The organism is Erythrobacter sp. SN021 (genome assembly GCF_021864455.1).
In genome coordinates this window covers 454393-510778 of sequence record NZ_JAKKUW010000001.1, presented here as the reverse complement: position 1 = coordinate 510778, position 56386 = coordinate 454393, and the positions used below count along the sequence as shown (strand labels likewise).

Genomic DNA, 56386 nt, shown 5'->3' with positions numbered 1-56386 from the left:
GCCGCGCGAGTTTGATGGTAGCAGGCCGTGGCGACGGCTGCGGCTTGCTTCCACCACACCCGGGCGCAAACTTGGGTTTCATCGGGGAATTCCCCACGCTGGCCGACGAGTTCTCGTCCGCCGGCGTTTTTCGCGTTTAATCCGGTGGTTCGCCATTGGAGAGGAGTAAGCAGGCATGTTCGATACTCTGTCCGACCGGCTCGGCAATGTCTTCGACCGCCTGAAAGGGCGCGGCGCACTGTCGGAGAACGACGTGCGCGAGGCGATGCGCGAGATTCGTATCGCGCTGCTCGAGGCCGATGTCGCGCTGCCCGTCGTGCGCCGCTTCATCGATGCGGTGACCGAGAAGGCAATCGGTTCGGAAGTCCTGAAATCGGTCACGCCGGGGCAGCAGGTCGTCAAGATCGTCGATGACGAGCTTACTGCCATGCTCGGCGGGGGTGAGGATGCCGATCCTGCCGACCGCGAGCTGAACTTTGCCGCCAAGCCCCCGGTTGTCATCATGATGGTCGGCCTGCAGGGCTCGGGTAAGACGACCACCACCGCCAAGCTCGGCAAGCTGATTCGCGTAAAGCATGGCAAAAAGGCGCTGATGGCGTCGCTGGACGTCAATCGTCCCGCCGCGCAGGAACAGCTTAAGGTTCTCGGCGAGCAGGTCGAAGTGGCGACCCTGCCGATCATCGAAGGGCAGCAGCCGGTCGATATCGCCCGCCGCGCGATGGAAAGCGCCAAGCTCCAGTCCGCCGACGTGCTGCTGCTCGATACGGCGGGCCGCCTGCATGTCGACGAAGCGCTGATGGCCGAGATGAAGGCGATCGCCAGCGTCTCCGCGCCGACCGAAGTGCTGCTGGTGGTCGACAGCCTGACCGGCCAGGACGCGGTCAATGTCGCGCAGAGCTTCACCGGCGAAGTGCCGCTGACCGGCGTGGTGCTGACCCGCATGGATGGCGATGCGCGCGGCGGTGCGGCGCTCTCGATGCGCTATGTCACCGGCAAGCCGATCAAATTCGCGGGTACGGGTGAAAAACTCGACGCGATCGAGGCGTTCGATCCCAAACGCGTGGCCGGCCGAATCCTGGGCATGGGCGATGTCGTCTCGCTGGTCGAGAAGGCCGCCGAAACCATCAAGCAGGACGAGGCCGAGGCGCTCGCCAAGAAGATGGCGAAGGGCCAGTTCGACCTCGAGGATCTGCGCATGCAACTGAAGCAGATGCAAAACATGGGCGGCCTCGGCATGCTTGCAGGGATGCTGCCGGGCATGAAAAAGGCCAAGGCAGCAATGGCGGCGTCGAACATGGACGACAAGGTGCTCGTTCACATGGATGCAATCATCGGCTCGATGACACCGAAGGAGCGCAAGAACCCAGCGCTGCTCAATGCCAAGCGCAAGAAACGCGTGGCCGCAGGTTCGGGGACGCAGGTGCAGGAGGTCAACAAGGTGCTGAAGATGCACCAGGAAATGTCCCGCGCCATGAAGCAGATCAAGAAGATGGGCGGCCTCAAGGGGCTCGGCGCGCTGTTCGGCGGCGGCGGGATGCCCGGAATGGGCAGCGGTGGCGGCATGGGCGGCATGCCCGGCCTCGGAGCGCCCGGGGCGAAGGGGCCGGGCGTCGATCCCAGCACGCTCCCGCCCGACCTGCAAGAAATGCTCAAGAAGAAATAAGTTTCAAAAGTTTACGTTCGAAAGGTAATATCAAATGGCAGTTGCAATCCGTCTTTCGCGTGGTGGTGCCAAGAAGCGCCCCTACTACCGTATCGTCGTCGCCGATTCGCGTTCGGCGCGTGACGGCAAGTATCTCGAGCAGATCGGCACCTACAACCCGATGCTGCCGAAGGATTCGGGCGAGCGTGTGAAGCTCAACGAAGACCGCGCGCGTCACTGGCTGTCGGTCGGCGCGAAACCTTCGGACCGCGTCCACCGTTTCTTTGATGCCGCAGGAATCCTCGAGCGCGCGCCGCGGAACAACCCGAAGAAGGGTGAGCCGGGCGAAGCCGCCAAGGAACGCGCCGAAGAAAAGGCCGCCAAGATCGCTGAAGCCGAGGAAGCCAAGAAGGCTGCCGAGGAAGAAGCCAAGGCTGCTGCCGAAGCTCCGGCGGAAGAGGCTGCTCCTGAGGAAGCCACCGAAGCCGCTTCGGAAGGTGCTGCTGAAGACAAGGGCGAGTAATCGCGGCCATGTCGGACAAGCCCGTTACGCTGGCTGCCGTCACCGGTGCGCATGGCGTCGCGGGCGAAGTTCGCCTGAAGCTTTTCGGCGAGGGTGTCGATGCGCTCAAACCGCTCAGGAGCTTCAATGGAGGGACGCTGACCCTCCTCAAAATCCGCGGCGACAACAAGGGCGGTGCCATCGCACGTTTTGCCGAGGTCACGGATCGTACCTCGGCCGAGCAGCTGCGCGGCACCGCTCTTTCCGTTTCCCGCGAGGTCTTGCCGGACCTTGCCGAAGACGAATTCTATTTCTCCGACCTGATCGGCCTTTCCGTTGTCACCGGCAGGGGCGATACGGTGGGCCGCGTCTGCGCGGTCGAGAATTTCGGCGCCACCGATATTGTCGAGATCGAGAGACCCGACGGCACAACATTCATGGTTCCCTTGACGAAGCAGGCCGTGCCCACCTGGGATAGCGAAACGCTGACCGTGAACGCCGACTTTGTCGATTAACGGCGCAGGGGCGCCTTCTCCGATAAATGGTTGCGGATGGTTGTAGCGGCGACACCTGCCTGCCCCATCGCGTGACTGATCTGGTCCAGCCCGAGGACCACATCGCCCGCAGCGAAAAGCCCCGGCACGCTGGTTTCCAGGTGGTCGTCGACGAGAATGCAGTCACCATCGCTCACTTTCGCGCCGCATTTCACGGCCAGTCCCGAACGCACGACCGATCCGAGTGCGGGATAGATGCTGTCGAACGCCATCCGGCCATCCGCGGTATCGCAGGCGAGCCTGCCGTTCTCGATCGCGAAACCGCCGCACGGTCCCGCGACGCGTGCGATCCCCGCCGCGTCCAACATCGCTGAACACCGCTCCGACACGTCATGATCGCCGCCGGGCGAGATCAATGTGAGATCCTTCGTATAGGTTCGGAGGAACTGAGCCTCTGCGGTGCCATGGTCGCCGGTGCCGATCACCGCGACACGTCTGTCGGTGACTTCGTAGCCATCGCAAACCGGACAATAGCGGATCAGGCCGCGCGCCATCGCTTCGTCATGGAGTTGCTCGTCGATCCCCTCGGGCCGGTTGTTGACCACGCCCGTGGCCAGCAGAACGGTACGCGCGCGATACTCCTCTTCGTCGCAGTGGACGGTGAAATATTCGCCATCGCGCTCGAGGTCGGTCACCCGCTTCGGCTCGCGAAGGGCTCCGTATTTCGCGGCCTGCTCGCGCATCCGTTCGAGCAGTTCGTTGCCGTTGATGCCGTCGGGAAAACCGGCGTGGTTGTGGCTCGTCGGGATCCAGCTTGCCCGGCTTGTGCCGCAATCGAACAGGCGGATATCGAGGTGATACCGTGCAAGATAGATCGCCGCTGTTAGCCCCGCCGGGCCTGCGCCCACGATGATGCAGTCGTCGATCTCCATGGCAGGGATACGCGCGGGATCGGAAAGGGTGCCAGGTAAGACAGCCAGTGGCTTGGTGCGGGTGGGCGAGGAAAAAACGCTGTTCGCAGAGCTCGATCTGACAGAGATAGAACGGGCTTTGCGTTGCTCGCGGGAGACAGCCAAGTCTCGTGGTCTGAGATATGCAAGCTGCGCATCGGCATGCGCGCCAAGCCTAGGGGATCGAAATGATCGATAGTGCGGTTTTCCTGATCGGCGCATATGGCGCGATGGCGGCAGGGCTCAGCGCCACCGTAGCCAAGGTCTCCCCGACGATCGGTTCGCGCCTTCGCCACCTGTTTTCGGGTGCGGCCCCGCTGGCGGCAGTGCTCGCCGCGCGCCTTGAAGGGGCCAGCAGCGTCACGTTGGACGGCATGGACCTGTTTTCAGCGGGCGGACTGGTAATCATCGGTGTGGTCACGTCGAGTGTCGTCGGTAGATTCGTGCCGACGATTGATGCCACCGATCGCCGCCTGACCACTCGTTGATCGCCTTCTTCGTTGGGCCGGGATGGAATTGACCGCAGTCTGACGCTAGGTGGCGGCGCATGACTTTCGCCGCCACCATTCTCACGCTCTATCCCGAGATGTTCCCTGGCCCGCTGGGTATAAGCCTTGCCGGGCGCGCGCTGGAGCGGGGGGATTGGTCGTGCGAGACGGTGCAAATCCGGGATTTCGCGAAGGACAAGCATCGCACGGTCGACGATACGCCCGCAGGGGGCGGGGCGGGCATGGTGCTGAAGCCCGATGTGATTGGTGCGGCGCTCGCCAGCGTAGGCACGGGCAGGCCAATTCTCGCCATGACGCCGCGCGGGAAGCCGATCACGCAGGCACGCATTCGCGAAATCGCACAAGGTCCGGGCGTTGCCATCCTGTGCGGTCGGTTCGAAGGCTTCGACGAACGGATTTTCGAGGCCTATCCGCAGATCGAACAGGTCAGCCTGGCCGATATCGTCCTGTCGGGCGGAGAGACCGCCGCCTTGGCCATTCTCGATGCTTGCATTCGCCTGCTTCCCGGAGTAATGGGCGCGCCCGATAGCGGAGTCGAAGAGAGCTACGAAAACGGCCTCATCGAATATCCGCAATATACCCGACCTCAGGAATGGGAAGGGCGCACGATCCCTGAAGTGCTGCGATCGGGGGATCATGCGAAGATCGCTGCCTGGCGCAAGGCCAGGAGCGAGGAAGACACACGGTTACGCAGGCCGGACCTTTGGGAACGTTATAGTGACGTTCGGGACCGATCTGCCTCTGGCGCGCGGCGAAAAGATTAAGGATATGGTTCGATGAACCTCATTCAGCAGCTCGAAGCGGAAGCTATCGAGAACCTCGGGAAGGAAATCCCCGAATTCCGCGCCGGCGATACCGTGCGCGTCGGCGTCAAGGTTATCGAAGGTAGCCGTGAACGCGTCCAGAATTTCGAAGGCGTTGTCATTGCCCGCTCGAACCGTGGCATGGGCAGCAACTTCACCGTCCGCAAAATGAGCTTCGGCGAAGGCGTGGAACGTGTGTTCCCCCTCTACTCGCCGATCATCGACAGCATCACCGTGGTTCGCCGCGGCATCGTGCGTCGCGCCAAGCTCTACTATCTGCGCGGCCGCACCGGCAAGCGTGCGCGTATCGCCGAACGTCGCGACAACGCGCCGAAGGCGTAAGCGGCAAAGGCGGTTTATCAACCGAACAAGGGAAGGGGCGTGGCGGGATGACCGCCGCGCCCCTTTTCTTATGGTCCGCGATTGGGCATGCGGGTGGCAATGATGAAAGGGACCACACCCCCATGCGCCTTCTGCTTGCCGCCGCTCTTCTGCCTCTCGCCGCGCCCGCCCTTGCTGGCGACGATACGATGAGCGAGGGACCGGATCTCACCTTTGAGCGGGTCTTCGCCTCACCCGGCCTCGACGGGCCGAGCCCGCGCAAGCCCAAGCTCTCTCCCGATGGCCGCTATCTCACCGTGCTGCGCAATCGCGAGGACGATCGCGAGCGCTACGATCTGTGGGCCTATGACCGCAGCAGCGGCACATGGGCGATGCTGGTCGATAGCGAGAAAATCGGTTCGGGCCGCGAACTGTCCGAAGACGAGAAAATGCAGCGCGAACGCGCCCGCGTCGGCAATTTGCGCGGGATCATCGATTACGAATGGACCAGCAACGGCGAGGCGCTGCTCGTGCCGCTGGATGGCGATCTTTATCTCGCTGCGCTAACGGGTGATGTGGTGCGCGTCACCGATACCGAGGAAAGCGAACTCAACCCCGCGCTCAGCCCGCATGGAAACTACATCTCCTTCGTGCGCGACCGCCAGCTATGGGTCGGCCCGGTGACCGGCGAACATGCCCCGATCACGGCCAGGGAAGGCGAGACGATCCGCTGGGGCGAAGCTGAATTCGTCGCGCAGGAGGAGATGAGTCGGCACGACGGTTACTGGTGGAGCCCGGACGAGAACCGCATCGTCGTCCAGCGGACCGATGAAAGCATGGTCGGCGTGGTCACGCGCGCGGCCATTGGCGCGACCGGCACGAAGGTGTTCGACCAGCGATACCCGGTGGCGGGCAGCGCAAATGCCAAGGTCCAGCTCTATGTGATGGACCCCAACGGCCAGAACCGTGTCGAGGTCGATCTGCGCAGCAACCAGTCTGCGACCTATTACGACCCGAAAAACCCTGACGATTTCTATCTCGCCCGCGTCGATTGGGCGCCCGATGGCAGCGTGTTCTATGTCCAGCGGCAGAACCGCGAACAGACCTGGATGGACCTACTCAAGGTCGATCCGGCCACGGGCGCGAGCGAGATCGTGGTTCAGGAAGAGGCGTCGCAGCAGCATGGCGGCGATGGCTACTGGATCAACCTGTCGGACAATTACCGCTTTCTGGACGATGGCGATCTTATCTGGTGGTCGGAGCGTGACGGCTTTGCCCATCTCTACCGCTATATGGGTGAAGAGGATTGGCGCGCATACAAGCAGATGACCAAGGGCCAGTATGTCGTCACCAAGCTCATCGGGGTGGACCAGCAGACCAGCCGCCTGTTCTTCCTCGCCACAAGCGAGCAGGACCCGCTGGAACAGCATGTCTATGCCTATGATTTCGCGACGCAGGCCCCGACGATGCCGCATCGCCTGACCGAGACGGGCTTTACCCATTCGGCGACCATGGACAAGAAGGGCCAGACGCTCCTCGTCACCCGCTCGAACGACGACACGCCGCCGCAGATGTATCTCGCGGATCAGGAGGGCAAGCGGCTCGCCTGGGTGGAGGAGAACGCGCTCGACGCCGACCACCCCTATGCGCCCTATCTGGCCAGCCATCGGCCCACGCAATACGGCACGATCGCGGCGGAGGACGGCACGCCGCTGCATTGGGAAATGGTCACGCCGGAGATGGAGCCGGGCAAGCGCTATCCGGTCTATTTCTACCATTATGGCGGGCCGGGGCCGCAAATCGTCAATCGCGGCTGGAATGGTGCGCTGCGTCAGGCAATCGTCGACAAGGGCTATATCTGGTTCGCGCTCGACAATCGCGGCAGCGCCAATCGCGGTGTGGCGTTCGAACAGCCGATCTACCGCGCAATGGGCGGGGTCGAGGTGCGCGACCAAAAGGCGGGAGCGGAATATCTCAAGACGCTGCCCTTCGTCGATCCGGCCAAGATCGCTATCGATGGCTGGTCCTATGGCGGATACATGACGCTGAAGCAGCTTCAGGCCGATCCGGGGCTCTATGCAGCGGGTATCTCGGGCGCGCCGGTAACGAAGTGGGAACTCTACGACACGCACTACACCGAACGCTATATGGGCACTCCGCAAGCGGATGGCGGTGCCTATGAAGCCGCCAGCGCGATCCCCTATGCGGGGAAGATCACCGACCCGCTGCTGATTATCCACGGCATGGCGGACGACAATGTCGTGTTCGAGAACGCGACCGAGGTGATTTCCGCGATGCAGGAAGCCAATGTGCCGTTCGAAATGATGCTCTATCCGGGATATACGCACCGCGTGTCGGGCGAGAAGATCAGCCCGCATCGCTACAACACGGTGTTCCGCTTCCTCGAAGCGCACGGGGTGACGCCGCCCGAATAGGGCTTTACCCCACGCAATCGAATGTGCGCTTGCGGGCGCGTGGGTTATCGTTATCTCGGCGGCGCACTCATACTGGAGATGGTGAATTGGGTTATCGTGTTGCCGTAGTCGGCGCGACGGGGAACGTCGGGCGCGAAATGATGATGGTGCTTGCCGAGCGCGAGTTTCCGATCGACGAGATCGCGGCGGTCGCGTCGAGCCGCTCGCATGGGTCGGAGGTTGAATTCGGCGATACCGGCAAGATGCTCAAATGCCAGAATATCGAGCATTTCGACTGGTCGGGCTGGGATATTGCGCTGTTTTCTGCGGGTAGCGGCCCAGCGAAAGAATATGCCCCCAAGGCGGCGGCTGCGGGTTGTGTCGTCATCGACAACAGCTCGCTCTATCGCATGGACCCGGACGTTCCGCTGATCGTGCCCGAGGTGAACCCGGATGCGATTCACGGCTATGCCAAGCGCAACATCATCGCCAATCCCAACTGCTCGACCGCGCAGCTGGTGGTGGCGCTGAAGCCGTTGCACGATGTTGCGACGATCAAGCGCGTCGTCGTGTCGACCTACCAGTCGGTTTCCGGCGCGGGCAAGGCGGGCATGGATGAGCTGTTCGAGCAGAGCCGCAACATCTTTGTCGGCGATCCGGTCGACCCGGTGAAGTTCACCAAGCAGATCGCCTTCAACGTCATCCCGCATATCGACGTCTTCCTTGATGATGGCTCGACCAAGGAAGAATGGAAGATGGTGGTCGAAACCAAGAAGATCGTCGATCCCAAGATCAAGCTTACCGCGACTTGCGTGCGCGTGCCGGTTTTCGTCGGCCATTCCGAGGCGGTCAGCATCGAGTTCGAGAACGAGATCTCGGCCGAACAGGCGCAGGATATCCTGCGCGAGGCGCCCGGCTGCATGCTCGTCGACAAGCGCGAGGACGGCGGATACATTACGCCGGTCGAAGCGGCCGGTGATAGCGCCACCTATATCAGCCGCGTGCGCGAAGACCCGACGGTCGAGAACGGCATCAACCTGTGGTGCGTGTCCGACAATCTGCGCAAGGGCGCGGCATTGAACGCGGTCCAGATCGCGGAACTCCTCGGGCGCGAGTGCCTTAAGAAGGGATGATGCGAAAAAGTCTCTTACTCGTCCTCCCGCTGGTACTTGCCGCTTGTGGTGAGGCCCAACCCGCGCCCGAACCGGTCGAAACCCCGACCGATGCGGTGGAGACTGCAAAGGTGTTCGTCGACGCCAATGGTCTCGGGCCGGCAGATGCCGAGCCGTTCCGCTTCGGCGCGGCGCGCACGGATGTCGACGCGGCCATCGGCGAGGCACTTGGTATTGCCCCGGGCAAGTCGCGCAACGAAGAGTGCGGGGCCGGGCCTATGGATTTCAGCCAGTTCGGTCCACTGCAGATCGCTTATATGGATGGCGAACTGCGTGGCTGGTTCCTGCGCGAAGGCGAGGGGGTAGCAACCTCCGACGGCATACAGCCCGGCACGACCAAGTTCGAAGGGCTCAAACTTGAAAAACAGGTGCGCAAGCTCGATACAACGCTCGAGGGCGAGTTTGAATACACCACTGCGGACTTTGGCACCATCACCGGCTTTGCCGAGGATGGCGAGACCGTTACCGCGCTCCAGGCCGGTATAAGCTGCTTCTTCCGCTAGGCCGTCCTGTGCGTATAAGGGCGGCATGACCCTGTCCGCAGACCTCTATTTCAGCTTCCGCTCACCTTACAGCTTCCTTTCGGTCGGGCGCTACCGCGCGCTGGCCGAAGAGTACGATGTCGATATCGCGCTCAGGCCCGTCTATCCGCTCGCGATCCGCCAGCCCGATTTTTTCGAGCGCAACCATCCCAATTGGATGGCCTATACGATCCGCGACATGATGCGGGTGGCACAATACCACTCGATCGCCTTCGGCCCGCCGCGCCCCGACCCGATCGTTCAGGACCCGAACACCCGTGCGATCAGCGCCGAACAGCCCTATATCCGCCGGGTCACTCGGATGGGTCAGGCTGCTGCACGGCACGGCAAGGGTCTCGTCTTCGCGCATGAGGCGGGCAAGCTCATCTGGGGCGGTCAGGAGAACTGGCACGAGGGCGACCATCTTGCGGACGCCCTGTCCGCTGCCGGGCTCGATGCGGCGGAAGTCGTTGCCGAGGTCGAGGCGCAGGGGGAGGAACTCGACGCCGAGATCGCGGCCAATCAGGATGCGCTTGAAGCCGCCGGCCATTGGGGCGTTCCGACACTGGTATTCGAGGGCGAACCCTTCTTCGGTCAGGACCGCATCGAGATGGCGCAATGGCGGATGGAGCAGAAGGGGCTTGCCCCAAGGGATGGTGCGCGATGAAGGGCGAGCTGACCGGCGGCTGCCTGTGCGGCGCAGTCTATACCTTGCGCGAGGGCTTTCGGCTCAAGCCCTATGCCTGCCACTGCACCGACTGCCAGAGTCGGACGGGCAGCGCCTTTAGCGAGCATATGCTCTTCGCGCTCGCCGACCTCGACATATCGGGCGATCTCGATACGGGCGAATACGATCAGCCCAGCGGAGCCCGTTCGCGCATCCTCGGCTGCGCGACATGCAAGGCGCGAATCTATGCGGTGAACGACACTCGCGAGGGCTTCGCCAGCCTGCGCTGCGGCACGCTCGACGACAGCGCGTCGCTGGTTCCCGCTGCGCATCTGTGGGTGAAGAGCAAACAGCCGTGGATCGGCCTGCCCGCGGATGCGAGGGTCATGGACGCACAGCCGCAAACCACCGAGGAGTGGATCGAATTCGTGGGGATGGCATGAGCGGACCGGTGACCGAACAATTCGAAAGTTTCGACGGCACGCGTCTGGCCGTCCATCGGCACGGCAAAGGGCGACCGCTCGTCTTGCTCCATGGTCTGTTCTCCAGCGCGGCGATGAACTGGATCAAGTGGGGGCATCACGAAGCGATCGCGGCGCAGGGCTTCGAGGTGCTGATGCTCGACTTTCGTGTGCATGGCGAGAGCGAGGCTCCGCACGAGCCTGAGAGATATCCCACCAATGTCCTGGTACGCGATGTGGCAGCGCTGGTGGATCACTACGGACTCGACGAATACGACCTGGGCGGCTTTTCGCTCGGCGCGCGCACTTCGCTGCACGCGACCGCGCATGGCGTGCTCGAACCGAAGAACCTCGTCATTGGCGGGATGGGGACTGCAGGGCTGGGCGAATGGCATCGCCGTGCGGCCAAGTTCCGGCGCGTGATCGACGAGTTCGATACGATCCCGCGCGGCGATCCGGACTTCTTCTCGATGCAGTTCCTCAAGTCGCAGGGAGTCGACCGCGTGGCTGCTCGGCTGCTGCTCGATACCATGCCCGATCTCGACCTCGTATTGCTCGATGCGATCACCATGCCCACTCTGGTGGTCTGCGGCGATGAGGATCGCGACAATGGCTCGGCCGAGGAGCTCGCCGACCTGCTGCCGAATGCCGATTACGTCGAGGTCCCCGGTACGCATATGAGCAGCGTGACCAAGCCCGATCTGGGGCAGGCGATCGCACGTTGGCTTGGGGGGCAGACATGAGTGAACCGAAACCGAATTTGCGCTGGTGGCTGTGGGGTCTGGTGGCCTTCGCGATCGTCATCGTGCTGAGCATGGCGGTCATGCATCCGGAAAGCGTGACGTTGGGTATTGCCGAACACCAGGCGGCGGGCAGCGCGGCGCGGGTGGACGAGATACAGGGGCAATGGCGCGAAGGTGGTGTTCGCACTCTCGCCATTATTGCGATGCTTGGCGATCTGGTTTTCATCGGCATCTATGGCTGGGGAAGCTGGCTGGCCGGGCGCAGCTTCATGGCGATGCGGGGTGCGGCAAGGATGCTAGGCATGCTGATCGCCATTTCGGCAATCACCTTTCTCGTCACCGACTATACCGAAACCATTCTTCAGGTGGTCCAGCTTCTCAGCGAACAGGGTTCGGACTGGATGGCTGCGGTCGCCGCCACGGTCAGGCCGGTGAAGATCGTCGCCTGGATCGCGACCTTCGGCGGTGTGCTGACGGCACTCGCCATTCGTCGATTTGGTGCGTCGCCTGCTTGATTAACCGCCCTGGCAGGTGCAATCCGGTAGCAGGTGAAACCACACGCTAGAACATCATCGAGAGGTCCTGCATGAAATTCGCATCCGTCGCCCTGTCCGCGCTCGCCATTTCGCTCGCCAGCCCCGCGCTCGCGAACCAACACGAGGCCCAGTCCGAGATGGCCAGTGCGTATCCCATGACTCCGCAGGGCGCGGCCGATTGGGTGGCTATGGTCGAAAAGGACATGTTCGATTTCTCGGTCGAATATGGCCGGGTTTTGTGGATCAATTCGACCTATATCATCCACGATAGCGACCAGCTTGCCGCCAAATACGGCGCGCAGGCGACCGAGAAGTCGGTCAAATATGCGAATGAGGCGGCAAAATATGCCCAGATTGCGGGCCTGGATCCCGAAGTCGCGCGCAAGCTCGACATCCTGCGCAATGGCATCGTCATGCCCGCGCCGGTCCGCGATGGCGCTGCGACCGAGCTCAATGAAATCGCCATCAAGCTTGGCTCGGCCTATGGCAAGGGCAAGGGCACGCTCAATGGCGAGGAAATCAACGGCAGCGATATAGAGGCCGAGATGGGCAATCTCGACCGCACCCCGGCCGAACTGGCCGAGATGTGGACGAGCTGGCACGACAATGTCGGCGCGCCGATGCGCGATGATTACCAGCGCATGATCGCCATTGCCGGCGAAGGTGCAGCCGAGCTCGGGTATGATGACCTCGGCGCGATGTGGCGATCGAATTACGATATGTCGCCCGACCAGTTCGCTGCCGAGACCGAACGCATGTGGCAGGAAGTAAAGCCGCTTTACATGGCGCTGCACACCTATGTCCGCAGCAAGCTCAACGCAAAATACGGCGACGAGGTGCAACCTGCCACCGGTCCGATCCGGGCCGACCTGCTCGGCAATATGTGGGCGCAGGAATGGGGCAATATCTACCCGCTTGTCGCTCCGGCGGGCGCAGGCGATATCGGCTACGACCTCACCGAACTGATCGAGCAGAAGGATCTCGACGAGGTCGAGATGGTCCGCGTGGGCGAGCAGTTCTTCTCCTCATTGGGCTTCGAGCCGTTGCCCGAGACTTTCTGGCAGCGCAGCCAGTTCACCAAGCCACAGGACCGCGAAGTGGTCTGCCATGCCAGCGCCTGGGACGTCGACAATGTCGACGATCTGCGCATCAAGATGTGTATCAAGCGCAATGCGGACGACTTCAAGGTCATCCACCACGAGCTTGGCCACAACTACTACCAGCGCGCCTACAATCAGCAGGACTATTTGCATCTGAACGGTGCGAATGACGGTTTTCACGAGGCTATCGGCGACATGATCGCGCTTTCGATCACGCCCGAATATCTCGTGCAGATCGACATGCTCGACCGCGCCGACGTGCCGAGCGCCGACAAGGACATCGGCCTGCTGCTGCGCGAGGCGATGGACAAGATCGCCTTCCTGCCATTCGGCCTTCTGGTCGACCGTTATCGCTGGGAGCTGTTCAACGGCTCGATCCCGACTAATGAGCTCAACAAGGGCTGGAACGACCTGCGCCTGCAATACCAGGGGATCGTTCCGCCGGTGGAGCGCGACGAGACCAAGTTCGATGCGGGCGCGAAGTATCACATCCCGGGCAATGTGCCTTACACGCGCTACTTTCTCGCGCGAATCCTGCAGTTCCAGTTCTTCAAGGCCGCTTGCGACCAGGCAGGTTGGGAAGGGCCGCTGCATCGCTGCTCGTTCTACGGCAACGAAGAAGTCGGCAAGAACCTCAATTCCATGCTCGAAATGGGCGCCAGCAAGCCGTGGCCCGACGCGCTCGAAGCCCTCACCGGCGAACGCCAGATGAGCGGCAAGGCGATGGCGGAGTACTTTGCCCCGCTGAAGGCATGGCTCGACGAGCAGAACGCCGGAAAGACCGAAGGGTGGTAAGCCGCTTCACCCTCGCCTTCGCTTTCCCGCTGGCGGTCGCCTGTGCGCCCGTCGGCGGGGAGGGGGAGGCAGCCGCGCCGCGCGTGGCCAGCGATGTCGAAGGCGCGCTGTTCGTGGCCGGCAAGTTCGGCAATACGCTGTCGAAGGTCGACCTCGCTTCCGGTGAGCAAGTCGTCAGCGTCGATAGCTGTGCCAATCCGCACGAATTGGCCACTTCGCCCGACGATCTGCATGTCGCGCTCGCCTGCTATGGCGGGCAGACGGTGGACATCTTCCGGACCGCAGATCTGGCCAAGGTTGCCAGTATCGACCTTGGTGCGAATGCGCGTCCGCACGGGATTGTCTGGCATGCCAATGGCGATCTTTACGCTACGGCCGAGGGCCGCCAGTCGGTTTTCTGGATCCGCGATCCGCTGGAACAGGCAGAGATCTCCGAAAGCGGCACGGGCAAGGAAGGCAGCCATATGCTTGCCGTAGCGCCCAGCGGAAACCACGCCTGGACGACCGATCTCGGCAGCAAGACTGTGACGCGGGTCGATCTCAAGACCCGCCGCGCACCCGCATCGGTCGAAGTTGGCGAGGAGCCGGAAGGCATCTGGCTTTCCGATGACGGCGAAACGCTATGGGTTTCGGCGCGCGGATCGAATGCCGCCTTCAAGCTCGACCCCCAGACGCTGGAGGTGCGGCAGCGGATCGAGACCGGGAATTTCCCGCTACGGATCACGCTGCGCCCGCAGGGTGACTATGCGGTCACCTCGGATCTTGCCGATGGTGGGCTGACGGTAATCGACACGCAAAGTGGCGATGTGGTGCGCAGCATCGCGGTTTCCTCTCCCGCGCAGGCCGAGGCACGGACGCAGGTGACGATCCTGTTCTCACCAGATGGCGAGCGTATCTATGTCGCCGAAACCCGCAACGACACGATTGCCGAGGTCGATTTCGCTACAGGAAAGGTGCTGCGCCGCCTGCCTGGCACGGGTGGCGGCGACGGGATCGCGATCATCGAATGAATAAGAAATACAAGGAACTGCCGGTCGTCGGCTGGCGCGAACTGGTGCATCTACCCGAGCTCGGCCTCCACGCGGTCCCGGCCAAGATCGATACCGGTGCGAGGACCTCTTCGCTCCATGGCGAAGTGATCGAGGAATTCGAACGCGATGGCGAGAAATACGTGCGCTTCGCGGTTGATTTCGACCAGCAGCATGTGCGCCAGGTGTGCGAGGCGGTGCATGTCGACGTGCGCGGAATCACCAGTTCGAATGGCAAGACCCAATATCGCTACGTTATCAAAACCCCGCTCACGATCGGCGGGGTCGAATTCCGTGCCGAAATCAGCCTGGCCGATCGCAGCGACATGAAATTCCCCATGCTGATCGGCCGTTCGTCGCTGCGCCGCCGATTTGTCGTGGACAGCGGCTATTCGTGGTTGCAGACGCCCGAACTGGACCCCGTCAAAGGGCACAAGCCCTGAGGAGCGCATAATGAAAATCGCCATGTTGGCGCGCAATCCGAACCTCTATTCGCACCAGCGACTGAAAGAGGCGGCGGAAAAGCGTGGCCACGAGCTCGATATCCTCAATACCACGCGTTGCACCGTCCACATCGCTAGCCATCGTCCCGAGGTCTACTATAATGGTGAGGCATGCGTCGGCTACGATGCGGTGATCCCGCGCATCGGGGCGAGTATCACGAATTACGGCCTCGCGATTCTGCGTCAGTTCGAGATGCGCGGTTGTTGGCCGCTCAATGAAAGCGTCGCAATCGGGCGCAGCCGCGACAAGCTGCGCAGCATGCAAATTCTCGCCAAGCACGGTCTCGGCCTGCCGCTGACGGCCTATGCCAACGACCCAAAGCAAGCCGAAGAGATCATACGGGCGGTCAAGGGGCCACCCGTGGTGATAAAATTGCTCGAAGGCACGCAGGGTATCGGCGTTGTGCTTGCCGAGACCCTGAGCAGCGCGAAGTCTGTGATCGAAGCTTTCCGTGGGGCCAACGTTAACATCCTCGTGCAGGAATTCATCAAGGAAGCCGGCGGTACCGACATCCGCGCATTGGTGATCGGCGGCAAGGTCGTCGCGGCGATGAAACGCACCGGTGCGGCCGACGATTTCCGCAGCAACCTGCATCGCGGGGGCAGTGCTCAGCTTATCAAGATTACACCCGAGGAACGCTCAACCGCCGTCCGCGCGGCCAAGCACATGGGCCTGAACGTCTGCGGCGTCGACATGCTACGAAGCAATCACGGACCGGTGATCATGGAGGTGAACTCTTCGCCCGGTCTCGAAGGGATCGAGAAAGCGACCGGCAAGGATATCGCCGGGATGATTATCGAGTTTATCGAGAAAAGCGCCAAGGATGGCAGGACGAAGACAAGGGGGAGGGGCTAGCTCTCCAGATCGCGTACCATGATGCGATAGGATAGCTGAAGTTCGCCGATCGCGAACGTGTCTTGGCCGATATCACGCCACCCAATGCGCTCATAAAAACCACGGGCTTGCGCGTTACCGTCGTGCACACTTAGCCAAAGCCTGTCGCATAATTGTCGACGCGCCTCGTCCTCGATAATTTTGACCAATGCTCTGCCCACGCCGCCACCGATCTCCGCGCTGTCGACGTAGATTTTCTGTAGCTGTCCTATACGCCGACCCCTGCACAGTGGATGGCTCGAACCCAGTTTGAGCTTGGCATACCCGATTGGCTTCTCGTCGATCAAAGCAAGCCAATATTTGTTGTTCGGTTTCTGCAGGCTCTTTGCGATTTTGTTTAGAGTGAAGGTCTGTTCGAGATATGTTTCCAGCGTTTCGCCATGGTCTTGGAAAAGGTGAGCGAATGCTTGTTTGAACGTCGCTCGACCAAGGCTGGCAAGCGCGGAAGCGTGATCTATCATTGCGAGTCGAATAATGAGTGCATTGGTCATTATTCGGTTCTGGGAGGATGCCAGATCGACCGCATCCCGCTGCTTGCGCTCAAACTATCGAGACTACCTGAATGGCGGCTCGTTGAAGGCGCGCAGTTTCCGACTGTGCAAGCGCGGCCCCTCGTCGCGGAGCAAGCGGCAGGCGGTCACGCCGATCTGAAGGTGGGCGGCAATTGCTTCCTCGTAAAAGGCGTTGGCCTGGCCAGGTAGCTTGATTTCGCCGTGCAGCGGCTTGTCCGATACGCACAAGAGCGTGCCGTAGGGCACGCGGAAGCGATAGCCCTGCCCCGCGATCGTGGCGCTTTCCATGTCGACCCCAACTGCCCGGCTAAGGCTCATGCGATGGGCCGAGTTTGTGTAGCGCAGTTCCCAGTTGCGGTCGTCCGTGGTGACAACGGTGCCGGTACGCATGCGCTTCTTGAGGTCCGCGCCATGTTCGCCCGAGACTTCTTCCGCCGCGCCGGCGAGGGCCTGCTGGACCTCGGCGATAGCGGGCAGGGGAATTTCGGGTGGCAGGACGGGATCGAGCACATGGTCGTCGCGCAGGTAGGCATGGGCGAGCACATAGTCGCCGATCTTCTGGCTGGGACGCAGACCGCCGCAGTGACCGATCATCAGCCAGGCTTCTGGTCGCAGCACGGCAAGGTGGTCGCAGATGGTCTTCGCATTGGACGGACCGACGCCGATATTGACCAGCGTGATGCCTTCCCTGTTCGGACCGACGAGATGGTAGGCCGGCATCTGGTGCCGCCGCCATGCGGTATCGGAGAGTTGCGCGCGGGCATTGTCGGTCTTCTCGCTCAGCATCAATCCACCCGCACCCGCCAGTGCGGTGTAGCCATTCGAGCCTAGCTGGGACCCGGCCCAGTCCACGAATTCATCGACATAGCGGTGGTAGTTGGTGAACAGAATGAAGCGCTGGAAATGCTCTGTGCTCGTGCCGGTATAATGCGCCAGCCGCGCCAAGCTGAAATCCGTGCGCAGCCCGTCGAACAAAGAGAGCGGGATCGGGTCCTCCGCATTTTCGAGCACGATGCCGTCGGCCAGCTCGTCTCCGATATCCGCCAGTTCGGTCGAGGGAAAGTGCCGCGCGATCAGGTTGGGATCGACTCCCACCAATTCGGCACCGGCTTCGCCGTCGAGCACATAGGGAAAGGGAATTTCCTGCTGAGACGAGCCCACTTCGACTTCGATTTCGTAATTCTCGGAAATCAGCTCGAGCTGTTCGCGCAGATAGTCGCGAAACAGAGCCGGGCGCGTTACGGTGGTCGTATAGAGGCCTGGAGCATTCAAGCGGCCAAAGGCGCGATTGCGATCCTCGGGCTGATCGCCGCCACGGAAACGCAGGCGCAGCTCGGGATAGGCGTAGCTTCCATCCTTGCGGCGCTCTGGTGCAGGAAGCGCGCGTTCGCGCCCGAAGGCGATAACGTCATCGCGCAACCTTTCGACTGCCGCGTCATAAATTGTCTCGATCCGGTCGAGTGTCTGTTCGATGGTTTCCATGGGCGGTTTTCTTGCCTCTTGTTGTTTTCCGATTGGTGTCACGCCTACAGATAGTCATTGCGGGCGCTTCTTACAAAAAGGGCGCGGAAGCCGAAGCCGCCGCGCCCTTTCGTATTGCTGGATGCGAAGATCGGCCTCAGGCGTTCTCTTCGTTCTCGTCCGTAGCGGTGTCGGCACCCTCTTCGAGCATGTCCTCGGGGATTTCTCCGGGCTCGAGGGTCGGGTCGATACGGGCTGCATCGGCCTGCTCTTCGATCTCGCGCTGCTCGTCTTCGAACATCTGCGCCATTACGTCGATGCCCTGGCTCTGCAATTCGGCTTCGTCGTCCGAGCGGGCGACATTGGCCTTGATCGTCACCGAGACCTCGGGATGGAGGTCGATGCGGACTTCATGCATGCCGATCGTCTTGATCGGATCACCCATGATGACCTGCTTCTTGTCGATGTCGTGGCCTTTGTCGCCGAGCGAGGCAGCGATGTCGCGCACGTTGACCGAGCCGTAGAGCTGGCCGGTGTTCGATGCGGCACGGATCAGGACGATTTCTTCGCCATTGACCTTTTCGCCAGCCTTTTCGGCTTCGGTGCGACGTTCCGCGTTTTCCTTTTCCAGGCGGTCGCGGTTCGCTTCGAAGACCTTCTTGTTGGCTTCGTTGGCGCGGAGAGCCTTCTTCTGCGGAAGCAGGAAGTTGCGGGCATAGCCGTCCTTCACAGTGACGACGTCACCGATCGAGCCGAGCTTTTCGATCCTTTGAAGGAGAATGATATCCATGGATTTTCCCCTTACTTCACGATGTACGGCAGCAGGCCGATGTGACGCGCGCGCTTGATGGCCTTGGCCAGTTCACGCTGCTTCTTCGCGCTAACGGCGGTGATGCGGCTGGGAACGATCTTACCCCGTTCGGACATGAAGCCCTGAAGGAGACGGACGTCCTTATAGTCGATCTTGGGAGCGTTCTTGGCCGAAAACGGGCAAGATTTGCGGCGGCGGAAAAACGGACGGGCCATCAGTTACGCTCCTCGCGGTCGCGGCGCTTCTTCGCATCGCGCTCGTTCTTGCGCATCATCACGCTGGGACCTTCCTCGTGCTCTTCGACACGGATGGTCATGTAGCGGATGACGTCTTCGTTGATACGGGTCTGGCGTTCTAGCTCTTCCACGACGGCGCCCGGGCCTTCGATGTTGAGCATGACGAAATGCGCCTTGCGGTTGCGGTCGATCTTGTAGGAGAGGTTCTTGAGGCCCCAGGTCTCCGTCTTGGTGACCTTGCCTTCATTCTTCTCGACAATCTCGGTGGCGGTGGCGGCGAGTTGGTCGACCTGAGCTTGGCTCAGATCCTGTCGCGCCAAGAAAACATGCTCGTAGAGAGCCATGCCCTTGTCCTTTCACTTCATGGCCGATCGCTGGCTTGTCCGCGGGATTGCGGGGCCCCTCCGGCTTTCTTCGAATCCCTCGGATGTCCAAGGGATGCGCGCACATAGCGGTATTGGCGGAGATTGCAAGGCAAGTTGGGGGCTTGGCAGCGCGGAACGGGGCGGGCAGGGGCGCATTGGGTGTGAAACGAAGGAGTGCTTCTATTGCCTGGTGGACTTGTAGCCCTGCTCGACGACGTCTCGATCATCGCCCGCGCGGCGGCGGCATCGGTAGACGACATTTCCGTTGCCGCCAGCAAGGCCGGTTCCAAAACGGCCGGTGTGGTGATCGACGATGCGGCGGTCACGCCCAGCTATGTCACGGGCCTGTCCCCGGCGCGCGAATTGCCGATCATCTGGAACATCACCAAGGGCAGCTTGAAAAACAAGCTTATCATCCTGCTGCCCGGCGCGCTGTTGCTGAGCTGGCTGCTACCGAGCGCGATCATTTTTATCCTTATGCTGGGCGGAGCCTACCTTTCTTACGAGGGCGCCGAGAAGGTGATGGAAAAGCTGGGCGGCCAGAAGCACGGCAAAACGGTCGACGACACGATCGACGATCCCGTAGCCTTCGAGAAACAGCGCATATCAGGCGCGATCCGTACCGATCTTATCCTGTCCGCCGAAATCATGGCGATCACGCTGAACGAAGTCGCCTCGGAAGACTTCATCGTTCGAGCCGGCGTGCTTGCGGTCGTCGGTATTGGTGTGACCTTCGCGGTCTACGGGGCGGTCGCCCTGATTGTGAAACTCGACGATATCGGCTTGCATCTGCGCGAGAAGGCTTCTGCTACCGCGCAGGCATTCGGAAATTTCCTCGTTAATTCGGTGCCATATCTGCTGATCTTCCTTTCGTTTATTGGAACGATTGCGATGCTGTGGGTCGGTGGCGGGATTATTCTGCACGGGACGCACGAGCTGGGCTTCGATGTCCTCTACGATATCGCCCATGGCGCTGAATATGCGGTGAAGTCTGCCACAGGCGCCATGTCGGGCTTGCTGGGCTGGCTGACATATGCTGCCTTCTCGGCGCTAGTCGGCCTTGGCCTCGGCTTCGTGATCGCGATCCTGCTGCACAAGGTTCTCAAGGTCGGCAACACGCATGGCGCACACTGACCGACCAATCCTATACACTTGCGCCGGTTCGCGCGGATTACGTGCGACCTGGGCGGCGGAGGAGGCTGGCACGGACATAGACCTCAGGCTGCTGCCGTTTCCGCCGCGCCATCAGGCGCCGGATTACCTAGAGCTAAATCCGCTCGGCACGGTCCCGATGCTCGTCCTGGGCGAGGTCTCGATGACCGAAAGCTGCGCGATCGCCCATTATCTCGCGACACTGGGGCGCAACCTCTCGCTGGTGGTCGATCCGGCAGAGGCGGACTTTCCGGCCTACCTCGATTTCACCTATCATGCCGATGCAACGATCACCTTCCCGCAGACGGTATTCATGCGTTTTGCGGTGTTCGAGAAGGACAAGGGCTGGAGCGAGGCGGGCGAGGCCTATGCCAAATGGTTCTGGAAACGTCTGGTCAAGCTCGAACGGCGGCTCGAACACCGCGAGTACCTGTGTGGAGGCCGCTTCACCGTTGCAGACATCTGTTGCGGCTACGCGCTGATCTTGGCGGGCAAGGTCGGGCTCGACGAGGGCGTGCCGCAGTCGCTCAAGGATTATCGCGATCGCCTGGTTTCGCGCGAGGGTTACAGGCGAGCGGTCGACCGCGAGGCTGCAGGTCCCGCCGCGATTTAGGCGAGCCTGCCGAATAGGTCCCGAGCGAAGGTACTTAGCGTGTCGTCGCGTGCGCCCATGATGACGATGCGATCGCCGGGGCGAGCTATGGTGGCTAGGCGGTCGCCCACCGACTTGCGGCTCGGGATGTATTCCGCATGCCCGCCAGCATCCTCGATCAGCCGGACGATCCGCTCGCTGCCTTCGCTGCGATCTACTGTGCCACCGTAATAGACTGGATCGCACAGGAAGACGCGGTCGCCGTCGGAAAGCTCCTCGGCAAAGGTCTGGGCGAGCTCGTCGCCCATCTGGCGCAGCGGCCCGTAGCCATGCGGCTGGAAGAAGGCGAGCACGCGGCCGGGGTGGGCCTTCAGCGTGCGCAGGGTCGCCGCGCACTTTTCCGGATTATGCCCGAAATCGTCGATCACCGTGATGGCTGAGACACTGGTGCCGACCACCTCGAAACGCCGCGCCAGACCTTCGAACCCGGCCAGCGCCTCGACTGCCTTTTCTACCGGGATACCGGCCGCAGCCGCACCCGCAATGGCGGCTAGCGCGTTCGACAAATTGTGTCGTCCTGGCAGCTTGAGCGTGAGAGCGTGTTCGCTGCCGTCGTGCCGATCGATCACGAGCGCCGCCTGCCGCATCGGTCCTTCCGCGATCGATCCCGGCACGATGCCGATCTGCGCCTTTTCCTGCTCGATTCCGAAAGTGATGACCTCTTTTGCACGGGGCAAAAGTGCGAGCGCTTCGGCATCGTCGGCATTGATTACGCCGATGCGGCTGCGCGCCAGATAGTCGCCGAAGAGTTGGCGCAGTTCCTCCATGCTTTTGTGATCGAGGCTGACATTGAGCAGCACGCCCACGGCAGGGCGATAAAGCGCGATCGAGCCGTCGCTTTCGTCGACTTCGCTGACATACAGGCTCCGACCGCCGACCACGGCGCTGGCATAGGGCCGCTCGGGCGAGACGAAGTTCTTCATCACCGCTCCGTTCATGATCGTCGGCTCGCGTCCGCAAGCGTGCAAAATCCAGCCTAGCATGCCGGTAACGGTGGACTTGCCACTGGTGCCCGCGACGGCAAGCCCCGCGCCGCTGGTGTTGAACAGGATCGAGTTCAGTTCGGCGCGGCTGAGCCGTAAGCAATCGAGCTCCCTCGCGCGCTGAACTTCGGGCACGGTGTCCTCGACCGCGGCGCTGGCGACGAGGATCTGCTCGCCCGAAACGATGCCGCTGCCATCTTGCGGGTGGAGCGTGAAGCCCTGCTGTTCCAGCGCGCCGAATTTCTCAGGTGTGCGGCCCTGATCGCGGCTGCGGTCCGACCCTTCGACCGTGCAGCCGCGGCCTTTCAATATCTGTGCCAGCGGCAGCATTCCCGATCCGCCGATGCCGCAAAAGAAAAACGGGCGGGCGAACAATTCGTCTGGAGTGGGCATATCGCTCATGTCGGTGCAGCTATTGAGTTGTGCCGGGCGATACAAGCGCGCTAGCAGGCGCAGATGGTCAAAATTGCGATCTGTGCCCCCGGAAAACCGCTGAAGCGCGAACGGTCCGATGCGTTGAAAGCTCTTGTGGCGCGACGCAGGGATGTCTCGCTCCACTTCCATGAGCAGTGTTTCTTGGAAGAAGGGCACTTTGCCGGTAGCGACCAGGTACGCCTGGCGGCGCTGCTGGAGTGTGCCAACGATCCCGGTTTCGACGCGGTATGGTTTGCCATGGGCGGCTATGGTTCGAACCGCATCGCCGCGCAGGCGGTGGCGCAGATGAACCGGGCCGCGCGGACCAAATCCTATCTCGGCTATTCGGACACAGGATTCCTGCTCGGCGCGCTCTATCGGCACGGGATCGGGCGTGTGGCGCATGGGCCGCTGGCGGGCGATATCCGGCGAGAGGGTGGAGCGGAAGCCATCGCGCGCTCGCTCGACTGGTTGACCGGCAAGGATAATGGTCTCGAACTCAGTCTCGACGGGCGTCCCGCCGCGGCTTTCAACCTGACCACGCTCGCCATGCTGGTCGGCACCGACCTGGCGCCGGACCTTTCCGGCCATGTGGTCATGGTCGAAGAAGTGGCCGAGCATCTTTATGCTATCGACCGCCTGTTCTTCCACGTCACTCAACACCTCCGGAATATCGCCGGACTGAGGCTCGGGCGGATCAGCGAAGTGCCGGAAAACGACCGGCCCTTCGGCAGAGACGAAGTCGCCATCGTGCGGGATTGGTGCGCGCGCAGCGGCATTCCCTACCTCGGCCGGGCCGATATCGGGCACGACGCTGCCAACAGGATTGTCCCCTTCGGGCTTGAGGCGCGCGCGGCACACGCCTAGGCGCGGCTCCGCAAGGAGAGAATAATGACTGCATTCATCTTCCCCGGACAAGGCAGCCAGAAGGTTGGCATGGGCGCTGAACTCGCCGAAGCCAGCGCATATGCTCGCGAAGTTTTCGAAGAGGTCGACGAGGCGCTCAAACAGAAACTGTCGGCCCTGATGAAGGGCGGGCCGGAGAGCGAACTGACCATGACGGCCAACGCGCAACCCGCGATCATGGCCAATTCGGTCGCCACGGCACGTGTGTTGGAAAAGGAATTCGGCCTCAGCCTGACCGACAAGGCGGACTGCGTCGCGGGCCATTCGCTCGGCGAGTACAGTGCATTATGTGCTGCCGACGCATTCTCGCTGACCGACACGGCAAAGCTGCTGCGTCTGCGCGGCATTGCAATGCAGGATGCCGTTCCGATCGGCGTCGGCGCCATGGCCGCGCTGCTGGGTGCCGATATCGACAAGGCGACCGCTCTCGCCGAAGCGGCCGCGCAAGGTCAGGTGTGTGAAGTCGCCAATGATAACGACCCGACGCAAGTCGTCATCTCGGGCCATGCCGAGGCGATCGACCGCGCGATAGAAATGGCGAAGGAGCATGGCATTAAGCGCGGCATAAAGTTGCCCGTCTCGGCCCCGTTCCACTGCTCGTTGATGGGACCGGCCGCGCTGAGGATGAAGAACGCGCTGGCCGAAACGCCGCCGCAAGCCTTCACCGTTCCGATCTTCGCCAACGTCAGCGCCGCGCGGGTGACCGATCCGGCGGAAGAACAGGGCCTGCTGGTCGAGCAGATCACCGGGCGCGTGCGGTGGCGTGAAAGCGTGCTTGCCATGGGCGAGGCAGGGGTTGAACGTTTCGTCGAGCTGGGCGGGAAAGTGCTCGGCCCGATGGTCGGTCGCATCGATAAAGAGGCGACCACCGTCAGCCTCGTCACCATGGAAGATCTCGAGAATTTCGCGAAGGAGAACGCGTGATGTTCAGTCTCGAAGGCAAAACCGCCCTCGTTACCGGTGCCAGTGGCGGGATCGGTTCGTCGATCGCCTATGCGTTGGCCAGGCAGGGCGCCCGGCTCGCATTGTCGGGTTCGAACGGCGACAAACTGCGCGCCTTCCGCGAGCAGCTCAATGACGAGTTCGGTCACGACCATGTCGAGATCACTTGCGACCTGTCGAACCCCGAGCAGGTCGAGGAACTGATCCCGGCCACGGTCGATACGCTCGGCAGCATGAATATCCTCGTCAACAATGCAGGGATCACGCGCGACAATCTCGCCATGCGGATGAAAGACGAGGAATGGGACGATGTGATCCGCATCAACCTCGAAGCCAGCTTTCGCCTGATGCGTGCCAGCGCGCGGCCGATGATGAAGGCCAGGGGCGGGCGGATCATCTCCATCACCAGCATTGTCGGCCATACAGGAAACCCCGGCCAGATGAACTACACTGCCGCCAAGGGCGGCCTCACCGCGATGTCGAAAAGCCTCGCGCAGGAGCTTGCCAGCCGCAACATCACCGTCAACTGCGTCGCCCCCGGTTTCATCCGCACCGCGATGACCGATGCGCTGACCGACGACCAGAAGGCCGCAATCAATGGACGCATTCCGATGGGCCGTATGGGCGAGGGCGAGGAAATCGGTGCTGCCGTGACCTACCTCGCCAGCGACGAAGCGGCCTATGTCACGGGCCAGACGCTACATGTGAATGGCGGCATGGCGATGATAGGGTAGGGGAAAAGCGCTCTTTGTCTCGTGCGTGGAGCGCCTCCGCGCTTCCCTCGGCAGTTCCGTCCCGCTCCCCCTCCCGATTCCCCATGGGAATATCCTCAATGCATGGTCGAGAGGGAGAGCGGGGCGGAAGTGCAAGGTCAGGACGGCTGTTCTCATCCCACTCGACAAAAACCTCCATACTTTTCCCCAAGGAATCCGCCCAGCGCGGCGCGCGGTCTTGCTCCCGATGCAACCCCCGCTAGGGTGACTGTCCGTATTCCGGCGCTGGTGGGGCGATTCCGGCCCTCTCGGTGCCCAAAAGGGATGAAAGTAGGACCATGAAGGCCACCATCGAACGCGCGACGCTGCTGCGTTGTCTCAGCCACGTGCAGTCGGTCGTAGAACGCCGCAACACGATTCCCATCCTTTCCAACGTGCTGATCGAGGCCGAGGGCGACAATTCGCTCAAGGTCATGGCGACCGATCTCGATTTGCAGGTTGTCGAACATATGGATGCCAGTGTCGACAGCGCGGGTTCGATCACAGTCTCGGCACACTTGCTGTTCGACATCGCGCGCAAGCTGCCCGAAGGGTCGCAGGTGAGCCTGGAGGCGGCCGAAAACCGTATGGCGGTAAAGGCAGGGCGAAGCCGTTTCTCGCTGCCCACGCTGCCGCGGGACGATTTTCCGGTGATCGTGGAAGGCGATCTGCCAACCAGTTTCGAGCTTCCCGCCAGGACGCTGGCCGAACTAATCGATCGCACGCGGTTCGCGATTTCCACGGAGGAGACGCGATACTATCTCAATGGTATCTTCTTCCACGTCTCGGACGAGGCCGAGCCGGTGTTGAAGGCTGCCGCGACGGATGGCCACCGCCTCGCACGCTTCACCCTGCCGCGTCCGGAGGGCGCCGAAGGCATGCCCGACGTGATCGTTCCGCGCAAAGCCGTGGCCGAATTGCGCAAGCTGCTCGAAGAAGCGATGGACGGCAACGTGCAGATCGACCTTTCGGCCAGCAAGGTCCGCTTCACTCTCGGCGGCGAAGGTGGTGTGGTGCTCACCAGCAAGCTTATCGACGGCACGTTCCCCGACTATTCGCGAGTGATCCCAACGGGTAACGACAAGCTCCTCAAGCTCGATCCAAAGAGCTTCCATGAGGGTGTCGACCGTGTGGCGACCATTGCCACCGAAAAGACCCGTGCGGTCAAGATGGGGCTCGACAAGGACAAGGTAACACTCACCGTCACTTCGCCCGATAATGGCACCGCGACCGAAGAAGTCCCCGCCGAATATGCGGCGGACGGGTTCGAGATCGGCTTCAACGCGGCCTATCTGAAGGACATCCTCGGGCAGATCGATAGCGACAATGTCGAAATACACCTGGCCGATGCTGGCGCGCCTACGCTGATCCGCAAGGATGAGAATTCGCCCGCGCTCTATGTCCTGATGCCGATGCGGGTGTAAGCGCTCGCATTGATCGATCGCTGACGCTAGCGTCTTCTTTCGAAGAGGAGATGCGAATGCAGCAGGTACATGTCCGCAAGGAGAGCATCGGGGAAGCCGAACTCGTCGAGTGCGAGCCGGGCGCGCTGGCGGAAAATGCCGTCCGGTTCGAGATCGAGAGTTTTTCGGTCACCGCCAACAATGTCACCTACGCGGTGGTCGGAGACGGATTCGGCTATTGGAATTTTTTCCCCGCACCCGACGGCATGGGCATCGTGCCCATGTGGGGGCATGCGCGCGCGATCGAGAGCAACCATCCCGATATTGCCGTGGGCGAGCGGATCTATGGCTATCTGCCTATGGCCAGCCATCTCGATGTGGTGCCGGGCAAGGTGACGGCCAGCGGGTTCGCCGATATGGCCGAACATCGCCAGCCGATGAGCCCGATCTACAATCAGTATTCGCGCCTGGCGGCCGATCCCGAGCACGATCCCGCACGCGAAGGCGAGCGGATGATCTTCGGCCCGCTGTTCAAGACCGGTTTCCTGATCGAGTATTTCCTGCGTTCCGAGCATTGGTTCGGTGCGACGCAGCTTATCCTCACCAGCGCTTCGTCCAAGACCGCCATGGGGCTAGCGAGCGTCGCCAGGCATCGTTCGCCGGATGTAAAACGTATCGGGCTGACTTCGGCAGGCAATGTCCGCTTCGTCGAGGAAAGCGGGCTTTACGATCAGGTGCTCTCCTACGAAGCGGTGGACGGCATTGTCGCCGAGCCCAGCGTATCGGTCGATTTCGCCGGCAATGCTTCGCTCCTTCGCGCCATTCACCAGCATCTCGGCTCGGTTCTGAAATATTCGTGCCTCGTCGGCGTCACGCATATCGAAGAGCGAGGCGAGGGGCTCGATGGGATTCCCGGCCCGACCCCGACACTGTTCTTCGCGCCCGACCATGCAGTGGCGCTGTTCAAGAATGTCGGCCCCGAAGAAGCGGGGCAGCAGATCGCGCAAAGCTGGCGCGCTTTCCTCGCCGATGTGGGGAACAGCGTGACGATCTCGCGCGATGCGGGTCTCGCGGCGGCGCGGGACGCCTTCGTCCAAATGGTCGGGGGCAAGGTCGATCCCGCCAGGGGCATCGTGATCGAGCCTTAGACTATTCCGATTTCAAGGGAGTTTCGGCGGCCACGTTCGTTGGTCGATGAAGCACCGCGTGTGGCAGGTGCGGCAGAGGGCGCGTCGAATGGCGGTTCTTGTGCCAGTCAGCCTTTCGGAAAGCGGCTCATCCACCGAGCGCGGTCATGCGGAATCCTATCCGATCGGTAGCGGCGACCGATCCGCTATATTCCTGTTTTACAACAACAATTCCCACATCCGCTCCTTTAGGGTACCGACACTCTTGGAGACACGCCCGAAGAGCAGGCAAACCTCTCGAGCTCCGTGACCGCAAATTCCAGCCTGGCGATGCGCGAACGGGTCAAAATCCATCTCCTCTCTCCCTTGCAGCCGGAATTCGGGTTGGTTCCAAACAAAACCGAGGGGTGACCATCGCCCCTGCGTAGAGCGTGATGTCGGTAGGGCGCTCGGCTCTGGGCGAAAGACCACCGGCCAACGATCGCGCCGCAATCGGTGGCGCTATACGTACAGGGAGTGATAAATGAGATTTAAGGCGAACCCCTATCGCAGCGGTCTGCTGGCAGGTTCTACCGGCCTTGCAATACTGGTTGCAACTCCAGCTATGGGGCAGGAGAACACGCCGGCGGAAGGCATTAACGTGATTGTCGTGACCGCTGAGAAAAGGGAGAAGGATCTCCAAGACGTTCCAATAGCAATCACTGCGATGAGTGGTGAAACGCTGACCGCGAACGGGATTTCGAACGTCGAAGATCTGCAATTTTTCGTGCCGGGGCTGACCGTTACAAACGACTCCATGGCCATTATAAACATTCGCGGTATCGGCACATCGGCGTTCGGAGTTGCTACCGACCCAAGTACAACGGTCCACTATGATGGCGTATACATTTCGCGTCCGACAACAAGTTATCAGGATATGTTCGATGTCGAGCGTGTCGAGGTTTTGCGCGGACCTCAGGGTGTGTTGTTCGGCCGCAACTCCGCCGGGGGGACGTTAAATATCATCTCCAAAATGCCCACTGATGAGCTTACCGGGACTATCGGTGTGACCCTTGGAAATTTGGGGAAGCGAAACTTCAGCGGAACTATTTCGGGGGCTGTCGCGGACGGTGCCAGAGCCCGCCTGACCTTAGTGAAGAACGATAGGAACGGGGTCTATCGCGACGTAAATTTCGATCGTCGCTATCAAGACGAAAACAATCTCGCGGGACGATTTACCCTGGCGGTCGACGCAACCGATCGGCTCGAAATCGTGCTTCGCGCGGACGCAAGCCGCGATCGTGAGACGGGCTATCCTGCCATTCGGGAAACCTATCCAGCCTCTCTTGTTGCTGCAGGTGCAACCGTTCCATCCCGGCCCAATGAAATAGCTCTGGATGCGGTCCCTCGCTACGATATCGACGCATGGGGGGTGTCTTCCACTATCCGATATGATGCAGGGCCTGTCGAATTGAAGTCCATTACTGCATTTCGATCCAGCGATGTCGACCAGACACTCGACGTGGATGCGACAGATATCTTTCTGCGAAATATCGAGTTTTCTGAATCATCGAAATCTTTCACTCAGGAATTTCAGATCTTAAGCACAACGCCTTCCCGTCTGACCTGGATATTGGGCGCCTTCTACCTCAGGGAAGATGGCGAGGACGAGATACAGATATTGGAGCCCAATCGCGCGCTGGCGATACCGGAATCGAACACGACCAATGCTTTCGCACTGTTTGGTCAAGCGAGCTATGAATTTACGGACAGCCTGCGTTTTACGACCGGTTTGCGATATAGCTATGAGAAGAAGGACTTTGGATATCGCATCTTCTCAAACAAGGAAGAGGTAGATAGCGGCTCGCCTACAGCGTCTTGGTCTGCGTGGACGCCAAAATTCGGTGTGGAACTGGATTTGAGCGAGGACATCCTAGCCTATGCCTCCGCAACCCGCGGATTCAAGTCGGGAGGTTTTCAATTAGGCGATGCGAAACCATTTCTTCCGGAATATCTTTGGAGCTACGAAGTAGGTTTGAAAACGACGCTGTTCGATCGGAGGCTTCAAGCCAATTTCTCGTCGTTCTACTATGATTATTCAAATCTGCAGGTTGTTCAGTACATTAATGGCGTCGCGAGTACGACCAATGCAGGCAGAGCAACGATCAAGGGTGTAGAGGCGGAATTTCAAGCGAAGCCCACCAGAAACCTCTCGCTCACCTCTACCATTTCCTGGCTCGATGCCCGCTATGATGTATACTTCGACGATCAAGTGAGTCTGGAAGGCAACCGTTTGCCGAATGCTCCGAAATGGAATGCGACATTTGGTGCTGAATATCGAGCGCCACTCGGTTCTGCCGGGTTTCTCACACTACGTGGCGACGTAGCGCGGAGAGGTACGGCCTATTTCAAGCCCAGCAATGATCCACGCTATGCAAGTTCACCGACGACGCTGGTGAATGGGCGGATATCTTGGGAGCCGTCGGGCGGGCAGTGGGAGGTTGCGCTCTACGGACGGAATCTGACCGACGAACGCTACGCCACTTACAAGACATTCGGCACCGATGCTTCGGGAGTCTCCAATCCCGACCTGCCGTTGACGGTTTATGGAGAACCACGCCAGTATGGTGTTCAGCTCAGGCGCTTTTTCTGATTTTTGAAGAGTAGGCTGGGGGATCTCGATCAAGGAGCTCCATCCTGAGCGGGACAAGGCGCATAACCGCCTTGTCGACGTGTTTCGAAGGGCGAGTGGGTATAGGGTATGCCCGCTCGCCTTTCCAATGGCTTGCGTGATCCATCAGAGCGCGTCGAGAACGCGCTGACCGGCAAGTCGGCCGCGATGATGTCGCGCACGAAATGGGGCGCGAAGACGTAGATGACGATCAGGATATGATCGGGCTTGCGTAGCCATTCCAAGGCCGCCCAGGGACGGAACCCGTCTCGCCCGGTGCGTCGCCTTCGCCAATGGTCTGGCGCGTCGGTTGAATGGCCAGCGCATTGGCTGCAAGTGCGGGATCGGCAACCATCTTTCCAGTCTTACAAATCCCTTGGCCTCGTCCGCTCAGGCGGCCCGGGCAAGCTCCGCTTCGGTGGCCGGGGCATCGAGGAAGGTGCGTAATCTGGCGACGCTTTCATCCGCATGGGTCAGCAGGAACAAATGCCCGCCACCCTCGATCACTTCGAGCCGAGCGTTGCGGATGGCCGAGGCGAGAATTCGTCCGTTGATGAGGGGAACGATCTGATCGTCGTCACCCATCATGACGAGGACCTCCTTGCTCATGAAGGGAAGGGCGGGAAGGCTGGTCCAGCCGATCATGGCGAGCAACTGATAGAAATATCCGCGTGGGGACGGCGGTTTGAGGCGCCCGATATGGCTATCTTTCTGATGCGCCTGCCCGTCGGGATCGATTCCGCCGTAAAGTGTCTGGAAATGTTCGTTCATGAACTTGGGATCGATATAGCGGCGCGGGTTCGCCATCTTGGTAAGGGCGGCCGGGTTCCCCGGCACCATCAGCATGCCTGCCGTCGTTGCCACCAACACCAGTCGGCGGGTTCGCTTTGGATACTGCAGGGCAAAATGCTGCGCCATCGCACCGCCCCAGGACACGCCCATCACATCGACTTCGCCGAGTCCCAACTGGTCGAGGATCAGATTTGCGGTCCAGCTCATGGTGAAGGGGTTGTAGGGCAGGGTTGGATCGGGGCTTTCGCCCGTGCCCGGCATGTCGAACATCACGAAGGGGCGTTCGGCGAGCATTTCGGCAAGCGGAGCAACCGCCTCGATATTCGCACCGATACCGTTGAAGAACAGGATCGGTGGGTGCTCGGACGCTTCACCCAGCCGCCAATGCGCGACCCTTAGCGTCCGCCCGCCCGCCTCCATCATTTCGATGGTTGCGGTCATGGGTTCGTCTTTCGATGCCGTCACGCGGGCTCCTTCGCAAAAGGGTTAACAGGGTTCCATAACGTAGAGACCGGGGGCCGGGTCCAGCGGGGTATAGTTTTTGTTCCCCAGCTTTGCGGGGGCTTTCTTCTTCTTGCCGGCTCGCGCCTGGAGCCATCCCATCCAGTAGGGCCACCAGCTCCCGGCAACTTCCTCAGCACCCTTCAGCCATTCGTCGGCCGTTTTCGGCAGCGTGTTATTGCCGTCCTTGTGGACATAATACTTTGCTTTCGGATTGCCCGGCGGGTTGAGGATCGCTTGCATATGGCCCGAATGCGAGAGGACATAGGTTACATCTTTCGATCCGAACAACCGGGTCGAACGGTAGGTGGCCTTCCACGGCGTGATATGGTCGGTCACCCCGCCGAGGATGAAAAGATCGCTGGTCACTTTGGACAGATCGATCTTGTGATCGACCATCTCGACCTCGCCCTTCTTGGTGAAGGCAAGCGTTTCGAAGATTGTCAGAAAATCGCCCATCAGACTGGCTGAAAGGTTGGTCGCATCCGCGTTCCAGAACAGCACGTCGAAAGCCGGCGGGTCCTGGCCGAGCAGGTAATTGTTGATGACGTAGTTCCAGATGAGATCGTTCGGCCGCAGCCAGGCGAAACCGCGCGCGAGGTCGTCGCCCTTGATGACGCCCTTTTTCGCCGCGCGGCGCTTGGCCAGCGCCAGACCGTTCTCGCTGACCAGCGAGCCCGCCTCGATATCGTTCTGCTTGGGATGAAGCACGCAGACCATCAGCGTCAGCGCGCCGAGCAGATCGTCCTTGTCCGAAGCCATCTTGCTCGCCAGCATCGAGGCGGTCTGGCCGCCCGAACAACCGGCCGAGACATTGACCTTCTTGCTGCCGGTGATTTTGCTCACCGCCTCCATCGCCTCGCGGCAGGAACGGACATAATCGGCCATGTCCCACACGCCCTGTTCCTTGCTCGGATTCTTCCAGCTGATGACGAAGGTCTGGATACCGTTATCGAGCTGGTACTTTACAACCGACTTCTCGGGCGAGAGGTCGTTGATGTACATCTTGTTGATCTGCGGCGGGATGGTCAGTTGCGGGATCTCGTAGACTTCGTCGGTGGTCGGGGCGTATTGGATCAGTTCCATCATCTCGGTGCGCAGGACCACCGAGCCTTTCGAAGTCGCGATATTCTCGCCCAGTTTGAAGGGCTTCTTGTCAACCTGGCTGACCATGCCCTTGTTGTTGACCATATCGTCATAGGCGTTCTTGAGGCCCTTGATCAGGCTCAAACCGCCACTGGTGATCGCCATCTTCTGCGCGCTGGGATTGCCGATCAACGTGTTTGTGGGGGCCAGCCCGTCAATGACGATGTTCGAGATGAAGCGCGCCCGGTCCTTCTCGAGCTCGTCCAGCTCGAGGTCTTCCAGCCAGTGTGCCGCTCCTTTCTGGACGGCCAGATAGTACTGCATGCCCGCACGCATGAAGGGGTTGTATTGCCAGGCCGGGTCCTGGAAACGCTTATCCTTGGGGTGAGGCGCCAGATCGCTCTGGCCGGTCATGATCTTGATCATGTCCTCGCCCATCGCTTGGCCGTGTTTCATGAGGCGTTGCGGGTCGGAAGCCGTTTCGCGCAACATGACTGCGACGGCGCCGAAGATATCCTCTCGCGTCAACCCCACCAGGGGGCCGAGGGCGCTGGTGTGTTGTGCAGCTTCGTCTTCGAGTCTGGCCATGTTGAAGGATCTCCCCGGTATTCACTTTGCTTCTTTTCTAGTGCGAGCCTTAGAACGGTTCGCGCGGCGCGGCCGTTCCAGATGTTGGCGCGGCCTATGCGCCACGAGCGGCAATCATGCTGTCGATATCGACGAACTTTTCTCTCGGTGCCCCTTTGCGTGCGGCAGCGATCTCGGCCTCTTCGATCTTCTGCCAGTCCCGGAAGGTGACGATTTCCAGACCTCGCGTTTGGGCCAGTTCGTCGAAGCCTTCGCGGCCGCGCTTGCGCGATCCCCCACCGATGTCCTGGTCGACGATATCGATGACCGAATAGCCATCGGGGCGATTGGTACCGATCGTGCCGCTCGGGCCGCGTTTGGCCCAGCCCACGCAATAGAGACCGGGCAGAATGCGCCCTTCGTCATTGGCGAAGCAACCCGCGCGCTCGTCGAAAGGGACTCCCTTGAGCGGAGAAGTCCGGTAGCCGATGCAAGTAACGACCAGATCGGCCGGAACGCTATAGGTTTCCCCTGTTCCGACCGCGCGTCCGGCTTCGACCTTGGTCCGTTCGACCTCGACGCCGGCTACCTTTCCGCCTTCGCTCACGATCGCTTTCGGATTGGCGAAGAAATCGAATTCGATGGCGATGGGTTTCTCCCCATGGATGTTCTCGGGGATCGCGGCGAAATCGCGCAGGAGCGTGACCGACTTGCGCACACCGGGTTCCAGAAACGCATCATCTTCCAGCGGGGGTAGATCGGCATTATCGACATGCGGGCTTGCTCGGTCGAGATGCAGGAGCTCGCCCAGTTCCTTCGGCGTCATCATGATCTGGTGCGGTCCGCGGCGGCCGAGGATGGAAATCGTCTCGATATTGCTCTCGCGCAGGGCTTCGAGCGCGTGCGCAACGATGTCGGAACCGGCGAATTCGTGCTGCGATTTGGACAGGATGCGCGCGACATCGAGTGCGACATTCCCCATGCCCACCACCACTGCATGTTTGCCCGAAAGGTCCGGATCCAGCTGGGCGAATTCCGGATGACCATTGTACCATCCGACGAAGGCTGCGCTGCCGATGACGTTGCGGCTTCCCGCTCCATCGATGTCGAGCTGTCGATCTCTGGGGGCGCCGGTGGCAAGCACGACCGCATCGTAGAGCGAGGTTAGCTCTTCCACAGTGATGTCTTCGCCCACCGTGACGTTACCCGCAAAGCGGACCGTATCGCCAATCGCGGTCTTCTCGTAGCGTCGTGAAACCGCCTTGATCGATTGGTGATCGGGAGCAACGCCCGTGCGAATCAGGCCGAAAGGCACCGGTAGCTTGTCGTAGACATCGATAAGAGCATCCTCGCCCCATTTCTTAACCGCCGCTTCCGCCGTGTAATAGCCCGCCGGACCAGAGCCCACGATCGCGATGTGCCGCATGTCTCTCTCCCACAAGACAGACGATCCATGCACATCTCCCGCACCGCTGGCAAGCGACCGTGCCGCGCGGAAGATACTTTGCGGTCATGGTTATCCCTTTGGCAAGGATTTGTCCCTACCTCGGTCAACCGTTGAAGGGCGTAGGGCATGAGAGTCAGGTAAGCCCATTGGGAGCTCGATAGGAATGGCTGGGTTCTTCTCGCGGTCCCCGCGGACAAATGCGGAAGATGACGGGACCTCGGGGGATGAACCGCTGCGTCCCATCGATGCTTCCGACGCAGCCCGCCGGGTCGAATTACTGGATAGTTTCGAGGCCGCCGGGCTGGGCTGGTTCTGGGCCACCGACGCAAAGGGTAGGCTGATCTATCTTTCCGAAAACGCGGCCCACACACTGGGCTGGACGCATGGGGAAGCGATCGGCAAGCCGCTTGGCGAACTGTTTATTCCTGAACCGCTAGATGCTTCCGAAACGGCAGGGCGTCCGCTCGCCTTCTTGCTCAGCGCCCGCCATTCCATCAGTCAGCTCAACGTGCGCCTCGCGGTCGAAGACCAGGAGGTCTGGTGGGAAATCGCGGGCAAGCCGCAGTTCGACGACAAGCAGCGCTTTACTGGATATCGTGGCAGCGCAAAGGATGTCACGGCGATCCGCGAAAGCCAGCAGGATGCCGAGCGGTTGGCGCAGTACGATTCGCTGACAGGTCTGGCCAACCGCCACCGCATGACCGAGCGATTGACTTCGATTCTCAAGGCCTATCGCAATTCCAAGCGCGCCTGCGCGCTGATGATGCTCGACCTGGACCGATTCAAGCAGGTCAACGATACGCTGGGGCATTCGGCCGGGGACGAACTGCTCAAGCAGGTAGCCGGACGTCTTAGCCGCATCGTCGGCGATAAAGGCGAAATCGGGCGTCTGGGGGATGATGAATTCCAGATCGTGCTCCCCGATATCGATGATCGCGGTGTTCTGGGTGAGCTTGGCCAACGCCTGATCCAGATGATTTCTCAGCCCTATTCGATCAATGGCGCCCGCGCGATCATCGGCACGTCGATTGGTGTCGCCGTCGCGCCGTATGACGGTCTGGATACGGAGGAGCTGGTCAAGGCGGCGGATCTTGCGCTTCATGCGGCAAAGGGTGGGGGCAGTGGGCAGTACCGCTTTTATTCGAGCGATCTCCAAGACGGGGCCAAGTATCGCCGGCAGATCGAAGACGATCTGCGCGATGCGGTCGAAAGTGGCCGGATTTCGATGCATTACCAGCCAGTCGTCTGCACTCGAACGCACAGGGTCAAATGCTGTGAAGCATTAATGCGCTGGGATCATCCGGATCGTGGGCCGATCTCTCCCAACGTCTTCATCCCGGTGGCCGAGGAAACCGGCATCATCAGGAAAATGGGCGAATGGGCGCTGAACGAGGTTTGCCATCAAGCCAAAGCGTGGCCGCTGGATCTGCCGGTCGCGATCAATATTTCGGCTGTGCAATTCGCACATGACGACTTTCCGCAGGTGGTGCAGGCCGCGCTGTCCCAGAGCGGACTCGACCCTGAACGCCTCGAGCTCGAAATCACAGAAAGCGTGTTTCTCGGCGACGCGGGGCGCGCACAGCGCCTTTTCGGGGAACTGAAAGAAATCGGGGTGAAGCTGGCGTTGGACGATTTCGGAACGGGCTACAGCTCTCTCAGCTATTTGCGGACGGCCCCCTTTGACAAGATCAAGATCGACCAGAGCTTCGTTCGCGGGGCAACCGAAGCTGAGAATAACAACGCCGCGATCCTGAGTGCCATCGTGGGTCTTGCCGATGCTCTAGATATGGAAACGGTGGCCGAAGGAGTCGAAGCAAGGGACGAACTGGATCTCGTTACCGAACGCGGTGCGACGCTGGTCCAGGGATATATTTTCTCCCGGCCAATGCCTAACGACGAGTTCATCGAGGACCTCCAGCGGAGCGAGCCGACATACGAGCCGCGCGGGCCAGCGAAATACCGCGCCGACCGCAAGTCGGTGTTCCGTCGTATCGGTCTGATCCACGAGGACAGCCGCTATAAGGTGGTGATGCGCAACCTGTCGAAGACCGGTGCGATGATCGAGGGGCTGCTCGAAGTGCCCCTGGGTACCGAAGTTGTGCTGGACCTTGGCGGCGGCCAGCTTGTCGTTGCCACGGTGCGTCGTTCGAAGGGGTCGGTTCAGGGCGTGGAATTCGAAACATCGCTGATCAGCGACGGTGCCGAGGGCCTGTGCACGCGTCACCGGGTCTCCCCCTATCAGATCGAGGCCGCGGGACGTCCACTCGCGGCTCTTCCGCACGATCCCTATGCGCTGATAATGTCCGAGCGCCTGAATTCCGGGGCTCGAAAGAAATTCGTAGAGGTCGAGGTGGGCAATCCCAAGCCTGGCACGGGCTACTGATCGCTATTCCGGCGCGCCAGATTTAGGCTGACCATCCCGGCAAGGGTGGGAGGGGCCCGATCGACTCTGATGATGCGGCTGCGCGATCGGTTTCTGGACGTACAGTGCGCGAAAGGCCCGGCGCGCTTTGCTAGCTGACAGGCGGTTTGAGTGCGGCTAAAGGGCGCTCGCAATGACTGACCTTTCCAAGATCCGCAATTTTTCCATCATCGCGCATATCGACCATGGCAAGTCCACGCTGGCCGACCGGCTGATCCAGCATTGCGGCGGCCTGACCGAGCGCGAGATGTCCGAGCAAGTCCTTGATAACATGGACATCGAGAAGGAGCGCGGCATCACCATCAAGGCGCAGACCGTGCGCCTCGACTATACCGCGCGCGATGGCGAGACCTATGAGCTCAACCTCATGGACACGCCCGGCCATGTGGACTTCGCCTACGAGGTCTCCCGCTCCCTCGCCGCTTGCGAAGGCGCGCTGCTCGTCGTCGACGCAGCCCAGGGCGTCGAGGCGCAGACGCTCGCCAATGTCTACCAGTCGATCGAGCACGACCACGAGATCGTCCCCGTCATAAACAAGATCGACCTTCCCGCCGCCGAACCCGAGCGCGTGGCGGAGGAAATCGAGGAAATCGTCGGCATCGAGGCCACCGGGGCGTGGGAGGAAGGCGGCGCCGTCCTCACATCGGCCAAGTCCGGCATCGGCATCGAGGAAACGCTCGAGGCGCTGGTCAAGCGCATCCCGCCCCCCACGGGCGACCGCGACGCCCCGCTGAAAGCCATGCTCGTCGACTCATGGTACGACCCCTATCTCGGCGTCGTCATCCTGGTGCGCGTGATGGACGGGGTCATCACCAAGGGGCTGAACGTCAAGTTCATGCAGGGCGGCACCCAGCATTTGATCGACCGCGTCGGCTGCTTCACCCCCAAGCGCACCGATTTGCCCGAACTCGGCCCCGGCGAAATCGGCTTCATCACCGCGCAGATCAAGGAGGTCGAACAGGCCCGCGTCGGCGACACCATCACCACGGTGAAGGGCGGGGCGGAAAAGGCGCTCGCCGGGTACAAGGAAGTCCAGCCCGTGGTCTTCTGCGGCCTCTTCCCGGTCGACGCCGCCGATTTCGAGAAGCTGCGCGAAAGCATCGGCAAGCTGCGCCTCAACGACGCCAGCTTCAGCTACGAAATGGAAAGCAGCGCCGCGCTGGGCTTCGGCTTCCGCGCAGGCTTCCTCGGCCTGCTGCACCTGGAAATCATCCAGGAACGCCTCAGCCGCGAATACGACCTCGACCTCATCACCACGGCCCCTTCCGTGGTCTACCGCGTCCACCTCGCCCACACCAAGACCGAGGACGCCAAGGTCGTCGACATCCACAACCCCGCCGACTGGCCCGACGTCAACCGGATCGAGACGGTGGAGGAACCGTGGATCAAGGCGGTGATCTACACGCCCGACGAATACCTCGGCGCCATCCTCAAGCTGTGCCAGGACCGCCGCGGCATCCAGACCGACCTCACCTATGTCGGCGGCCGCGCGCAGGTGAGCTACGAGCTGCCGCTGAACGAGGTGGTGTTCGACTTCTACGATCGCCTCAAATCGATCAGCCGCGGCTATGCCAGCTTCGATTACGAGCAGATCGGCCTGCGCGAAGGCGACCTCGTGAAGATGAACATCCTCGTCAATAACGAGCCGGTCGACGCGCTCTCGCTGATCGTCCACCGCTCCGTGGCGGAAGAGCGCGGCCGCGGCATGTGCGAGCGGCTGAAAGATCTCATCCCGCGCCATCTGTTCAAGATCCCGATCCAGGCCGCGATCGGCGGCAAGATCATCGCCCGCGAAACCATCGCCGCCCTGCGCAAGGACGTGACGGCAAAGTGCTATGGCGGCGACATCACGCGTAAGAAAAAGCTGCTGGAGAAGCAGAAGAAGGGCAAGGCGCGGATGCGCGAGTATGGCAATGTGAGCATCCCGCAGGAGGCGTTTATTGCTGCGTTGCGGATGGGGGAGGAGTGATCACCCTCCCCCGCTCAAAAAATGTGGTTTAATCGCAATCGTAATTTACATAGGTGCTATGGATATCAACGGTTCCCCACATGGTGCTTGAACCGTCGCAGAACACAGTGAATTCGCCTACGACGTTCGTGAAGCCGGCGTCGCTGTAGAATACAGTCTGCTCTCTAACGCCGCTTCCGCCTGCGGCTCCCGCCGGTATCGAAGACGTAGCCAGTAGAGCCAAGGCCATTGCTGTAATTGCTCTCTTCATATCATCCTCCGACCAGTTATCGGTGCCGAATGATTTCACGCACCGAGAATGTAATTATACCTTTTTAGACCCAAACCCCAGAGCCTTTTCTTGATCAATGTGCGACATGCGGCATCGTGCGTATAGTGAGCTTGCTGGAGTCGCAGAATTGCGAGAAATTACGGGTGCGGGCGTGTGATGAGGGGCCTTCTCCGCAGGAGGCGTTTATTGCTGCGCTGCGGATGGGGGAGGAGTAGGGATCACACCCCGGTCAGCAGGAAATCCAGTGCGTTGATAATCGCCCGCTCTTCGCTCTCGAGAGAACCTGCTTTCTTCCCCAATTCACGCATTTTGACCGCCGATAGAAGCTGCGTCATCAACACAAACCGGCCACCCTCAAAATCAAATACGGGGTTCAGGTTGCGCGCGGGCTTGGGTGCTTTGGATTGCGGGAGCAGAGGGATGACGACCCTTGTGTTGAGATCATCTAGGATGTCCGCCTGACAGGCGACCACCAGAGTTCCGCCATCCTTCATGCGGAAGACATCGAACCGGGACACTAAAACAGGCGCTTCCCTGCAAGCGGAAGCTCGTTTGCTGCGACCCAATCATTTGCCGTTTCAATGGCTTCCCTGTTCTCCTCGATCCACTTGGCAGTTTCAGCCTTATGAATGGCGTCGCCAACGCCTTGTTCGGCCGCTGCCGACGTATTGATTCCCAGCTCCTTCGCCCTTTGCAGGTAATCCGGACGGATCGTCATGCTGGTGCGCTTGCGCGGAACCCGGCGCTCATCGATAAACTGATTGATCATACGACACATCTATATGCGTAAACAATATATATCAAGTATGCGTAAAAGGTGATCGAACGCAGGCCGCGATCGGCGGCAAGATCATCGCCCGCGAGACCATCGCGGAGCTGCGCAAGGACGTCACCGCCAAATGCTAGGGCGGCGACATCACGCGCAAGAAAAAGCTGTTGGAAAAGCAGAAGAAGGGCAAGGCAAGGATGCGCGAGTATGGCAATGTGAGCATTCCGCAGGAAGTGTTTATCGCTGCGTTGCGGATGGGGGAGGAGTAGTCAGTCTCGGTAGTCGCGAATGGCTTTATCATCCAATTCCGTAGCGGGAACGAGCCTATAGTGGCGTTCTTGCGCGACCCGTACGGAGTCTTCTTGGATCACCAGTTCAAACAAAGCAACGACACCATCGGTCATGAACTGTGCCGAAATTGCTCGACAGCGGATGCCTGGAAACTTCTCTTCGACAAAAGCGATGTCTTGGCTGGTTTGCACCACTCCTATCTGATCGCTGCCACCCTTAGCTTGCACTGGAATGATGTGGTGACATCCATGAGTGTCTAGCCCAATGTAGAGCTCATCAATCTCGATTTGGCCTACGCCGGAAACGGTCGTTCTCAGGTGATTCTGTAAGCTATAGGTCGTGAGTCCTAGAAAGGTATCGATCAGACGGTTGTACCTGACAATCGCCAAAAGTGCTTGCTCGTCGTCTAGCGCATAGGCGCGGATGGCTTCGGGTGTAGCGTCGGGAATGGAAATTTTGACCAAGTCTTCCCGCGGGACAATTCGGGTCTCTCGCACGAGTCGAAATCGATAGAGCGCGCGACCAGCCCCTTCGATTATCCATTCGCGATCTTCCGGTTGGGTATCTAAGACCGACTGAGGCAATGGCGTTCGGTATCGAACGCTATAGATTACGTCTCCGAGGTTCCTTGGTAATTTTATTTCGAGTTCTCGCGCTTTGGCGATCAATTCGTCGCGACTAAATTCGAAACTTGTTACTCCCTCCGCATAATGATCGAAGAAGATGCCGTCGATTAGCGTCTGGTAGCGATTGGTGATCTTAGCCACTAGCGGTCCTCTTAAGAATCGAAAGCTCAGCTTCGATATCCTCTTGCTTTCTTTTCTTCGCGCCACTTTTCTGTGTTCGCTTGGAGGGCGGCGGATCGATGCCAAATTTCTTCGCAGCTTCTCCAACTGTCATGCGAAGAAGATTGTCGTCTCCTAATTGGATAACATCTTTTTGAGTCTCCAGCGAATAGCCCCCTGCCATAATAACTTGGCTTGCAACCGCACGCGCTAAAGGGGGAGGGACCGAATTGCCGATCTGCCTAGCTCCGTGCCATTTGGTTTCGTTGAAGCGGAACCAATCCGGGTAGCCGTGTAGCCGAGCCATTTCTCTAACGGTGACGCATCGATTGTATTCGGGATGAATCGGGCGAGGACTCGTGAAGGCACCTCGCGCTCCGTCCGTGCCTGCTCGCAAAGTATTGCTTAGGCCATCGGGGTGTAGCTTATAGAGCCGAGATATTGGCTCGGTTTCGCCCCCAGCGGTCTCCGAAAAGCGACGACGAGAGATTTCGGTGTGCTCTGTGCGGGCGCTCGAAGTCAGTGAATCTCGATCCCATTCGCGGATAACACCGTGATGCCAGGCGGAGTTGGTTCTGCATCGCATTTCCATCGCGTAGGCCGAGCCATCGCTCCAGTCGCGATATTTTACTTCGTCAGTTTCTCGAAGCTCTTCAAAATCCTCTGCGTTTGGAATGTCACTAAGCGCATCTGAAACAGAAGGCCCCTTTTCGAGGCCCTGGTAGACTTTGCGTTTACCGTCAGCGGGATTTGTCCAAGGCGCTGGATACTCGGGTAGCGCTTCGCCCTTCTTGGCGCCGAAAAGGATTAGGCGTTCACGATGTTGTGGAACAGAAAAATTTGCAGCGTCGAGAACCTGCCATGGCTTCCGCACATGATAGCCAAGTTCGTCGGCATACTCGATGAATTCGTCGAGAAACTTGCGATGCTTCCCGACGGTCAAACCTTTGACGTTCTCGAACACAAAATAGGTAGCATCTAGTTCAGACACGATACGCAGAAAGTCGCGAACCAAGCGATTGCGTGGGTCGTCTAAAACCCTTTGCCCAATCATCGAAAAACCTTGGCAGGGTGCTCCACCGAAAACCACGTCCACCATCCGGTTGCCCAATCCTGCCGCGACGCGGATTTCGCTGCCTTTCAAGCCTTCGACAGAACGCGGAATCACCGCGCATTCTGGAAAGTTGAATTTGTGGGTCGCGCAGTGAACAGGATCGATCTCGACCGCAGCCTTAATGTCGAAGCCCGCCTGCTCGAAACCTAGGCTCATCCCGCCCGCACCGGCAAAAAGATCGACTCCTATGGGACGCATAATCAACTCCTCTGCTTGACTAACGCTGGAACGTTAGCAGAACATTCAGCGGATGTCGATCGCTTTCTTGGGTCCAAGGAAGGTTTGCAAACGCTCCGCAAGCACTTGGAAATCCTTGATTTCACATTGCCAAACTTCTTCGACTTGCCAGCCAAGCTGCTCCAATTCGGACTTTTTCTGAGCGTCACGCTCGCGGTTCCGCTCGATTTTTGGCAGCCAAAATTCCAGATTCGATTTTGGTGGCTTACCAATCTTACAACCGTGACCATGCCAGTAACACCCGTGCACAAAGATCGCTTTCTTGCGACCGATGAAAACGATGTCCGGTTTGCCCGGAAGCTCCTTTCGATGAAGCCTAAAGCGGTATCCCATGCTGTGAAGCAGAGAGCGGACAGCGAGCTCGGGCTTGGTATGCTTTGAGCCGATCCGCGACATCAACCTGCTGCGGCTCTCTTTCGTGCGGTTATCCACCATCATACGAAGATAGTGCGGTCACAACAAAATTCACGTCCTGGAGCGGAAGGCTTTGTCCCCCGCATCCGCGGGGGCGGGCTGAGCCAGAGGCAACTCGGCCCTTGGTGGTATCGTCTTCGGCATAGGCAATGGCATCCGCCAGCACGATTGCCCAAGCTTGACCCGCGCGCTAATGCCGGTCGTGCAGCGGGCCAATTCCCGCTGTGAGGCGTCGTAACCTCCCAACACGTACACCGGTCGAACGAATTTCGGCCGGGTGGCCGTCACGTATGTCCAAGGTCCGCCTAAAGGTGGCGGCGCTCCGACGTACGTGCGGGGTTACGAACACCCGGCTTTTCGGCCCGGCCCAGCCTCTCGAAACAAGGAGGCGGAGCCAATGGACCAACCCAGCGAGAAAGAAGAGCGGAGGGGGTCGACCCTCTGGGTGAACCTGGAGGCGTGCCTGATCGGCGCTGCCGCATTTGCGCCAGGGTTGGTCTGGCTATGGGCGTGGCTGTGCTAGGCTTGTTTGGCATTTGGCTTGCGGCGTTTTCATCTAGGGTGCCGCGCACCGGCTTCTAGCTTGTCGCTTGCTTCGCAAGCTCTGACGCTAGGCGCCGGCGCTCAATCCCACCCATCATCCTTGAGCGACCGCCAGCGCGGGTTCTCCGGCTTCTCTCCCTCCGCCTCTTCCTCGGGCGGCGGTAGCATTGCTCCGTTGAAGACCATCCCGGCGGCGTCGGCTTCCTCCTGCGTGTCGTAGAGGGGGAAGGGGGCGCCTGCGGCGGCGCCGGTTTGCGTATCGTCGGGCACCGGGATGCGCGCGCCGCGGCTGGTGAGGGCGGGGTTGTAGAGTTCGTGGCGGGGATCGTGCCAGGGGCTGTAATCCTCCTCGCGGTCGCGGGCCACCGCCGCGTCATAGGCCTCGCGCGCGGCGCGCACTTCGGGGCTTGCGAGCTTGTCAGATTTTTCGCGCATCGCGTCGATCTTGGCGTTGATCGAGGCGATGGTGATGCATTCCTGCTCGAGCTGGCGGGCGCCCCATTCCTTCTCCCACTCCTTGCGCCACTGGGCTTTCAGGCGGGCGAGCTCCATCTTGTCGACTGCGTTCATGGCCCTGGGCTTGCCTTCCGCAAAGCGTTTGGGCGCGCGGTTCCTCAGCATGAACATCAGCAGGCGGTCGTTGTAGGCGCGCCGCGTGCCGACCAGTTCGCCGCGGTGATAGACCGGCTCCTCCACGCCGTTCAGCGCGCGGTCCATGGCGACGTCCTCGATCCGCGCGATGCCCAGATCGAGCGCGGCCTCCCATGCCTTGCGGAAGCTGGCGGCCTCCGGGTGGTTGCGCAGCTTGTAGATATGGTGCTCGCCCACGCCCAAGCGGCGACAGGCGGCGCGCACCGATCCGGTTTCGGCGAGCAGTTCGATGAATTGGCGCTGGCGCTCGGCGCTCCACCCGCCGCGCCGCATGCGCTGTCGCGGGACGGGGGTGAAGCTGGGGAGGGCGGAAGGGGGTGAGGTGCGCGAGTCCGTGTCTTGCGCACCCGCCTCCGCAGGCGCGATATCCTCGCTCTCACGCCCTCCGGGCGGGTGGCCTTCGGCCATCTTCGCTGTCGCTTCGATTCCGCTGCGGGCGCGCGGTCGCGCTTGCCTCCCTGCGGTCGGATGCTTTCTCGTTTCTTCCATCCCCGAGCGTGGAGCAAAAAAGGCGCGAGTAGGAAAGTTTAGCGGTTAGCTTAGTCCTACGGCCCGTAGGGTCGCAAGGGCGACCGCCCGCCCCGCAGCGGGTGCAGCTTGCTGCACGTCTAGCGAGGACGCATCCACGGAGGTGGGTGCGAAACGCAAACTAATCCCGCGTCTGCCCATCGCCGTGGACGAGGTATTTGAAGCTGCACAGCTGTTCTAGGCCGACCGGGCCGCGCGCGTGCATCTTGCCCGTCGCGATGCCGATTTCCGCGCCCATGCCGAATTCGCCGCCATCGGCGAACTGGGTGCTGGCATTGTGCATCACGATGGCGCTGTCGATGCTCGTCATGAATGCGCGCGCGGCATCGTCGTCCTCGGTGAGGATGGCATCGGTGTGGTGGCTCGAATGCTCCTCCACCCAGGCAATGCCTTCCGCGAGCCCATCCACCACCTTCACGCTGGCAATGGGGTCGAGATATTCGGTGTGCCAGTCCTCTTCGCTCGCGGGCTTGAGCCGGTCGTCGATCGCGACCGCATCGGTATCGCCGCGCAATTCGCAATCGCCCGCCATGGCGTCGGCGAATTTGGGGATGAAGGCCTGGGCCACGGCGCGGTCGACCACCACGCTTTCGGTCGCCCCGCACACGCCGGTGCGGCGCAGCTTGGCATTGCGGATGACCTTCACCGCCTTGTCGATGTCGGCCGCTTCATGGACATAGCTGTGGCAATTGCCGTCGAGGTGGAGGAGCGTGGGCACGCTTGCCTGGTCGCGCACCAGTTCGACGAGGCCGCGCCCGCCGCGCGGGATCACGAGGTCGACGAATTCATCGGCCTTGAGCAAGGCGGCGACGGCATCGCGGTCGGTGGTCTGGACGGTCTGCACCGCATCTTCGGGCAGGCCGGCGGCCTTCAGCCCGGCGCGCATGCATTCGACAATCACGCGGGTCGAATGGCGGCTTTCGCTGCCGCCGCGCAGGATCACCGCATTGCCGCTTTTCAGGCACAGCGCGCTGGCATCGGCGCCGACATTGGGGCGCGATTCGTAGATCATGCCGATCACGCCGATGGGCACGGCAACGCGTTCGATGGTCAGGCCGTTGGGCCGTTCGAAACTCGCGAGCTGGCGGCCCACGGGGTCGGGCAGCTCGGCGATTTCCTCCAGCGCGCCTGCCATGCCCTCGATGCGGTCCTCGGTCAGGCGGAGGCGGTCGATAAAGCTCTCGGGCTTCTTTCCCTCGACACTCTTCACGTCCTGTCCATTGGCCTCGAGCAGTTCGCCGATGCGGCTGCGCAGCGCCCTGGCAGCTTCGCGCAGGGCGGTGTTTTTCGCCTGAGTCCCGGCGGACAGCAGCCCGCGCGCGGCCTTGCGGGCACGCTGGCCGAGATCGTGAATGTGAATTTGCGGGTCGAGTGTCTGGTCGGTCATGGTCTCTCTCATTCTGTTCGTTCGGGGCGGGAGCCGCTGGGCGTTAGCGCAGCTCGACCGCCCGGTCATAGGCTGCCTTCAACGTATCATGCAGGCGGGTGGACAGGCCACCATCGCCGTTGAGCGCATTCAGCCCGGCAGCGGTGGTGCCGCCCTTGCTGGTCACCGAATTGCGCAAATCCTCAAGGCTGGGCGCGCCCGGTTCGCTGGCCATGGCTATTGCGCCGCCGATCGTGCCGAGCACCATCGCGCGGGCCTCCTCCTCGTCGAATCCCTGCGCCATGGCGGCTTCGGTATAGGCACGGGCGATTTCGAAGACATATCCCGGACCCGATCCGGCCACTGCGGTCACCCGGTCGAGCTTGTCTTCGCTGTCGACGGTTACGGTGGTTCCGGCGCGCCCCATGAAGTCCTGGGCATGGGCGATATGTTTGTCCCCGGCATGGGGGCCGGCGCAGATGCCGCTGACGCCCCGGCCGATGGCGGCGGGCAGGTTGGGCATGGTGCGGATGACCGGCGCATCGCCCATCAGGCGCGACAGGCGGGCAGCCGAATAGCCCGCCGCGATCGACAGGACATAACCCCCCGGCGCGAGCATGTCGGCATAATCGGCAAGGATATCGTCGATCAGTTGCGGTTTCACCGCCGCGACGATCAGATCGAATTTGCGATCGGCGATTTCGGCGCGGTCGGCAACCAGCGCCACACCCTCGGGGACAACGCTCCCGGCAGGATCGACGACCGTGATCGCCTCGGCGCCTTGCATCCATTGCGACAATAATGCAGAGCCCATCTTTCCGCAGCCGACAATACAAATAGTTTTGATTATGACTAAAATCCGTTTCCGGGCGGTGAGGCCCCTGTTGTTTGTTGTGGTTTCTTAAATATAGAAGGCAATTAAATATATTTTTTGCGCTTCACTGTATCAATTACATACCAGTTCTCTCGTCCTGGATATTTTTCAAATTGCGGTTGTGCACTGCACAAGGGCTATCTACATTGCGTTCGGTAAATTTCAACCCAAGGTAACATTCGAATACCATGACAGATCGGCGAACTATCGTTGTCAAAATCGGTTCGGCGCTGCTCGCCAACCAGGAACTGCTCACACCGCGCTACGGTTTCCTCCAACGTCTGCTGGAAGACATCGCTCAATTACGCGCAGAGGGCACAAGCGTAATCCTTTGTTCTTCGGGCTCGGTCGCGCTCGGTTTGCGCATCATCGGGGAAACGCCCGAGAGCGCCGGGGTTTCCGACAAGCAAGCTGCCGCTGCCTGCGGCATGCCGCTTCTCCTCAATGCCTATAAGCAGGTGGGGCACGAGTTTGGCTTCGAGATCGCTCAGGTGTTGCTGACACTGGGCGATTTCGAGGACCATCGCCGCTTCCTCAATACGCGCAATACGGTCCACCGCCTGCTCGAATCTAATGTCGTCCCGATCGTCAACGAAAACGATACGATCACCACCGAGGAGATTCGCGTCGGCGACAACGACCGGCTTGCGGCGAAAGTCGCACAGATGGTCGGCGCGGACGATTTCGTCATCCTCACCGGCGTCGACGGTCTTTATGATCGCAATCCCGACGATCCCGAGGCCCGGTTCGTCCCCGAGGTCGAGGATGTCGGCATGTATATGGATGCCACCAAGGGCAAGAGTACGCTTGGGACTGGCGGGATGGAAACCAAGCTGCTGGCCGCCAATATGGCGCAGGAAGCCGGTGTTACCACCTGGATCGCGCAGGGCGAGGCCGATCGCCCGGTATCGAATGTGCTCAACGGCATGCGCCGCTCGACCAAGATCCTGCCGCACCCCAATCCGCTGTCGGGCTGGGATAGCTGGATCGCCAACCGCCTGCAGATGGCCGGCAGCATCGTGATTGCCGATGCCACCGCGTCCGCGCTTGGCGGTGACCGGCCCATCCGCCGGAGCGATGTCATCTCGATGACGGGCGATTTCACCCGCGGCGACGTGCTCCATATCTACGACAGCAAGGGTATCGAGCGTGCCCGCGGGTTGAGCGACTTCACGTCCGAAGAACTCCGCGTGCTGATCGGCAATCCCGACACGCAGGCCGAACAATTGCTCGGATACCGCACCAAGGGCGAGGTCATCCGCAGCGCGAACCTCGTAATGCTCGATAACCGCCATTTGCTGTGGGATGCGCCGGACGAGATCGCCAGCACCGAAGAGCCGCGTTCGGCGGCGGGGTGAGGGCGCGCCTGCGGGGCCGGGGACAGCGGCGCGAACTTCACTTGGCGTTCATCGGGACGCTGGCTATAGGCTGCTTCCCATGAAGACCCAGACCCGCTCATCCACCAAGCTCATCCTCGGCGCCGCGCTCGCGGGTGCGACGCTCCTCACCGCCGGATGCGCGGGCCGCGACAATGGTCCCCGCGATACCGCCTATGTCGCGCGCGACGTGGAATCGCTTTACGGAGAGGCCAAACGTAGGCTCGACATGGGCCAGGCCCAGCTCGCCGCCGCCCTGTTCGACGAGGTCGAACGCCAGCACCCTTATTCCCCTTGGGCTCGCCGTGCCCAGTTGATGGGGGCTTTCAGCTATTATGTGGCGCAGGATTACAACAAGGCGATCCAGGCATCGCAGCGCTTCCTGCAAATCCACCCGGGTAACAAGGACGCGCCCTACGCTTTCTATCTGATCGCGCTCAGCTATTACGAGCAGATCAGCGACGTACAGCGCGACCAGAAGATCACCGATCAGGCGCTGATCGCGCTGAACGAGATCAATCGCCGTTTTCCCAGCAGCGATTACGCGACCGACGCCCGGCTCAAGATCGACCTCGTCCGCGACCATTTGGCGGGCAAGGAAATGGAAATCGGCCGCCATTACGAACGCTCGGGCAAGTGGATCGCGGCGCAAATCCGCTTTCAGAACGTGATCGACAATTACGAGACCACGAGCCACGCGCCCGAAGCGCTCTATCGCCTGACCGAGACGAGCCTTGCCCTCGGTGTTCCCGAAGAGGCGGTGAAATACGCTGCCGTGTTGGGGGCGAACTACCCCGGCAATGAATGGTACGAGAAGGCATACGAGCTGGTGCAGGACCACGCCGCGGGCGTCGTTCCCGACTGAGCGCGAGTTTCAGGCGGTGCGTGCCCGCGGTTCGGGGGTTGTATCGTACTCCGTCAGATCGCCATCTTGCGAGGACATTGCCCGGTTGCGGCCTTCGTTTTTGGCCCGATAAAGGGCGCGATCCGCCTGTCCGTAGAGCACGGTCCAGTCCGCCAGTTCCGAGGCCGACCCTTCGGCCACCCCGATACTGGCGGTGACGGCCTCTCCATGCGGCATGTAGGCGCCGCGAATCTCGACCAGCAATTGCAGCGCAATGGCCGTATCCAGGGCCTCGACAGGGGCTAAAAGCGCAAATTCCTCACCGCCCAGCCGCGCTGCGCAAATCTCGCCGCGTGCATGGATGCGCAGCAATTGCGCGAAGGCGCGCAGTACGTCGTCGCCGACATCGTGACCGTGCCGATCGTTGATCTCCTTGAATCGGTCGATATCGATGACCATCAGGCGCAAGGTCCGCCGACCTTTGGCAAGCTCGAGGAAGCGTTCGATCAAGGCCCGGCGGTTGGCCAACCCGGTCAGGAAATCCATGCGCGCCTGTTTCGCCGACTGATGGCGTTCCTCGACCAGGCTCAAAAGCAGGCCCTGGTGGCGCTTCATCATCGTGATCTGGAACGCACCGGCGATAATCATCGAAATCGCGAGAACGAGATCCATTGTATCGCCAGTCGTGGTGAGTGCGATCGCGGCGGGCACCAGCGTAATGAGCAATACGGTAGGACCAAGACCGCGCGCGGCCATCAGGCAGTACCCGACGGTCAATGCGCCAAGCGACATGATCGCGGGATAATACACGCGTGTTTCCGCCGAGGCTGTCGCCCAGCTTCCCAGACACCAGATGCCGCCAAGCACCGAGGCCGTGAGGCTGAGCTTCCACACAAGGCTGATGACCCGCTGTGCTTCTTCACCACCCTTTTCGCGGTCGGGCGGGGTGCGCAGCGCCACCAGGCCCGTGACGCAAAGCACGAAGATCAGCGCGGGCAGACCATAGGCGATAAACGGGCCTGCCCCAGCGCTTGCTCCGTAAACGCACATCGGCAGGCTGACAATAAATCCGGCGAGCAGGAGACGCGCCTGGCCGTGCATATGTTCCGCGGTGAGCAGGGTGAAATCCTCACGCAGATGCGTGGGAATTCTAGGCCCGAGGAGGCCAGTGCAAGTGCGAAGCAGGTCCACCGGGGGCACTATCCGGGCAATATGCTAATTCGGCGTTTACGCACCTGCACAAATCGACGCGCAAATCGGTCCGTAGCCAAGCTTGTCGATTGCCGATGATGACATGCTGACTCGGCATTGCGCTTTGGCTAGGAAGCGGAAACATGCTGACCCGGCTATCCATTCGCAACATCGTGCTGATCGAGGCGCTCGACCTGGCTTTCGGGCGTGGGCTGGGCGTCCTGACCGGCGAAACCGGGGCGGGCAAGTCGATCCTGCTCGATGCGCTCGGTCTGGTGCTGGGCAACCGCGCCGATAGCGGGTTGGTGCGTGGCGGCGAGGACAAGGCCAGCGTAACCGCGACATTCGAATTCGCCCAATTGCCCGGCGGTCTGGCCGATCTGCTCGACGATGCCGATATCGAGATCGAGGACGGCGAACCGCTGATCGTGCGGCGGCAATTGAAGGCCGATGGCAAGAGCAAGGCTTTCGTCAACGACCAGTCGGTCAGCGTCGGCCTGCTGCGCGAAATGGCGGGCTATCTCGTCGAGCTGCATGGCCAGCACGACGATCGTGGGCTCGTCAATCCGCGCGGCCACCGTGCGCTGCTCGATCGGTTTGCGGGGGCCGATACCGCGCGGGTCGCAGCGGCCTGGACGACCTGGCGCAGGGCCGAGGATGCGCTGGCCGAAGCGCGCGAGGCGGTGGAGACCGCCAAGGCCGATCAGGACCTGCTGCTCGCGCATCTTTCCGAACTGACCGCGCTCGAACCCATGGCAGGCGAGGAAGCGCGCCTCGCCGAAACGCGGGCGGACATGCAGAAGGGCGAAAAGCTTTCGGGCGATCTCGAGGAGTTGCGGCATCTGTGGGAAGGTTCGGAATCGCCGCTCGCGGCTTTGCGGGTTGCGGCGCGGCGACTCGACCGGATTGCGCTCGAGCATCCTCTGCTCGCCGAGGCGCTAGCCAGCCTCGACCGGGCGGTGATCGAGGCGGGCGAAGCGGAAGACCGGCTTGCTTCGGCGGCCGAGGCGCTGGTCCATGATCCGGCCGCGCTGGAAGCGGCCGAAACGCGGCTGTTCGAACTGCGCGCGCTGGCTCGCAAGCACCGCTGCGAAGTCGACGAATTGCCGCGCAAGATGCGCGAAATGCGCACCGCGCTCGAAAGTATCGAGGGCGGGGAAGCGCAGCTCGACGCGCTCGAGGCGGCGGCGAAGGATGCGGGCGCGCGCTACCGCGCCGAGGCAGAGGCACTGCATGGCACGCGCGTGGCGGCGGCGCTGCGGCTCGACGAGGCGGTCGCGCGCGAACTTGCCCCGCTCAAGCTCGATGCCGCGCGATTCCGCACGGCGGTCACCGAATTGCCCGAGGATAAATGGGGCGCGCAGGGGATGGACGCTGTCGAATTCCTCATCGCGACCAATCCGGGTGCCGCTTTCGCGCCGCTTGCCAAGATTGCCTCGGGCGGCGAATTGTCGCGCTTCATCCTCGCGCTCAAGGTCGCACTGGCCGAACAGGGCGGGGCGGCGACTGTCATCTTCGACGAGATCGATCGCGGCGTCGGCGGCGCGGTGGCCAGCGCGATCGGCGAACGGCTCGCGCGGCTTTCCGCCGACGGGCAATTGCTCGCCGTCACCCACAGCCCCCAGGTCGCCGCACGCGGGCGCACGCATTACATGATCGCCAAGTCGAGCGACGGCACCGTCACCAAGACCAGCGTCGCGCTGCTCGACGAGGCCGGCCGCCAGGAGGAGATCGCGCGGATGCTGAGCGGCGCCGAGGTCACGCCCGAAGCGCGCGCGCAGGCCGACCGGCTGCTGGAGGGGGTGTGATGGGCGCTCCCAAAGCCCCCTCTTCTTCAGAGGAGGGGGTTAGGGGTGGTGGCGTCTCGCCAGAGACGCTGCGGCGAAGGGCCGCCCGGATGCGCCGAGACATGCCAGAGCCTGAGCGGCACCTGTGGAAGGAGTTGCGCGGTAGCCGCCTGTCCGGTTTCAAATTTAGGAGGCAAGTGGTTATCGGACGCCGGATCGTAGATTTCTTCTGCCCGGCAAAAGGGCTGGTGATCGAAGTGGACGGCGATACCCATGATCCCGTGACCGATGCTGACCGTGATGCGGCGATGCTTCGGGACCACGGGTTTGCAACCGTGCGATTCACCAATCATCAGGTGATGCGAAATTTCGATGGGGTGCTGGAGAGGTTGAAAAGCGTGCTCGACGAAACTGCGGATCGTTGGCCGAGCGGACCCAATCACCACCCCCAAACCCCCTCCTCTGAAGAAGAGGGGGCTTTTTGATGGCGCTCGACCTCACCGAGGCAGAAGCCGCCAACGAGCTGATGCGGCTCGCGAAGCAAATCGCGAAGCACGACCGGCTTTACCATGCCGAGGACGCGCCCGAGATTTCGGATCCGGAATACGATGCGCTGGTCCGCCGCAATGCGGAGCTGGAGGCGGCGTTTCCGCATCTGGTGCGCGAGGATTCGCCCAGCCGGAAGGTCGGACATACCGCGTCGGCCTCGCCGCTTTCCAAGGTCCGCCACGAGGTTCGCATGATGAGCCTCGACAATGCCTTCAACGCCGAGGAGGTCGAGGAATGGATCGCGCGCGTGCGGCGGTTCCTTTCGCTTGCCGAGGACGCGCCGGTTGCCTTCACCGCCGAGGACAAGATCGACGGCCTGTCCTGCAGCTTGCGCTACGAACAGGGCGCGCTGGTCCGTGCCGCCACGCGCGGCGACGGGCAGGTCGGCGAGGATGTGACGGCCAATGTCGCGCATATCGCCGACATTCCGCAGCAGCTTGCCGGGGACGCGCCCGAAGTGTTCGAGATCCGCGGCGAGGTCTATATGGCGCGCGCCGATTTCGAGGCGCTCAATGCCCGGTTGATGGACGAGGCGCGTGCAGCGGCGGAGGAGAAGGGCGAGGAATTCGATCCCGCCAAGGTCCGCCAGTTCGCCAATCCGCGCAATGCCGCTGCCGGGTCGCTGCGGCAGAAGGATGCCAGCGTCACCGCCCAGCGTCCGCTTAAGTTCTGGGCACATGGCTGGGGCGCGGCGTCCAACGTGCCAGGCGCGACACAAGCGGAGGTTGTGCGCCGGATCGAGCGCTGGGGCGTTCCCGTCTCGCCGCTGTTTGCCCTTTTCGACAGCGCATCCGACATCCTCGCGCATTACGAGACGATCGCTGCGCAGCGCGCGACGCTGCCCTATGAAATCGACGGGGTAGTCTACAAGGTCGACCGGCTCGATTACCAGCAGCGGCTGGGCTTCGTCGCCAAGGCACCGCGCTGGGCGCTGGCGCATAAATTCCCTGCCGAGCGCGCCGAAACGACGCTGGAGAGCATCGATATCCAGGTCGGGCGCACGGGCAAGCTGACCCCGGTGGGGCGTCTCGCGCCGGTGCTGGTGGGCGGGGTGACGGTGACCAATGTCACGCTGCACAATCGCGACGAGATCGCGCGATTGGGCGTGCGGCCGGGCGACCGCGTGGTCGTCCAGCGCGCGGGCGACGTTATTCCACAACTTGTGGATAACCTCACGCGCGACGAAACCCGAGAACCCTTCGTCTTCCCCGACCACTGCCCCGAATGCGGCAGCGAGGCCGTGGCGGAGGAAGGCGAGGTCGATGTCCGGTGCACAGGCGGTCTGATATGTCCCGCACAACGCACGGAAAGACTGAAACATTTTGTCTCTCGCGGCGCGCTCGATATCGATGGGTTGGGGGAGAAGACGATCGATCAGTTCTTCGCCCTCGGCTGGCTCGAAAGCCCCGCAGACATCTTCCGCCTCAAACAGCGCCGGGAGGAGATTCTCGCGCTCGACGGGTGGAAGGAACGGTCTGTGGACAACCTGTTGGCTTCTGTGGAAGCCCGGCGACAGCCCGATGCGGCGCGGCTGCTGTTCGGCCTTGGTATCCGCCATGTCGGCGCGGTGACGGCGCGCGATCTGATGAAGGCCGCTGCCGTGCTCGAAGAGGTCCGCCGCCGCGCTGAGGCGTTCGACGAGTACCGGCGGAAGAACCCGCGCGAGGAAGGCGAGAAACCTTCACCGTTCAAGATGCGGATGGACCAGCATGCGAAGGATATCTTCGGCGTGGCGGACCAGTTCGGCGCAACCGCGGCGGAATCGCTGGCCGACTTCTTCCACGAAGACCACAACCGGGCGGTGTGGGACGATATCCTGTCCGAAGTTTCACCCCCGCTCTACGAGGTCGAGACGAAGGAGAGCCCCGTCAGCGGCAAGACAGTGGTCTTCACCGGCAAGCTCGAGACGATGAGCCGCGACGAGGCCAAGGCGCAGGCGGAACGCCTCGGCGCCAAGGCCAGCGGATCGGTCAGCGCGAAGACCGACCTGCTCGTCGCCGGGCCGGGCGCGGGCAGCAAGCTGAAAAAGGCCGAGGAACTGGGGATCGAGGTGATCGACGAGGCAGGCTGGGCGAAAATCGTCGCCGAGGCCGGATGAGCTGGCTCGAACAGACGCACCCCATCGCCGCGCGCCTTGCGGGGCGTCTGCGCGCGCGGGGCGAGACAATTGCGGTGGCCGATGGGGCCAGCGGCGGGCTGATCGCGGCATCGCTGCTGACCGTGCCGGGCGCGCTCGATTTCTTTGTCGGGGGCGGGGTGGTCTATTCGTTCAGGGCGCGCGACGTGCTGTTTGCCCAGCCGCGCGACGCCTATCGCGGAATGCGCGGCGCGAGCGAGGAGTATGCGCTGCTCCAGGCGCGGGCCATCCGCGACAATTTCGGCGCGGCATGGGGCCTGGCGGAAAGCGGATCGGTGGGCGGTTCGACCCATCCGAGCGGTGCACCGGCGGGCCAAAGCTGCGCCGCGCTGGTCGGGCCGGATGGCGAATGGACGCGTCTCACGCGGACCGGCAGCGACGCGCGCATCCCCAATATGGAGGCGTTTGCGCGCGCCGCGCTGGACTTTGCGGAGGAAACGCTGGCCGGTGTCAGGCCCTCAACTGCCAGCTCCTAGTCGTTCGGCATGATGTGGATTTCGCGCACACTGGCAGTGTCCGGCTGCTCGAGCGCGAAGACCACTGCATTGGCGACATCTTCGGGCTGAATCTTCTCGGGCTTGGGTTCGTCGAAAAAGGGTGTGTCGACCATGCCCGGCGTGATGACCGTACAACGGCCGCCCCATTCGCGCATTTCCTCCGCCAGATTGCCGGCAAAGCCCTGCACGAACCATTTGGTCGCGCCATAGACCGATCCCTTGAGGTGATCGCGACCGGCTTTCGAGCCGGTGACGACGAAATGCCCCTTGGTCTTGCGCAGATGCGGCAGCGTGGCATGCGCGGTGGTCAGCACGGCGAGCACGTTGAGGTGGATCATGTCGTGCCACTCCTCCGGGTCGCCTTTCTCGATCCCCGGTTTCGACACGCCCATACCCGCATTGGCATAAACCGCATCGAGCCCGCCGAAACGGTTCACCGTCTGCCCGACCGCCTTGTCGAGCTCCTCGCGATCGGTGATGTCGCACGGCAGGGCCAGCGCGGTGTCGCCGATCTCTTCGGCCAGGCGTTCGAGTGCGTCTTGCGAGCGGGCGAGCAAGGCGACATTCCATCCGGCATTGGCGGCCGCGCGAGCCGTGGCCGCGCCAATACCGGTGGACGCGCCGGTTATGAGTAGCGTCTTGGTCATAAGGTCTCCGGAAGACTTACTTTCCATCACAGTGTTCTGGCGGGCTTATCGTTCCGGCCCCCTTGCCATGTCGTTCCTGTCCTCGCCAATGCCCGCCGAGCGGGTTATGGCGGGAAGACAATGGCTTGGCAGGGGGGTGCCATGATTGGGAGCAATCTCAGCAGGAGTGAGCGACGCGCCGATGCGCGCGCGGCAGGAACCGAAGGTAAGCGCTGGATCCGTTCGTGGATAAACGTCTTCCGCTGCGAAACGGAAGCGCGTGTACCGGCGGACGAAGCCCGTCTCGGTGAACTGATCGGTGAAGGTGAA

56 protein-coding genes and 1 pseudogene (1 of these 57 cut by a window edge) are annotated in these 56386 nt (G+C 61.5%); 35 read left to right on the top strand and 22 right to left on the bottom strand.

Translation table 11 applies throughout. The annotated features are described in order from the left end of the window. Window positions 1-175 precede the first annotated feature (175 nt). Genes ffh through rimM form a run of 3 tightly spaced genes read left to right on the top strand, consistent with a single transcriptional unit; the run spans window position 176 to window position 2659 of the window. Entirely contained in the window at window positions 176-1663 is a 1488-nt protein-coding gene (gene ffh, locus L5849_RS02465) for a signal recognition particle protein (protein ID WP_236924228.1), read from the top strand. Between the two features lie 34 nt (window positions 1664-1697). Further along, window positions 1698-2165, top strand: a complete 468-nt coding sequence (rpsP, locus tag L5849_RS02460; RefSeq protein WP_115416975.1) for a 30S ribosomal protein S16 — start codon at window positions 1698-1700, stop codon at window positions 2163-2165. Between the two features lie 8 nt (window positions 2166-2173). Then, window positions 2174-2659, top strand: coding sequence for a ribosome maturation factor RimM (gene rimM, locus L5849_RS02455; RefSeq protein WP_115416974.1), 486 nt, complete (start codon window positions 2174-2176; stop codon window positions 2657-2659). Here rimM and L5849_RS02450 read toward each other — a convergent pair. Then, window positions 2656-3570, bottom strand: a complete 915-nt coding sequence (locus L5849_RS02450) for an NAD(P)/FAD-dependent oxidoreductase (RefSeq protein ID WP_236924226.1) — start codon at window positions 3568-3570, stop codon at window positions 2656-2658. The two genes, rimM and L5849_RS02450, sit on opposite strands and share 4 nt — an antisense overlap. 206 nt (window positions 3571-3776) lie before the next feature. On the opposite strand from L5849_RS02450, the gene L5849_RS02445 reads away from it, so the two are divergent. The 14 genes from L5849_RS02445 to rimK all read left to right on the top strand — a co-directional run bounded on the left by L5849_RS02445 (window position 3777) and on the right by rimK (window position 16017). Continuing rightward, complete coding sequence (locus tag L5849_RS02445; RefSeq protein WP_236924224.1) at window positions 3777-4076, top strand: hypothetical protein; 300 nt, start codon at window positions 3777-3779, stop codon at window positions 4074-4076. A gap of 59 nt (window positions 4077-4135) precedes the next feature. Beyond that, on the top strand, window positions 4136-4861 hold the full coding sequence (trmD, locus tag L5849_RS02440) for a tRNA (guanosine(37)-N1)-methyltransferase TrmD (protein WP_236924223.1): 726 nt from the start codon (window positions 4136-4138) through the stop codon (window positions 4859-4861). 12 nt (window positions 4862-4873) lie between these two features. Beyond that, the gene (rplS, locus tag L5849_RS02435) at window positions 4874-5242 is read left to right on the top strand and encodes a 50S ribosomal protein L19 (RefSeq protein WP_115416971.1); all 369 of its coding nucleotides are present in this window, start codon (window positions 4874-4876) and stop codon (window positions 5240-5242) included. Between the two features lie 122 nt (window positions 5243-5364). Further along, complete coding sequence (locus L5849_RS02430) at window positions 5365-7656, top strand: S9 family peptidase (RefSeq protein ID WP_236924221.1); 2292 nt, start codon at window positions 5365-5367, stop codon at window positions 7654-7656. A gap of 86 nt (window positions 7657-7742) precedes the next feature. After that, window positions 7743-8768, top strand: coding sequence for an aspartate-semialdehyde dehydrogenase (locus tag L5849_RS02425; protein ID WP_236924220.1), 1026 nt, complete (start codon window positions 7743-7745; stop codon window positions 8766-8768). Then, window positions 8768-9310 (top strand): hypothetical protein, encoded by a 543-nt coding sequence (locus L5849_RS02420; RefSeq protein WP_236924218.1) that lies wholly within the window; start codon window positions 8768-8770, stop codon window positions 9308-9310. Before L5849_RS02425 ends, L5849_RS02420 begins: the two co-directional genes overlap by 1 nt. 25 nt (window positions 9311-9335) lie before the next feature. Beyond that, window positions 9336-9995 carry a 2-hydroxychromene-2-carboxylate isomerase gene (locus L5849_RS02415; protein WP_236924216.1) on the top strand — a complete coding sequence of 220 codons (660 nt, stop codon included), beginning with the start codon at window positions 9336-9338 and terminating at the stop codon, window positions 9993-9995. Continuing rightward, window positions 9992-10438, top strand: a complete 447-nt coding sequence (locus L5849_RS02410) for a GFA family protein (protein WP_236924215.1) — start codon at window positions 9992-9994, stop codon at window positions 10436-10438. The genes L5849_RS02415 and L5849_RS02410 overlap by 4 nt, the downstream gene beginning before the upstream one ends. Further along, complete coding sequence (locus tag L5849_RS02405; RefSeq protein WP_236924214.1) at window positions 10435-11199, top strand: alpha/beta fold hydrolase; 765 nt, start codon at window positions 10435-10437, stop codon at window positions 11197-11199. The genes L5849_RS02410 and L5849_RS02405 overlap by 4 nt, the downstream gene beginning before the upstream one ends. Next, window positions 11196-11714, top strand: a complete 519-nt coding sequence (locus L5849_RS02400; RefSeq protein WP_236924213.1) for a hypothetical protein — start codon at window positions 11196-11198, stop codon at window positions 11712-11714. Before L5849_RS02405 ends, L5849_RS02400 begins: the two co-directional genes overlap by 4 nt. Before the next feature lie 71 nt (window positions 11715-11785). Beyond that, window positions 11786-13630 carry a M2 family metallopeptidase gene (locus tag L5849_RS02395; protein WP_236924212.1) on the top strand — a complete coding sequence of 615 codons (1845 nt, stop codon included), beginning with the start codon at window positions 11786-11788 and terminating at the stop codon, window positions 13628-13630. Continuing rightward, window positions 13624-14640 carry a YncE family protein gene (locus L5849_RS02390; protein WP_236924211.1) on the top strand — a complete coding sequence of 339 codons (1017 nt, stop codon included), beginning with the start codon at window positions 13624-13626 and terminating at the stop codon, window positions 14638-14640. The genes L5849_RS02395 and L5849_RS02390 overlap by 7 nt, the downstream gene beginning before the upstream one ends. Further along, entirely contained in the window at window positions 14637-15101 is a 465-nt protein-coding gene (locus L5849_RS02385) for a RimK/LysX family protein (protein WP_115416961.1), read from the top strand. The genes L5849_RS02390 and L5849_RS02385 overlap by 4 nt, the downstream gene beginning before the upstream one ends. 10 nt (window positions 15102-15111) lie before the next feature. Next, window positions 15112-16017: a 30S ribosomal protein S6--L-glutamate ligase gene (gene rimK, locus L5849_RS02380; protein ID WP_115416960.1), complete on the top strand. Its 906-nt coding sequence runs from the start codon at window positions 15112-15114 to the stop codon at window positions 16015-16017. Here the strand turns inward: rimK and L5849_RS02375 are convergent. The 5 genes from L5849_RS02375 to rpsF form a co-directional block, all read right to left on the bottom strand. Further along, window positions 16014-16547 (bottom strand): GNAT family N-acetyltransferase, encoded by a 534-nt coding sequence (locus tag L5849_RS02375; protein ID WP_236924210.1) that lies wholly within the window; start codon window positions 16545-16547, stop codon window positions 16014-16016. The two genes, rimK and L5849_RS02375, sit on opposite strands and share 4 nt — an antisense overlap. A gap of 63 nt (window positions 16548-16610) precedes the next feature. Further along, window positions 16611-18092: an AMP nucleosidase gene (locus L5849_RS02370; protein WP_368735713.1), complete on the bottom strand. Its 1482-nt coding sequence runs from the start codon at window positions 18090-18092 to the stop codon at window positions 16611-16613. Between the two features lie 94 nt (window positions 18093-18186). Further along, window positions 18187-18819: a 50S ribosomal protein L9 gene (gene rplI, locus L5849_RS02365; RefSeq protein WP_115416957.1), complete on the bottom strand. Its 633-nt coding sequence runs from the start codon at window positions 18817-18819 to the stop codon at window positions 18187-18189. An 11-nt stretch (window positions 18820-18830) separates the two neighbouring features. After that, window positions 18831-19055, bottom strand: a complete 225-nt coding sequence (gene rpsR / locus L5849_RS02360; RefSeq protein ID WP_102154155.1) for a 30S ribosomal protein S18 — start codon at window positions 19053-19055, stop codon at window positions 18831-18833. After that, entirely contained in the window at window positions 19055-19420 is a 366-nt protein-coding gene (rpsF, locus tag L5849_RS02355; protein WP_236924208.1) for a 30S ribosomal protein S6, read from the bottom strand. Before rpsF ends, rpsR begins: the two co-directional genes overlap by 1 nt. A 204-nt stretch (window positions 19421-19624) precedes the next feature. Between rpsF and L5849_RS02350 the strand changes: the two genes are divergently transcribed. Both L5849_RS02350 and L5849_RS02345 read left to right on the top strand, forming a co-directional pair. Then, complete coding sequence (locus tag L5849_RS02350) at window positions 19625-20575, top strand: DUF808 domain-containing protein (protein WP_236924207.1); 951 nt, start codon at window positions 19625-19627, stop codon at window positions 20573-20575. Then, entirely contained in the window at window positions 20562-21206 is a 645-nt protein-coding gene (locus tag L5849_RS02345) for a glutathione S-transferase family protein (RefSeq protein WP_236924206.1), read from the top strand. Before L5849_RS02350 ends, L5849_RS02345 begins: the two co-directional genes overlap by 14 nt. Here L5849_RS02345 and L5849_RS02340 read toward each other — a convergent pair. Beyond that, window positions 21203-22630 (bottom strand): Mur ligase family protein, encoded by a 1428-nt coding sequence (locus L5849_RS02340; protein WP_236924205.1) that lies wholly within the window; start codon window positions 22628-22630, stop codon window positions 21203-21205. The genes L5849_RS02345 and L5849_RS02340 overlap by 4 nt on opposite strands. Before the next feature lie 54 nt (window positions 22631-22684). Here L5849_RS02340 and L5849_RS02335 point away from each other — a divergent pair, with 54 nt between their 5' ends. The 6 genes from L5849_RS02335 to L5849_RS02310 all read left to right on the top strand — a co-directional run bounded on the left by L5849_RS02335 (window position 22685) and on the right by L5849_RS02310 (window position 30404). Next, window positions 22685-23509 carry an LD-carboxypeptidase gene (locus L5849_RS02335; protein WP_236924204.1) on the top strand — a complete coding sequence of 275 codons (825 nt, stop codon included), beginning with the start codon at window positions 22685-22687 and terminating at the stop codon, window positions 23507-23509. Between the two features lie 24 nt (window positions 23510-23533). Continuing rightward, entirely contained in the window at window positions 23534-24472 is a 939-nt protein-coding gene (gene fabD / locus L5849_RS02330; protein ID WP_236924203.1) for an ACP S-malonyltransferase, read from the top strand. Then, window positions 24472-25224, top strand: coding sequence for a 3-oxoacyl-[acyl-carrier-protein] reductase (gene fabG, locus L5849_RS02325; RefSeq protein ID WP_236924202.1), 753 nt, complete (start codon window positions 24472-24474; stop codon window positions 25222-25224). The genes fabD and fabG overlap by 1 nt, the downstream gene beginning before the upstream one ends. Before the next feature lie 317 nt (window positions 25225-25541). Continuing rightward, a complete protein-coding gene (dnaN, locus tag L5849_RS02320; protein WP_115416950.1) occupies window positions 25542-26666 on the top strand; it encodes a DNA polymerase III subunit beta in 1125 nt (374 codons plus the stop codon). Between the two features lie 56 nt (window positions 26667-26722). Beyond that, window positions 26723-27793 carry a DUF2855 family protein gene (locus L5849_RS02315; protein WP_236924201.1) on the top strand — a complete coding sequence of 357 codons (1071 nt, stop codon included), beginning with the start codon at window positions 26723-26725 and terminating at the stop codon, window positions 27791-27793. A gap of 502 nt (window positions 27794-28295) precedes the next feature. Beyond that, window positions 28296-30404 carry a TonB-dependent receptor gene (locus L5849_RS02310; protein ID WP_236924200.1) on the top strand — a complete coding sequence of 703 codons (2109 nt, stop codon included), beginning with the start codon at window positions 28296-28298 and terminating at the stop codon, window positions 30402-30404. 229 nt (window positions 30405-30633) lie between these two features. Here L5849_RS02310 and L5849_RS02305 read toward each other — a convergent pair whose 3' ends face one another. From L5849_RS02305 to L5849_RS02290, 4 genes are all read right to left on the bottom strand, one after another. Then, entirely contained in the window at window positions 30634-30777 is a 144-nt protein-coding gene (locus L5849_RS02305; RefSeq protein WP_236924199.1) for a hypothetical protein, read from the bottom strand. Between the two features lie 35 nt (window positions 30778-30812). Further along, the gene (locus L5849_RS02300; RefSeq protein WP_234041407.1) at window positions 30813-31679 is read right to left on the bottom strand and encodes an alpha/beta fold hydrolase; all 867 of its coding nucleotides are present in this window, start codon (window positions 31677-31679) and stop codon (window positions 30813-30815) included. A 21-nt stretch (window positions 31680-31700) separates the two neighbouring features. Continuing rightward, the gene (locus L5849_RS02295) at window positions 31701-33389 is read right to left on the bottom strand and encodes an alpha/beta hydrolase (RefSeq protein WP_236924198.1); all 1689 of its coding nucleotides are present in this window, start codon (window positions 33387-33389) and stop codon (window positions 31701-31703) included. Between the two features lie 94 nt (window positions 33390-33483). Beyond that, a complete protein-coding gene (locus tag L5849_RS02290; protein ID WP_236924197.1) occupies window positions 33484-34794 on the bottom strand; it encodes an FAD-dependent oxidoreductase in 1311 nt (436 codons plus the stop codon). Window positions 34795-34978: 184 nt separating this feature from the next. Here L5849_RS02290 and L5849_RS02285 point away from each other — a divergent pair, with 184 nt between their 5' ends. Both L5849_RS02285 and lepA read left to right on the top strand, forming a co-directional pair. After that, window positions 34979-37198: an EAL domain-containing protein gene (locus L5849_RS02285; protein WP_236924196.1), complete on the top strand. Its 2220-nt coding sequence runs from the start codon at window positions 34979-34981 to the stop codon at window positions 37196-37198. A 172-nt stretch (window positions 37199-37370) separates the two neighbouring features. Beyond that, on the top strand, window positions 37371-39206 hold the full coding sequence (gene lepA / locus L5849_RS02280; protein WP_236924195.1) for a translation elongation factor 4: 1836 nt from the start codon (window positions 37371-37373) through the stop codon (window positions 39204-39206). Between the two features lie 28 nt (window positions 39207-39234). Here the strand turns inward: lepA and L5849_RS16090 are convergent, their stop codons facing one another. The 3 genes from L5849_RS16090 to L5849_RS02270 form a co-directional block, all read right to left on the bottom strand. Continuing rightward, window positions 39235-39435, bottom strand: coding sequence for a DUF6289 family protein (locus L5849_RS16090; protein ID WP_368735719.1), 201 nt, complete (start codon window positions 39433-39435; stop codon window positions 39235-39237). 260 nt (window positions 39436-39695) lie between these two features. Next, complete coding sequence (locus L5849_RS02275; protein ID WP_236924194.1) at window positions 39696-39995, bottom strand: CcdB family protein; 300 nt, start codon at window positions 39993-39995, stop codon at window positions 39696-39698. Further along, window positions 39995-40246, bottom strand: coding sequence for a type II toxin-antitoxin system CcdA family antitoxin (locus L5849_RS02270; RefSeq protein ID WP_236924193.1), 252 nt, complete (start codon window positions 40244-40246; stop codon window positions 39995-39997). Before L5849_RS02270 ends, L5849_RS02275 begins: the two co-directional genes overlap by 1 nt. Window positions 40247-40305: 59 nt before the next feature. Here L5849_RS02270 and L5849_RS02265 point away from each other — a divergent pair. Beyond that, window positions 40306-40515, top strand: a pseudogene (locus L5849_RS02265) (elongation factor 4); the annotation flags it as partial. Here L5849_RS02265 and L5849_RS02260 read toward each other — a convergent pair. The 6 genes from L5849_RS02260 to L5849_RS16085 all read right to left on the bottom strand — a co-directional run bounded on the left by L5849_RS02260 (window position 40516) and on the right by L5849_RS16085 (window position 47007). Next, window positions 40516-41304, bottom strand: a complete 789-nt coding sequence (locus L5849_RS02260; RefSeq protein ID WP_236924192.1) for an endonuclease — start codon at window positions 41302-41304, stop codon at window positions 40516-40518. Further along, window positions 41297-42634, bottom strand: a complete 1338-nt coding sequence (locus L5849_RS02255) for a DNA cytosine methyltransferase (RefSeq protein WP_236924610.1) — start codon at window positions 42632-42634, stop codon at window positions 41297-41299. Before L5849_RS02255 ends, L5849_RS02260 begins: the two co-directional genes overlap by 8 nt. Before the next feature lie 45 nt (window positions 42635-42679). Next, window positions 42680-43111, bottom strand: a complete 432-nt coding sequence (locus tag L5849_RS02250) for a very short patch repair endonuclease (RefSeq protein WP_236924191.1) — start codon at window positions 43109-43111, stop codon at window positions 42680-42682. Window positions 43112-43711: 600 nt separating this feature from the next. Beyond that, entirely contained in the window at window positions 43712-44689 is a 978-nt protein-coding gene (locus tag L5849_RS02245) for a hypothetical protein (RefSeq protein WP_236924190.1), read from the bottom strand. A gap of 241 nt (window positions 44690-44930) precedes the next feature. Next, window positions 44931-46208 carry a glutamate-5-semialdehyde dehydrogenase gene (locus tag L5849_RS02240; RefSeq protein WP_370459091.1) on the bottom strand — a complete coding sequence of 426 codons (1278 nt, stop codon included), beginning with the start codon at window positions 46206-46208 and terminating at the stop codon, window positions 44931-44933. Window positions 46209-46239: 31 nt separating this feature from the next. After that, window positions 46240-47007, bottom strand: coding sequence for a pyrroline-5-carboxylate reductase family protein (locus L5849_RS16085; protein WP_368735718.1), 768 nt, complete (start codon window positions 47005-47007; stop codon window positions 46240-46242). 230 nt (window positions 47008-47237) lie between these two features. Here L5849_RS16085 and proB point away from each other — a divergent pair, with 230 nt between their 5' ends. Further along, window positions 47238-48407 carry a glutamate 5-kinase gene (gene proB / locus L5849_RS02230; protein WP_115416935.1) on the top strand — a complete coding sequence of 390 codons (1170 nt, stop codon included), beginning with the start codon at window positions 47238-47240 and terminating at the stop codon, window positions 48405-48407. A gap of 79 nt (window positions 48408-48486) precedes the next feature. Beyond that, entirely contained in the window at window positions 48487-49290 is an 804-nt protein-coding gene (locus tag L5849_RS02225; RefSeq protein WP_236924187.1) for an outer membrane protein assembly factor BamD, read from the top strand. A 9-nt stretch (window positions 49291-49299) separates the two neighbouring features. On the opposite strand, the gene L5849_RS02220 is transcribed toward L5849_RS02225, so the two are convergent. Next, window positions 49300-50370: a diguanylate cyclase gene (locus L5849_RS02220; RefSeq protein ID WP_236924186.1), complete on the bottom strand. Its 1071-nt coding sequence runs from the start codon at window positions 50368-50370 to the stop codon at window positions 49300-49302. 233 nt (window positions 50371-50603) lie between these two features. Between L5849_RS02220 and recN the strand changes: the two genes are divergently transcribed. From recN to L5849_RS02200, 4 genes are all read left to right on the top strand, one after another. Further along, a complete protein-coding gene (recN, locus tag L5849_RS02215; protein ID WP_236924184.1) occupies window positions 50604-52268 on the top strand; it encodes a DNA repair protein RecN in 1665 nt (554 codons plus the stop codon). A 101-nt stretch (window positions 52269-52369) separates the two neighbouring features. Next, window positions 52370-52732 (top strand): endonuclease domain-containing protein, encoded by a 363-nt coding sequence (locus L5849_RS02210; RefSeq protein ID WP_236924183.1) that lies wholly within the window; start codon window positions 52370-52372, stop codon window positions 52730-52732. Then, window positions 52732-54894 carry an NAD-dependent DNA ligase LigA gene (gene ligA, locus L5849_RS02205; protein ID WP_236924182.1) on the top strand — a complete coding sequence of 721 codons (2163 nt, stop codon included), beginning with the start codon at window positions 52732-52734 and terminating at the stop codon, window positions 54892-54894. The genes L5849_RS02210 and ligA overlap by 1 nt, the downstream gene beginning before the upstream one ends. Beyond that, complete coding sequence (locus L5849_RS02200) at window positions 54891-55409, top strand: CinA family protein (protein WP_236924180.1); 519 nt, start codon at window positions 54891-54893, stop codon at window positions 55407-55409. Before ligA ends, L5849_RS02200 begins: the two co-directional genes overlap by 4 nt. Here the strand turns inward: L5849_RS02200 and L5849_RS02195 are convergent. After that, window positions 55406-56077: an SDR family oxidoreductase gene (locus L5849_RS02195; protein WP_236924178.1), complete on the bottom strand. Its 672-nt coding sequence runs from the start codon at window positions 56075-56077 to the stop codon at window positions 55406-55408. The genes L5849_RS02200 and L5849_RS02195 overlap by 4 nt on opposite strands. Before the next feature lie 141 nt (window positions 56078-56218). Here L5849_RS02195 and L5849_RS02190 point away from each other — a divergent pair, with 141 nt between their 5' ends. Continuing rightward, a protein-coding gene (locus L5849_RS02190) for an FAD-binding protein (RefSeq protein WP_236924176.1) crosses the window boundary here: on the top strand, window positions 56219-56386 show its start. The gene runs 1305 nt beyond the window's last position; only the first 168 of its 1473 coding nucleotides appear in the window; its start codon is at window positions 56219-56221; the stop codon falls past the right edge of the window.

Bases quoted from the DNA above. Each gene is read 5' to 3' on its own strand.
- ffh (WP_236924228.1), top strand. From the start codon at position 176: ATGTTCGATACTCTGTCCGACCGGCTCGGCAATGTCTTCGACCGCCTG.
- proB (WP_115416935.1), top strand. From the start codon at position 47,238: ATGACAGATCGGCGAACTATCGTTGTCAAAATCGGTTCGGCGCTGCTC.
- L5849_RS02335 (WP_236924204.1), top strand. From the start codon at position 22,685: ATGGTCAAAATTGCGATCTGTGCCCCCGGAAAACCGCTGAAGCGCGAA.
- L5849_RS02375 (WP_236924210.1), bottom strand. From the start codon at position 16,547: ATGACCAATGCACTCATTATTCGACTCGCAATGATAGATCACGCTTCC.
- L5849_RS16090 (WP_368735719.1), bottom strand. From the start codon at position 39,435: ATGGCCTTGGCTCTACTGGCTACGTCTTCGATACCGGCGGGAGCCGCA.
- L5849_RS02200 (WP_236924180.1), top strand. From the start codon at position 54,891: ATGAGCTGGCTCGAACAGACGCACCCCATCGCCGCGCGCCTTGCGGGG.
- L5849_RS02420 (WP_236924218.1), top strand. From the start codon at position 8,768: ATGCGAAAAAGTCTCTTACTCGTCCTCCCGCTGGTACTTGCCGCTTGT.
- L5849_RS02385 (WP_115416961.1), top strand. From the start codon at position 14,637: ATGAATAAGAAATACAAGGAACTGCCGGTCGTCGGCTGGCGCGAACTG.
- L5849_RS02295 (WP_236924198.1), bottom strand. From the start codon at position 33,389: ATGGCCAGACTCGAAGACGAAGCTGCACAACACACCAGCGCCCTCGGC.
- L5849_RS02430 (WP_236924221.1), top strand. From the start codon at position 5,365: ATGCGCCTTCTGCTTGCCGCCGCTCTTCTGCCTCTCGCCGCGCCCGCC.
- L5849_RS02345 (WP_236924206.1), top strand. From the start codon at position 20,562: ATGGCGCACACTGACCGACCAATCCTATACACTTGCGCCGGTTCGCGC.
- L5849_RS02405 (WP_236924214.1), top strand. From the start codon at position 10,435: ATGAGCGGACCGGTGACCGAACAATTCGAAAGTTTCGACGGCACGCGT.
- L5849_RS02290 (WP_236924197.1), bottom strand. From the start codon at position 34,794: ATGCGGCACATCGCGATCGTGGGCTCTGGTCCGGCGGGCTATTACACG.
- L5849_RS02270 (WP_236924193.1), bottom strand. From the start codon at position 40,246: ATGATCAATCAGTTTATCGATGAGCGCCGGGTTCCGCGCAAGCGCACC.
- L5849_RS02410 (WP_236924215.1), top strand. From the start codon at position 9,992: ATGAAGGGCGAGCTGACCGGCGGCTGCCTGTGCGGCGCAGTCTATACC.
- L5849_RS02450 (WP_236924226.1), bottom strand. From the start codon at position 3,570: ATGGAGATCGACGACTGCATCATCGTGGGCGCAGGCCCGGCGGGGCTA.
- L5849_RS02195 (WP_236924178.1), bottom strand. From the start codon at position 56,077: ATGACCAAGACGCTACTCATAACCGGCGCGTCCACCGGTATTGGCGCG.
- L5849_RS02340 (WP_236924205.1), bottom strand. From the start codon at position 22,630: ATGAGCGATATGCCCACTCCAGACGAATTGTTCGCCCGCCCGTTTTTC.
- L5849_RS02315 (WP_236924201.1), top strand. From the start codon at position 26,723: ATGCAGCAGGTACATGTCCGCAAGGAGAGCATCGGGGAAGCCGAACTC.
- L5849_RS02240 (WP_370459091.1), bottom strand. From the start codon at position 46,208: ATGAGAGAGACCATGACCGACCAGACACTCGACCCGCAAATTCACATT.
- recN (WP_236924184.1), top strand. From the start codon at position 50,604: ATGCTGACCCGGCTATCCATTCGCAACATCGTGCTGATCGAGGCGCTC.
- L5849_RS02310 (WP_236924200.1), top strand. From the start codon at position 28,296: ATGAGATTTAAGGCGAACCCCTATCGCAGCGGTCTGCTGGCAGGTTCT.
- rpsF (WP_236924208.1), bottom strand. From the start codon at position 19,420: ATGGCTCTCTACGAGCATGTTTTCTTGGCGCGACAGGATCTGAGCCAA.
- rplS (WP_115416971.1), top strand. From the start codon at position 4,874: ATGAACCTCATTCAGCAGCTCGAAGCGGAAGCTATCGAGAACCTCGGG.
- fabD (WP_236924203.1), top strand. From the start codon at position 23,534: ATGACTGCATTCATCTTCCCCGGACAAGGCAGCCAGAAGGTTGGCATG.
- L5849_RS02250 (WP_236924191.1), bottom strand. From the start codon at position 43,111: ATGATGGTGGATAACCGCACGAAAGAGAGCCGCAGCAGGTTGATGTCG.
- rpsR (WP_102154155.1), bottom strand. From the start codon at position 19,055: ATGGCCCGTCCGTTTTTCCGCCGCCGCAAATCTTGCCCGTTTTCGGCC.
- L5849_RS02445 (WP_236924224.1), top strand. From the start codon at position 3,777: ATGATCGATAGTGCGGTTTTCCTGATCGGCGCATATGGCGCGATGGCG.
- L5849_RS02400 (WP_236924213.1), top strand. From the start codon at position 11,196: ATGAGTGAACCGAAACCGAATTTGCGCTGGTGGCTGTGGGGTCTGGTG.
- L5849_RS02395 (WP_236924212.1), top strand. From the start codon at position 11,786: ATGAAATTCGCATCCGTCGCCCTGTCCGCGCTCGCCATTTCGCTCGCC.
- L5849_RS02285 (WP_236924196.1), top strand. From the start codon at position 34,979: ATGGCTGGGTTCTTCTCGCGGTCCCCGCGGACAAATGCGGAAGATGAC.
- lepA (WP_236924195.1), top strand. From the start codon at position 37,371: ATGACTGACCTTTCCAAGATCCGCAATTTTTCCATCATCGCGCATATC.
- rimK (WP_115416960.1), top strand. From the start codon at position 15,112: ATGAAAATCGCCATGTTGGCGCGCAATCCGAACCTCTATTCGCACCAG.
- L5849_RS02245 (WP_236924190.1), bottom strand. From the start codon at position 44,689: ATGGCCGAAGGCCACCCGCCCGGAGGGCGTGAGAGCGAGGATATCGCG.
- L5849_RS02210 (WP_236924183.1), top strand. From the start codon at position 52,370: ATGCCAGAGCCTGAGCGGCACCTGTGGAAGGAGTTGCGCGGTAGCCGC.
- rplI (WP_115416957.1), bottom strand. From the start codon at position 18,819: ATGGATATCATTCTCCTTCAAAGGATCGAAAAGCTCGGCTCGATCGGT.
- L5849_RS02225 (WP_236924187.1), top strand. From the start codon at position 48,487: ATGAAGACCCAGACCCGCTCATCCACCAAGCTCATCCTCGGCGCCGCG.
- trmD (WP_236924223.1), top strand. From the start codon at position 4,136: ATGACTTTCGCCGCCACCATTCTCACGCTCTATCCCGAGATGTTCCCT.
- rimM (WP_115416974.1), top strand. From the start codon at position 2,174: ATGTCGGACAAGCCCGTTACGCTGGCTGCCGTCACCGGTGCGCATGGC.
- L5849_RS02305 (WP_236924199.1), bottom strand. From the start codon at position 30,777: ATGGTTGCCGATCCCGCACTTGCAGCCAATGCGCTGGCCATTCAACCG.
- L5849_RS02255 (WP_236924610.1), bottom strand. From the start codon at position 42,634: ATGCGTCCCATAGGAGTCGATCTTTTTGCCGGTGCGGGCGGGATGAGC.
- dnaN (WP_115416950.1), top strand. From the start codon at position 25,542: ATGAAGGCCACCATCGAACGCGCGACGCTGCTGCGTTGTCTCAGCCAC.
- L5849_RS02415 (WP_236924216.1), top strand. From the start codon at position 9,336: ATGACCCTGTCCGCAGACCTCTATTTCAGCTTCCGCTCACCTTACAGC.
- L5849_RS02220 (WP_236924186.1), bottom strand. From the start codon at position 50,370: ATGCACGGCCAGGCGCGTCTCCTGCTCGCCGGATTTATTGTCAGCCTG.
- fabG (WP_236924202.1), top strand. From the start codon at position 24,472: ATGTTCAGTCTCGAAGGCAAAACCGCCCTCGTTACCGGTGCCAGTGGC.
- rpsP (WP_115416975.1), top strand. From the start codon at position 1,698: ATGGCAGTTGCAATCCGTCTTTCGCGTGGTGGTGCCAAGAAGCGCCCC.
- ligA (WP_236924182.1), top strand. From the start codon at position 52,732: ATGGCGCTCGACCTCACCGAGGCAGAAGCCGCCAACGAGCTGATGCGG.